Origin of the sequence: Ilumatobacter sp. (assembly GCF_039969435.1) — a bacterium.
In the GTDB taxonomy this organism is placed as follows: Bacteria; Actinomycetota; Acidimicrobiia; order Acidimicrobiales; family Ilumatobacteraceae; genus Ilumatobacter_A.
In genome coordinates, this window is sequence record NZ_JBDVNU010000021.1 from 55,930 (window position 1) to 113,600 (window position 57,671).

Sequence of the window (57,671 nt, forward strand, 5' to 3'; positions counted from 1 at the left end):
CGGCGGCGCGTGGGATCGGCGATCACCCGCAGGACGGCCAGGTCGCTCGACACCGGACCGAACATACTCCTCGACGTATATATGCACAAGCAGATATGTTCCGCAGGTTCTCCGGGGCTCCGCGCACGTACTCCCGTCGGGCACGGTCAAGGTGCTACGTGCCGGCGAGGAGTCGTGCCACGACCCGTTCGAGGCCCGCCGCCCGGCTGGCCTTGACGAGCACGACGTCGCCCTCGCCCAGTTCGCCGAGCGCGGCGACCGGGTCGTCGGTCGGGCGCACGCCGTACAGGTCGGTCCCCGTCGAGATGAGGTCGACGCCGAGGGCTTCGGCGCGCCGGGCCACCTCGTGATGGCCTTCGCCGGGGTCGTCGAGTTCCCCCATCAGACCGAGTACTGCGAAGCGCCGGGTGGCGTGCATCGCCACGACGGCATCGAGCGCAGCCGCCATCGAGGTCGGGTTGGCGTTGTAGGCGTCGTTGATCACGATCGCACCGCTCGGGAGGCGTGTCACCTCCATGCGCATGCCCGACACGTCGGCCTCGCCGAGCGCTTCGACCGCCGCCCCCAGATCGACCCCCAACGACCCGGCCACGGCGACGGCAGCCGCGGCGTTCATCGCCATGTGTGCGCCGCTCACGGCGAGCCGCACCGACGAGCGGCCCCACGGTGTGGAGAGCGTGAAGCGCGGGCGGGCGAGTTCGTCGAGTTCGAGGTCGCCGATTCGGACGTCGCCGGTCGAACCGAAAGTGAGCACCGAGGCGCCGGTGTGGCGCTCCATCGCCGACACCCGGCCGTCGTCGGCATTCAGCACCGCCACGCCCGATCTCGGCAGGGCTTCGACGAGCTCCCGCTTCGCACGCGCCACGCCGTCGATTCCCCCGACCAGTTCGGTGTGGGAGTGGCCGACCGTGGTCACCACCCCGATCTCGGGTCGCGCGACCTCACAGAGTGCGCTGATCTGGCCGAATCCGCGCATCCCCATCTCCAGGACCAGCACCTCGGTGTCGTCCGGCGAATCGAGGATCGTGACCGGCAGACCCTGTTCGTTGTTGAAGCTGCGCTCGTTCGCCCGCGTGCGCAGCCCTGCCTGACACGCCGCCCTGATCAGGTCCTTCGTCGAGGTCTTGCCCACGCTGCCCGTGACCCCGACCACGCGAGCCTCGCTTCGCTGCCGGGCGACGGCGGCCAGGGCCATCAGCGCACGTGCGGTGTCGGCCACCTCGATCGCCGTGTGGTCCCTGCGGAAGTCGTCGGGTTCGCTGCTGAGGTGCAACGCCGCCCCGGCCGCGTAGGCCTGGCCGATGAACTCGTGACCGTTGCGTTCCGCGACGATCGGCACGAACAACTGGCCCGGCTCGATCGTGCGGGTGTCGAACGACGCGCCGTCGAACTCGACGTCGGGGCCGAGCAGGCGGCCACCGATTCCCTCGGCGGCGTCGGATGCCAGCATCTTCATGGGGCGCGACGGTACCGTCGGGAACATGAGCGAGTCCGGGATGCAACCCACCCGATCCGGTTCGGCGACCGAGCGGGATGTCGCGTCCGTAGACCGCGACGATCGGATCCACCTGATCGTGCTATTCGGTGGGGAGTCGGCCGAGCACGACGTCTCGTGTACGACCGCCGCACACGTTCTCGCTGCGGCCGACCCGTCCTCGTACCGGATCACGCCGGTGGGCATCTCGACCGACGGGACGTGGGCGATCGCCGACACCGCCGCCGATGCGCTGGCGTCCGGCCCCGGCAACCTCCCGGGGCGCCTCGACCCAGCCGGGTCCGCCGTGTCGCCCACCGCGCTGCTGTCGGCCGCGTCCGCCGAGCCCTCCACCACGGTCGTGATGCCGCTCCTCCACGGTCCGATGGGCGAGGACGGCACCGTGCAGGGGCTGATCGAACTCGCGAACCTCCCCTACGTCGGCGCCGGCGTGCTGGCCTCCGCCGTGGCGATGGACAAGGCGATGGCCAAGCAGGTGCTCACCGCCGCCCACATCCCCCAGGCCGCCTACCGGGCCTTCGGCGAACACGAGATCACACCCGGTCTCGCCGGCAGGCTCGCCGACGAACTCGGGCTCCCCGTGTTCGTCAAGCCCGCCAACATGGGATCGTCGGTCGGCGTGTCCAAGGCCCGGACCGTCGAGGAACTGGACGACGCGATCGACCTGGCGCTGGCCTACGACGAGATGATCGTCGTCGAGGAGGCGATCGTCGGCAAGGAGATCGAAGTGGCGGTGCTCGGCAACCGCGACCCCCAGGCCGCCACGCCCGGCGAGATCGTGCCCGGCGACGAGTTCTACAGCTACGACGACAAGTACGTGTCGGACCAGTCGTTCGCGGTGATCCCCGCCCCGATCGGCGACGAGGCGCTCGCCGAAGCGCAGCAACTCGCGATCCGCACCTACCGGGCGCTGCGCTGCGAAGGGCTCGCACGGGTCGACTTCTTCTGGGAGGACCCCTCCGACCCCGACGGCCGTGGGCGCGGGTTCCTGTGCAACGAGGTCAACACGATGCCCGGTTTCACACCGATTTCGATGTTCCCCAAGATGTGGATCGCGGACGGAGTGAGCTACCCCGAGATCATCGACCGACTCGTCGAACTCGCTCTCGAACGTCACGGTCGTCGCCGCCGCAACACGAAGCACTGAGGCAACCGGCGAGCAGGCGGGCGTGTTTCGGATCGAGCACGGACTCGTGCACACTGGAGTGGTCATGCCTGCAGAAATCCGAACGACCGCACCCGACGACGAACTCGGGCTCGCCGCCTTCTATGCCGACGGCGACGCCTCCGACGCCGATCTCGACGACGAGACCCACCAGTTGGGCGCCCGGATCGTCGAGGCCCGCACGGCGATGGGGATCGGTTCCGACGAACTCGCTCACCGCCTCGGGGTCACGCCGACCACCATGGCCGACTGGGAATCCGGTCGCCGGCAGCTCCGCTCGGACCGACTGGTGAAGGTCGCCGGGATCCTCGGTGTCAGCCTGTCGTGGCTGATGATGGGCCACGGCGTCGAGCCGTCGGCGCGCGACACCGAACTCGAGAGCATCCGCTCCGACCTGCGCGCCACCCAGGCACGACTCGCCGACGCCCTCGGCGAACTCGCCACGCTCGACGTCCGGCTCTCGGCACTCGGCACCTGACCTCCCGTGCCGGGCTGGTCTCGGATCGCCGACGGGGCCCGACACGATCCCTCGCCCGACTCAGGGCGCGAGGGCCGAGCGCAGGAACGATCGCAACTCGTCGCGGAGCCGACGGAGTCCCGCAGCGTCGGCGCTCCAGCCGACGGCGCGGAGCGCCTCGGGTTCCGTGGCGATCCCCGTCAGCGTCGCGTAGCCGAGTGCGGCCACGAGGCCGGGGTCGCCGACGCGCAGGCGACCCGACGACATCTCGCCGGCGAGGTAGTCCACGGCACGATCGACGAGAGGCTGGATGCGTCGACGGAGTCGGTCGGCCTGACCGACATCGAGTCGACTGACCTCGCGGAACAGGCCGAGCAGTGCCGGCCGCCGTACGGCGGGACGAAAGACCGCACGCACGATCGCGTCGATGCGTTCGAGCGGGTCGTCCGGAGCGGCGCGCACGGCGGCATCGATCACCACGAACAGCTCCGCAGCGACGGCGTCGAGCACCGCGTCGACGAGCACGTCCTTGGAGTCGAACCAGTACAGGACCGTCTGCTTGCGAACCCCGACGTCGCGTGCGATCTCGTCGAGCGACACGGCATCGACACCGCGGGCACCGAACAGATCGACCGACGCGTCGATGATCCGATCCCGGGTCGGCGCGACCGAGCTCACCGATTCTGTCCCTCACGTCGCCGAATCATCTCTCTACCAATTGGTAGAGGATCGTGGTAGACATGTCAACCGTGCCGACCGACGACACAGTGACGACGACCACGGGGTCCGCGTCCCCCGCCGCGACCCCCACGATCCCCGCATCGCTGTCGGGCAAGCGGATCGCGATCACCGGGTCGACGGGGTTCGTCGGGACCGCGCTCGTCGAGCGACTCCTGCGCGGCATCCCCGACTGCGAGCTCGTGCTGCTCGTCCGCGACGGACGTCGCACGCCCGCCGCCAAACGCACTCAGCGAGAGATCCTCAAGAACGATGCGTTCGATCGACTCCGCGACACCCACGGCGACGATTTCGAGTCGAAGGTCGCGGGTCGCATCACCACCGTGGCCGGCGACGTCACCCAGGACGGGCTCGGGCTGAATGCAGCGGATCGCGAACTCTGGGGAACCGCCGACACGATCATCCACTCGGCGGCCGCCGTGTCGTTCGATTCGCCCATGGACTCCGCGGTCGAGATCAACCTGCTCGGCCCGACCCGCATCGCGAACCTCGCCAACGAGATGGGCGTCACCCCGCACCTGGTGGCGGTGTCCACCTGCTACGTGGCGGGAAACCGGCGCGGCAACGCACCCGAGATCCTGGTCAGCGACGGCCCCTTCGACATCGGCATCGACTGGCGAGCCGAGGTCGCCGCCACCAAGCGGCTGCGGAGCGACACCGACGCCCTCAGCCGACTCCCCGAGCAACTGACGAGGTTCCGCAAGGAAGCACGATCCGAGATCGGCGCCGCTGGTGCACCTGCGCTCGCCACCAAGACCGAGGACCTGCGCAACAAGTGGGTCCGCGCCGAACTGGTCAAGGCCGGCCGCATGCGCGCTGCGAGCGTCGGCTGGCCGGACGCCTATGCGTTCACCAAGGCACTCGGTGAGCAGGCCCTGACCGACACGAAGGGCGCTGTGCCCGTCTCGATCGTGCGACCCTCGATCATCGAGTCCGCCCTCGCCGAACCGAAGCCGGGATGGATCCGTGGCTTCCGCATGGCCGAACCGGTGATCATCTCCTTCGCCCGCGGCCTGCTCAAGGAGTTCCCCGGTGTCCCCGAGGGAACGGTCGACGTGATCCCGGTCGACATCGTCGTCGCAGCGATCATCGCCGTGGCCGCCGCCGGACCCGAGCGGGCCCCCGACATCACCCAGGTCGCATCGGGCGGCATCAATCCGCTCAAGTACCGCCGGATGGTCGACAACGTCACCGGCTGGTTCACCCGCAATCCGCTGTACGACCCGAAGGGCCAGCCGATCGTCGTGCCGGAGTGGCGGTTCCCGGGCCGTGGCCGCGTGCAACGCCAGCTCACGCAGGCCAAGACGGTGCTGTCCACCGCCGACAAGGTGCTCCAGGCACTCCCCCTGCGGGGCCGCCAGGCCGAACTGTCCGCTCAACTGGAGGAGAAGCGGCTGGAGGTCGAGACCGCACTCGAGTACGTCGAGCTGTACGGCCTCTACACCGAGTGCGAGGCGATCTACCAGGTCGACAACCTGATGGGTCTGTGGGACGCGATGGGGCCCCAGGACCGCGCCGACTTCAACATCGATCCCCGGTCCGTCGACTGGGACCACTACGTGAACGAGATCCACCTCCCGTCGATCATCCAGCACGCTCGCGTCAAGACCACCCCGGGCGCGTCCAAGTCGGTCGACCGCATGGCCCGGATGCGCAAGCAGGCCCTCGACCCGAAGCGACAGGTCGCAGCATTCGACCTGGAGAACACGCTGATCTCGTCGAACGTCGTCGAGTCGTATTCGTGGCTCGCCACGCGTCGCCTCGACACACCCGAGCGCATCCGGTACGCCGTGCGGACGATCCTCGAAGCCCCGGGCCTCCTGCGCCTCGACCGTCAGGACCGCACCGACTTCCTGCGTCACTTCTACCGGCGGTACGAGAACGCCCCGACGGAGCAGATCGAGACCGACGCCCGCGAGATGCTGACCCAGTTGATCATGACGAAGTCGTTCCCCGAGGGCCTGCGTCGGGTGCGTGCGCACCGCGCGCTCGGGCACCGCACCGTGCTGATCACCGGAGCGCTCGACTTCAACGTGGCGGGCCTCAAGCCGCTGTTCGACGAGATCGTCGCCGCCGAGATGATGGTCCGCCCCGACGGCACGCTGTCGGGCGAGATGCACGCCGTGCCGCCCACCGGGGAGGCGCGAGCCCAGATCCTCGCCGACTACTGCAGCGCCGAGGGGCTCGACATCGGCGAAGCCGTCGCCTACGCCGACTCCTCCTCCGACCTGCCGCTGTTCGAAGCCGTCGGCTTCCCCGTGGCCGTCAACCCCGAGACGCGCCTGGCCACGATCGCCCGCAAGCGCGGGTGGTTGGTCGAGCACTGGGCGAAGGCCCCGGGAGCTCCCCAGCCGTTCCTCCCCATCGGCGAGTTGATGGTGGAGCGCGAGCGCCGCCGCAAGTTCGCCAAGGTGGGATCATGACCTCCACCCCCTCCCCCCCACCGTTTGCGTCACACTTCTGGTCGTCGGGACAACCGGAAGCGTCACGCAAACTCGTTGAAGTGGCTGATCGGGCGATGGAGGTGGCGTCGTGAAGGCGTTGCAGATCCGGCGCAGCGTCGCGAAGTTCGGTGCGGCGCGCATCCTGGGCGCCGTGTCGCCGTCGGGATCGACGAAGGTCGGACCGCTCGAACACCGCACGATCGACGACCCGGAGTGTCCGGGTGATGGCTGGCACCGGGTCCGCACACGGCTGGCCGGAATCTGTGGCTCCGACCTGTCGCTCGTCGGTGGGCACGCGTCGACCTACTTCGACGACTGGGTCAGTTTCCCGTTCGTACCCGGCCACGAGGTCGTCGGCGAGCTCGCCGAGGGCGAGTCGGCCGGGGCGCGTGTCGTCCTCGAACCCGTGCTCGGCCACGCTGCCCGCGGCATCGAGTTGCCGTTCGACGGCGCCTCGCCGGCCGACGGAGACGACTACGCACACCTCGCCGTCACCTCGCCCCAGGGCGTGGAGCCCGCCATCCAGACCGGATTCTGTTGCTCGACCGGCGGCGGATGGGCGCCGTGGTTCTGGGCCCACGAATCGCAACTGCACCGCATCGACGACGACATGTCCGACGAACGAGCGGTGCTCGTCGAACCGTTCGCCGGTGGGATCCACGCCGCGCTCCTCGCCGCTCCCGCACTCGTCGGCGTCGACGAGCCGGTGGTCGCCGTGCTCGGCGCCGGGACGATGGGCCTGGCAGCCGTCGCCGGACTGAAGCGGTACGTCCCCGGCGCACGCATCGTGGTCGGCGCCCGCTATCCCCACCAGCGTGCACTGGCCGAAGCGCTCGGTGCCGATGTCGCCGTCGCCGCATCCGACCTGGACCGGGCGGTGCGGCGTGAAGTGGGTTGCCACATGATCGGCAACGGCGAGTCGGGCGCACTGTCGAGCGGTGCACACGTCACCATCGACGCGGTCGGTTCGTCGGCCTCCATCGCCGACTGTCTCCGCTTCACCCGACCGCGCGGGCGGATCGTCCTGCTCGGCATGCCGAGCCGCGTCGACCTCGACATGACCGGGCTGTGGCACCGCGAGATCGAGTTGAAGGGCGCGTACACCTACGGCACCGAGACGCTGCACGACGGTTCGTCGACCACGACGTTCCAACTGGCGATCGACACCGTGAACGCCGTCGAGGCCGAGCGGTTGCTGTCCGCCACCTACCGACTCGCCGACCACGTCGATGCCATCGGCCACGCAGCCGGTGCCGGTCGCCGCGGCGCCGTGAAGATCGCCTTCGACCTGCGAGACGGCGCATGACCGACACGACGGTCCGGCCGGCCCTCGCACCGGCGACACCACCGTTCGACCTTCGCGTCCGCTCTGTCGGACGCGGGAAAGCGCACACCTTCTGATGCCACGCCCCGGATTCGTCCTCGACGTCGACCGCTCGACGCCACCCACCCTGTTCTGGCGCGGCGAGGGTTTCAGCCTGGAACGCCTGCCCGCCGACCGCAGCCGGATCATCTACCCGCCCGAGCCTCAGAAGGGACTCGACGACCTCGACGCGCACATCCGCGACGCCCTGCTGAACCCGCTCGACATGGAGCCGCTCCCCGAGCTGCTCACGCCCGGGATGAAGCTCACGATCTGCTTCGACGATGCGAGCCTGTCGCTGCCCAAGATGCAGCGCCCCGACAACCGCCAGCGGATCATCGAGGCCGTGCTCGACATGGCCGCCGAGAAGGGCGTCGACGACGTCCACATCATCGCCGCCCTCGGACTGCACCGGCGGATGCACGAGTACGAGTTGCGCCACGTGCTCGGCGACCGCATCGTCGACGCGTTCATGCCGAAGGGCTTCCTCTACCAGCACGACGCCGAGGACCCCGACAACCTGGCGGTGATCGGCCACACCGACGAAGGCGAGATCCTCGAGATCAACAAGCGCGCCGCGGAGTCCGACCTCGTGGTCTACGCCAACGTCAACCAGGTCGCGATGGACGGAGGGTGGAAGTCGCTCACCACCGGCCTCGCGAGCTACAAGTGCCTGAGCGAGCACCACAATCCCGCGAGCCTGCAGAACACCCGCAGCCTGATGGACCGCCACCACTCCGCCCTCCACCAATCCATCTGGCGGATGGGCAAGTTGCTGCGCGACTCCGGCCCGAAGGTGTTCCAGGTCGAGACGACGATCAACACCGAGGCGTTCCCGTCGAACTTCTCGTTCCTCGCGAAGCGCGAGTGGGAGTGGACCGCCAAGGATCGTGCACTGTTCCTCGCCTCGAGCAAGGGACTGAACAAGCTGTCCAACCGCACCCGACGCAAGATCTTCCACAGCATCGAGGCGCCGTACCGCACCACCAGCGTGCAGGCCGGGTTCACCGAGACCGTGCACGAGAGGACGCTCGAGAACGTCTACTCACAGCATCTCGTCGAGGTGGAAGGCCAGACGGACATCTTGACGATGGGCATCCCGTTCATCAGCCCGTACAACCCCGAGTCGATCATGAACCCGATCCTCGTGATGTGCATGGGCCTCGGGTACCTCTTCAACATGTACCGGGGCAAGCCGCTCGTGAAGGAGGGTGGTGTGGTGATCATGACCCATCCCACCTACGAGGAGTTCCATCCGGTCCACCACCCGAGCTACATCGACTTCTTCGACGAAGTACTCGCCGACACCACCGACCCGGCCGTGATGTCGACCAAGTGGGAGAAGAAGTACGCCGAGGACGAGTGGTACCGCCACCTCTACCGCACCAGCTACGCGTACCACGGCGTGCACCCCTTCTACGCCTGGTACTGGGGCGCCCACGGTCAACAGCACGCCGGCAAGGTGATCATCGTCGGCGGCGACGCGGCAACGGTCCGCAAGCTCGGATTCACGCCCGCGTCGACGATGAACGACGCCTTCGAGATCGCGTCCGACACCGTGGGCCGCTCACCCACCATCAGCCACCTCCACGTTCCCGGCGTGCTCGTCGCCGACGTGAAGTGACGGAGGCCCGATGTCGGCACGAACCACACGCCAGTACATCCGTCGAGCGCAACGCCCCGATGGATCGGGCCGGTCGATCCAGGTCGCGCAACGCGCCGCGGGCACGGTCGAGGACGCCCTCCGCGGCGTTGCCAGGCCTCTGGCGAAGTACGGCTTCCCGTACCGCAAGCCCTCGGCGCCCAAGAGCGTGGTCGTCCCGCGCGCTCCGAGCGAACTCGGCGATGCCTACGAGACCGAGTGGGCCCGCAGGCCGGTCGCGCGGGCCGTCCGGGGAGCGATCATCGAGGGACCGATGCGTCTCGCAGTACGTGTCGTCGCGAGCCCGACCGTGTCGGGCCTCGACCGGCTGACCGACCTGTTGCGCACGGACAAGGGCGTCGCCCCCGCTCCGGTGATCTTCGCGCCGAACCACCACAGTCACATCGACACCGGCGTGATGATCCGCTCGATCCCGGCGCCGTGGCGCACCGAGTTGGTCGTGGCCGCGGCCGCCGACTACTTCTTCGACGCCAAGTGGAAGGCGTCGCTCTCGGCGCTCGCACTGAACGCCATCCCGATCGACCGCGACGCCACCAGCCGCGCCACGTTCGACCGCCTTCGTGACGTGATCGCCGACGGCAGCAGCCTGATCATCTACCCCGAGGGCGGACGCTCCCCCGACGGGTGGGGCCAGGACTTCAAGGGTGGCGCCGCGTACCTGTCGATGCGAACGGGTGCGCCGATCGTCCCGGTCCATCTCGACGGAACCGGCGAGATCTTCGGCAAGGGATCGAAGAAGCTGTCGCCCGGTCGCACCACGGTGCTGTTCGGCACGCCGCTCACCGCCGGCGACGGCGAGAACACGCGCCGCTTCAACGAGCGGATCGAAGCCGCGGTCGGCCGACTCGGTGACGAGACCGTCACCGACTGGTGGACCGCCTCGCTCAACGCGGGAGCGGGCCGCAGCCCGAAGCTGTCCGGTCCCGACGCCAACGGTTGGCGTCGACAGTGGTCGCTCGGCGAGAAGCGTCGCCTGAGCACGGCCGGGATCCGACGCCGCCGCGCCCGCCGCTGGCCCGACCTCGGCTGATGTCCGAGTTCGGGTCGGACCCGGACACGGACCAGGCACAATGGAACGGTGATGATGCGTCGAGGTGTGGTCCTGCTCGCTGCGCTGGGGTTGGCGGCGTGCACACAGGAGGAGGCGGTCGTTCCGTCCACCGCTGCCGTCGACGCGTCCTCCCCCACGATCGAGCCGACCCCCGACACCACACCCGAGGTGACCACGACCGTCGCCCCGGACACGACGCCCGCACCCGACACCTCCGTCGCCGACACGACCCCGGCCGTCGACACGTCCGTCGCCGACACGACGACGACCACCGTGGCGATCGGCGACCCGACGACGGTGTCGACCGAGTACTTCCTCGGTGGCGACCCCGACGCCTGGCTCTACCTCGGTCGCTGGACCGGCAACGACTGGGAATCCGATCGCGACGACGAGCAGCAGTTGCGCGTGCCCGAGGCCGCCGACGGTGACACCGTGTTCGTCCACGAACTCGACGTGGCGCCCATCCCGGGCACGCTCGGCGGGTCGGGCGAGGCCTGCGCCCTCGACGGTCGCACCGGTCCCGTGATCTCACCCAACGCTCGTGCCCCGCAGGACCCCGGTTTCGGGTTCCGATCGATCGCCTTCCCGTCCGACTGGGCGACGGTGCCGCGTCCGGTCGCCGTCGTCACGACGTCCGTCGACAGCTACGTGGCGGCCGGCCGGGAGGCGTTCGCCGACACCGAGGTCGACGCGTCGTCGGGAACGATCCAGCAGTTGGTCGTGGCCGACCTCGACGGTGACGGCGACACGGAATCGCTGGTCGCCTTCGGGGGTGACGGCTTCTCCACCCTGCTCCTCATCGACGCGAACACGGGAGCGTCGACCCGCATCGCACGCAGCGTCGCGTCGACGACCACTCCCACCACCGCCGTCGAGGGCGACGACCCGGCCGAGGCCGTCACCACGCCGGCGCAGACCTTCCGCACGCTCGCGGTCGTCGACCTGAACGGCGACGGCCGCTCCGAGATCGTGGCCCACGCATTCGAGGGCGACGACGCCGAGGTGACCGTCAGCACCTACGACGGCACCGAGGTCACCCCCGTGCTCTCCGCCGGCTGCTGATCCCGGATCATCGGTTCGGCATCCCCGCTGCACACGGTGGCGAGTGCGATCGGCGGGACCCGATCAGCGGCTCTACCAGGTGTCGATGTTCCGTCGCGTTCCTCGGGGAGCCTCGGGCGCCGCAGCCAACAGGGTGGTGATCCAGCGGCGGGTGTCGGCAGGGTCGATCACGTCGTCGATCTCGAAGTGGCTCGCGATGCTGACCGCCTTGCCGTGCTCGTACATCCGGTCGACCATCTGCGCGAAGAGCGCCTCGCGTTCGGTGTCGTCCTGCACCGCCGCGAGTTCCTTGCGGTAGCCCAACCGAACGGCGCCTTCGAGGCCCATGCCGCCGAACTCTCCCGTCGGCCACGCCAGACACGCCAGCGGCGCCTTGGTCGAGCCGCCCATCATCGCCTGCGCCCCCAATCCGTAGGCCTTGCGCGTGACGACCGTGATCGTGGGCACCGACAGGTTGGCGCCCGTGACGAACAGACGTGAGCAGTGGCGGACGAGCGCGGTCTCCTCCACGTCGGGGCCGACCATCATCCCCGGCGTGTCGCAGAGGGTGACGATCGGCAGACCGTGTGCATCGCACAACTGCATGAAGCGGGCGGCCTTGTCCGAGCCGTCGCTGTCGATCGCGCCTCCGAGATGCCTCGGGTTGTTGGCCAGGACACCGACCGGACGTCCTTCGACACGGGCGAGCGCCGTCACCATCCCGACACCGAAACCGCTGCGCAACTCCAGCACGGAGTCCTCGTCGAACAGTCCGCTGATCGCGTCACGGATGTCGTAGGCACGCAGACGGTCGAGTGGCACCACGTCGCGCAGCGCCGTCTGGTCGGGGGCGACCCATCCGTCGACCGAGCCCTGGAAGTACGACAGGTACCGTTGGGCCACCGAGACGGCCTCGGCCTCGTCGGCGACCACGATGTCGACCACACCGTTCGAGCCCTGCACGTCGATCGGGCCGATGTCGCGCGGTGCGAACACCCCGAGTCCCCCGCCTTCGATCATCGCCGGGCCACCCATGCCGATGTTGGAGTCCTCGGTGGCGATCACGACGTCACAGCAGCCGAGGATTGCCGCGTTGCCGGCGAAGCAGTAGCCGGACGCGACGCCCACGATGGGGACCGTGCCCGACAGTGCTGCGAACCACCAGAAGGCCAGGCAGTCGAGGCCGCTCACGCCCGGCGCGTCGGTGTCGCCCGGTCGCCCACCGCCACCCTCGGTGAAGAACACGATCGGAGTGCGGAGTTGCTCGGCGACCTCGATCAGGCGGTCCTTCTTGCGGTGGTTCTGGTACCCCTGCGTGCCGGCGAGCACGGTGTAGTCGTAGGACATGACGGTGGTCTTGGCCCGCTCGGGGCCGAACAGCTCGCCGTTGACGTCGCCGATCCCGCCGACCAGACCGTCCCCCGGCGTGTTCGCGATCAGGTCGTCGAGCTCGCGTCGCCGACGCTGAGCGGCCACGACCGTGGGCCCGTATTCGACGAAGGTTCCCGGATCGACCAGGTCGGCGACGTTCTCGCGCGCCGTCCGCTTGCCCGTCGCGTGACGCCGTTCGACGGCCTCACGACGCTGAGCATCGAGCCCGGCCGCATGCCGCACGACCACCTCGGCGAGGTCGGGACGATCCAGTCCGGTGGGTCGAGGTGTCCCTCCCGTCGGGTCGGGTGACCCGCTGGGCGGCGGCAGTGACCCTGCGTCCGTTTCCACGGCTGGACCGAGCGTCACCACCGCGTCACCGATCGCGAGCGTGGACCCGACGGGAGCGTCGATGCCCACCACCACACCCGACACCGCAGCGACCACCTCGTGGTGCATCTTCATCGACTCGACGAGGGCGACGACAGCGCCCGCTGCGACGGACTGACCCGCCACGACCAGCACGTCGACGATCGTCCCCTGGAGCTCCGTGGTCACCGACACCCGATCCGACATGGGAGCAGTCTCGCGCTTGGGCCGCGACGGTTCCTCGTCCGAGACCGGGCGTGGGCGCCCGAGAGGCGTCAGCCCGAGTCGGCGGCGGGCGAACGCTGGAATGTCGTGATGGACACCTCCCCCATCACGAGGTCGGCGGCCACGGCGGCGAACAACGCCGGGACGATGAAGCCGGGCTGTCCGGTGGTCTCGGCGACGAACATCACGGCCGCCAACGGCACGCGGTACCCGGCACCCAGGAACGCCGCGATGCCGAGCAGGACGTACAGCGCCGGATCGACGGTGTTGAACACCTCGCCGACCATGCGGCCGACGAGCGCTCCTCCGACCACGAGCGGGATGAACACACCGCCCACACCGCCACCGGCGAGCGTCGAGGCGGTGGCGAACATGCGCAGGAAGAACACCGCGACGAGCACCCACAGCGCATGTGGATCGAACAACCACGCGAACACCTCGTACCCCGAACCCAGCGTCAGGCTCTCACCGCCGGACGGGTCCCACCCTTCGGACGTGACGATCCGGGTGACGAAGTGGATCGACGACAGTGCCAGGCCGGCCACGACCAGCCGCGACGTGAGCGGACGCAGCGTGAAGGCCTTCGCAGAGCGCATCACACGCGAGAAGATCCGGGCGCCCAGCGCACAGAAGATCCCGATCAGCACCGCACCGAACAAGTCGACGTACTCGAACAGCGACACCGTGCGTTCGGCATCGGGGAACGTGAAGATCGGGGCGGTGCTGCTGAGCGCGGCGAAGGTGAGGTACCCCGAAGCGCTCGCGACGAGCGCCGGGAGCAGCATTCGACGAGCCATCTGGTCGCGGTACGGGACCTCGAGCGCGAAGATCGCGCCGGTCGCAGGCGCCTTGAAGATCGCCGCGACACCCGCCGCAGCCCCGGCCACGAGCAGCGTCCGGTAGTCGGCACCGCGGAACGGGGCGGGCAGACGACGCTGGATCATCGTGCCGAGTGCACTCCCGCCGTACATCGACGGACCTTCCAAGCCCATCGCTCCGCCGCTCCCGAGCGTGGCGAATGCGGCCATGACGCGTCCGACGAGCGCACGCCACCGCAACGGGTACTCGGAGTCGTGGAAGGCGCGGAGGTACTCGTCGGAGGTCGCCGGCGACGCACCCGCCCCGACGGTCCTGAGGATCAACGCCGACACGGCGAGCCCGAGCGTCGGCACGATCAGCCCCCACTTCCAGTCGCCGTCGAGGACTCGATGGAACATCACCTCGGCGACGAAGTACTCGAAGTACCGCACGAGGACACCCGTCAGTGCCCCGGTGATCGCCGCGAGCAACACGACCTCGCGAGAGCGTGAGACGATGTCACGGAGGCCGTCGGTCCGGATCTCGATGGCGCCTGGGCGGAATCCCTTCGTCACGCGATCGGCCCACACGTCGGTCAACTCTACGCAGGGTCCGCCATCTCCGACTTCAGTTCCCGCCGGAACGTACGATGAATCAACATGACCATCGCGCTCGTCACCGGTTCAGCCGGACTCATCGGCTCCCAGGCCGCCGAACACTTCGCCGGACTCGGGCTGCACGTCGTGGGCGTCGACAACGACATGCGCAAGGTGTTCTTCGGCGACGAGTCGTCCACCGCGTGGATGGCCACGGCCCTCGAACAGAAGCTGGGGGACTCGTACACCCACGAATCGCTCGACATCCGCGACCGGCCGGCGGTGGAGCGGCTCTTCGAGCAGTACGGCACCGACATCGGCATCGTGATCCACACCGCTGCACAGCCGAGCCACGACTGGGCGGCACGCGACCCGTTCACCGACTTCGACGTCAATGCCGTCGGCACGCTCAACATGATCGAGAACACGCGACAGCACTGCCCCGACGCCGTGTTCATCTTCACCTCGACCAACAAGGTCTACGGCGACACGCCGAACCGGCTCCCGTTGAACGAACTCGAGACGCGCTGGGAGATCGATCCGAGCCATCCCTACAACGATGGCATCGAGGAGGACATGTCGATCGACATGACCAAGCACAGTCTCTTCGGCGCCTCGAAGGTCGCTGCCGATGTGGTGGTCCAGGAGTACGGCCGGTACTTCGGGATGAAGACCTCGTGTTTCCGCGGCGGCACGCTCACCGGCCCCAACCACTCCGCGGCCGAACTGCACGGATTCCTCGCGTACGTCATGCAGTGCACGATGACGGGCACGCCGTACCGGGTGTTCGGGTACAAGGGCAAGCAGGTCCGTGACGCCATCCACTCCTCCGACCTCATCAACTGCTTCGAGCAGGTGTACCACGCTCCGAGAAGTGCCGAGGTGTACAACATCGGCGGTGGACGCTTCTCGAACTGCTCGGTGCAGGAGGCGATCGCGATGTGCGAGGACATCACCGGCAAGCGGCTCGACCACACCTACGTGGAGGACAACCGCATCGGTGACCACATCTGGTGGATCGGCAGCAACGCCCGCTTCCGGGAGCACTATCCCGAGTGGTCGTTGAAGTACGACGTACGGGCGATCCTCGAGGAGATGTTCGAGGCGAACAAGGAGCGCTGGGCGTGAGCGGCTGCCCCGCGACCGACATCACCTCGGCGTTCGACGACCGACGCCACATGATCGGCGCCCGTCTGACCGAGCGCGCATGATCGACCGCGCATGATCGACAGGGGCAAGGTGTCGGTCCTCGGCGTCGACGTCGACGCCGTCGACTACGAGGCGGCGACGGCACGGATCATCGACGCAGCACGAGAAGGCAGGCCCTACTCGGTGTCGGCACTCGCGGTGCACGGCGTCATGGAAGGCGTCGACGATGCGCAACACATCAGTCGACTCAACGACTTCGACCTGATCACCCCCGACGGCCAACCGGTGCGATGGGCGATGAACTGGCTGCACGGCACTGCGCTCACCGATCGGGTCTACGGTCCGAACCTGACCCTTCACGTCTGTCGGGCTGCGGCCGCGGCGGACCTTCCCGTCTACTTCTACGGTTCGACCCAGGAGGTGCTCGATCATCTCGCAGCGCGCCTCCCGACCCTCACCCCCGGGATCCGCATCGCCGGGATGCAGCCGTCGAGGTTCACCACGTCGACTCCCGACGAACTCGACGCGATCGCACAGGACATCAAGGCGTCGGGAGCGATGATCACCATGGTCGGCCTCGGATGCCCCCGTCAGGAGGTGTTCGCACACGAGAACGCCCACCGACTCTCGATGCCGCTGTTGGCGGTCGGTGCGGCATTCGACTTCCACGCAGGTCTTGCGACCGAACCACCCGAGTGGGTCCAGCGCGCCGGGCTGCAATGGCTGCAACGACTCGTCGCGAACCCCCGACGTCTCTGGCGCCGCTACCTGATCCTCAACCCGAGGTACGTGGTTCGTGTCGTGGGACAGAAGATCGGCCGGTACACGCCCACCACGGGTGTGTCACCCGAGCACATCGGCCACAGCTGAACGGAGACATCCATGGTTCGAGCACGTCGACTCTCGGTGAGTCGCAACAATGTGATCTGGCTCGCCGTGGTCCTCGTGGCCGCCGGCGTGGGCTGGTTCGTCGGTGGCTGGAAGATCGCACTCGTCGCCGCCGCGATCGGCCTCGTGGTCAGCGAGGTGTTCGAGCGGCGGGCACGAGCGGCCCGCAGCGTCGACTGAACGCCGTCAGCTGCCGGCGTTGTCGCCGAACATCGCCCGTGGGGTCCTGGCGATGATCCGCAGGTCGGTCCAGAGCGACACCGTCTCGACGTAGTCGACGTCCCACTGGCCGTTCTCGTGCATCGGTCCGTCACCGCGTGCGGAGATCTGCCAGAGGCCGGTCAGTCCGGGCTTCACGAAGTGCCGTTGCTCGAGTCCGGGGCGATACATCGCCGTCACCGATTCGAGTTCCGGACGGGGACCGACGATGCTCATCTCGCCTCGCAGCACGTTGAAGAGTTGCGGCAGCTCGTCGAGGCTGTGACGGCGCAGGAACCGACCCACCTCGGTGTGGCGCGGGTCCCGAGTCGACTTGTGCGTCCTGCGTCGGTCGTGGATGACGTCGAGACGCTGGCCGCGCCGATCGGGGCGCATCGTGCGGAACTTGAGGACCTCGAACACCCTGCCGTCGAGTCCGACCCGACGTTGACGGAACAGCACCGGGCGGCCCATCGTGGCGAAGATCAGGATGCCGATGGTCGCCATCGGCACCGCGAGCACGACCAAGCCGAGTGCGGCGGCAGTCCGGTCGATCGCCGGCTTGACGAAGGTCGTGTAGATCGTGCGGCGCCGTCGAACGGTGCGCATGGGCGTCATGTCCGCCGACCGCATGTCGACGACGTCACCGGCACCCTGCGACCGTAGGCCATCGGCACCCGCGGTCGCACTTCCTCGACGACCACCTCGACCCGAATCGGCCGAAATCGACGCAGGATCGGATTCCGACGACGAGACGAGTGATCGACTGTTCGTCCGCCTCGCCTCCATGCTCATCTTCGGCTTCACCCTCAAGATGTCGGCTGGAATTCCTCGGACATGAGGATCTTTTCGACCAACGTGTGCACGAGCCGTCCCACCGCCACCGGGCGTGCCCCCGTCACCACTGGGGTTGCGTCGATCTGGGCGCCGACCTCGGTACGTCGTGGGCGGCCACGGACCGTGGTGTCGTCGCGGGTCGGCGTCGTCCGGCGGTCCTCGCTCGGGTCTGCGGCGGCCAGTACCATCGCACCGGTGACGAGTCCGATCAGTTCCGACGGTCTGCGCACCGTCGTGAAACAGGGGGTGCGACTCGGTGCGACCGCCACCTCACGCTGGCGGCGCGGTCCGGACCTCGTCATCGTCGGCGTGAAGCGCGGCGGCACCACGTCGCTGTTCCGAGACATCGAACGCCATCCGGCGATGTGCCCGCTCGTTCCGTCGGCACGACGCCTTCCGTTGCGTGAGAACCAGAAGGGCGTCCACTTCTTCGACACCGGCTTCCACCACGGCGAACGCTGGTACCGCGGCCACTTCCCGACGGAGACGACACGACGGCGTCGTGCCCGACGGGTCGGCAAGGCATTCACGGCCGAGGCGAGCCCGTACTACTTCTTCCAACCGCTCGCTGCTCGGCGGGTCGCCGCTGCGCTTCCCGAGGCGCAGTTCGTCGTTCTGCTCCGCGACCCCGTCGAGCGCACCGTGTCGCACTGGTCCGAGCAGACCCGGAACGGGGTCGAGACCCTGACGCTCGCCGAAGCGGTCGACGCCGAGGAATCGCGAGTCGGCGACGCCGGGGCCCGACTGGCCGACGGGTCGATCTCGACGAGCCACGCGCACGAACAGAAGAGTTACGTGGCGCAGAGCATGTACGCCGCATCGATCCAGCGCTGGTTCGACGCAGTCGGACGTGATCGCCTCGTCGTCGCCTTCTCCGAGGACTACTACCGCGACCCCTCGATCGTGATCGACGAGATCACCGACCGACTGGGTGTCGCCGCCATGACGGACGACGAGATCGGCCGACACCGGAATGCCGCGCCGCGTGCCTCCGCCATCACCCCTGATCTGGAAGCGTCGTTGGTCGAGCGGTTCCGTCCCGACGTCGCCGCGCTCGGCGAACTCCTCGGACGTCGCCCTCCGTGGCCGAGGTTCGACTCGCCCGCATCGACGTGAGGCATCCGTCGTGAAGGTGCTGCAGTTGCACGCCGGATATCGCACCCCCGCCGGCGAGGACACCGTGGTCGAGGCCGAAGCCCGTGCGCTGCGTCGTGGCGGGCACGAGGTCGAGCAGGCGATCGAGCACAATCCGGCGACGACCGTCGCCGCGCTCCGGGCGCTCGCGAGGAGCCGGTACAACAGGGTCACCGCCGCGCACGTCAGCGAACTCTGCGACACGATCCGCCCCGACATCGCTCACGTCCACAACACCTGGTTCGCCCAGTCGTCCTCGGTGATCGACGCCGTCGTCGATGCGGGCCTCCCGACGGTGATGACGATCCACAACTACCGCCTCAGTTGCCTGGGCGTCGACCTCTTCCGCGACAACGCGATCTGCACGAGTTGCGTCGGCCGCTCCCCTGTCGCCGGCATCGTCCACCGCTGCTACCGGGACTCGTTCGCGCTGTCCGCAGTGATGGCCGTGGAGGTCATGTCGACTCGTCGACGCCGCACCCTGGAGCGGATCGACCGCTTCGTGGCTCCGTCGGCGTTCATGGCCGACCGCTTGGTCGACATCGGGGTCCCGGCCGATCGGCTCACCGTGAAACCCCACTTCACGCCCGACCCCGGCCCTCGGGCCTCGTCACCGTCGACGTCGAACGACGTGCTGTTCATCGGTCGACTCGCGTCGGCGAAGGGCATCCGCACGCTGTTGCGAGCCTGGGAGCGGCACGCATCGGGTGCGTCCCGCGAGGCCAGCGCTCGCCGGCTCACGATCGTCGGTGACGGACCGCTCGCGGCGGAGGCCCACGAGTCCGCACCGCGAGGCGTCGAGTTCGCCGGATGGCTGTCGCACGCCGAGGTGCAGCGACGGATGCGCGGCGCCCGGGCCTTCGTCTTCCCGTCGGAGTGGTACGAGCCGTTCGGGATGGTCCTGATCGAGGCGATGGCTGCAGGCACCCCGGTCGTCGCGACCACCGCCTCCGACGCTGCGCAGATCACGGGCACTCCTGCGCGGCTGGTGGCACCCGCAGGCGACGAACGCGCGTTGGCAGCCTGTCTCGACGAGTTGGACGATGCCACCGTGGACGAAGCGGGTCGCATCGCTCGACGTCGGTTCGAGGAGATGTACAGCGAGGACATCGGACTCGAGGCGCTCGTCGATCTCTACGGATCGGTGATCGAGGGGCGGCGTCGACCATGACACGTCGTCCCACCTGGCGCAGCGTTCCGTTGGCTCCGCGCCTCGCGCTCCACCCTCGCGGAGGTCGCTCCGGTTCGAGTGTGCGGGCCCTGGCGGGGTCGTCGGACTGGCGGCGCCGACTCCTCGATCGTTTCGGCTCGTGCATCGTGTCCGTGGCCGGCACGTCGGCGCTCGCGCCGGCACCGTCGCCGGGGTGGCCCGACGCGAGCTGGGAGGAACTCGACGACGAACTGCGCGGCACCCTTCCCGGCCTGCGGCTGATCGGTGCCGTGTCACCTCGCCAACCGGGTCGCGAACGGCTGTCGCTCCTCGGGCACATGACCGGCAACCCCGTCGTCGTCAAACTCGGACGCGACGAGCCGGGGGGCGACTCGGGCCTCGACCGCGAGCTGCGGGCACTGGAACTCCTGGCCGGCGACCCGCTGCCCGGAATCGCGACCCCCGAACCGCTCGACGCCGGCGCGCTCCGACTCGCCGACTCCGCGGTCGACTACCTGGTCACCACGTCGATCGCGCTGCACCGCCAACGGCCCGCCGTCGACGAACCGCTGCGCAGCTTCGAGTCCGATCTCGGGAGCCGCCTGAATGCGCTCTCCCGAACCGGAACGGATGCCGACCACGACAGCGACCTGGTGCCCGTCCACGGCGACCTGACGCCATGGAATCTGCGCCGGACGCCACGGGGTCTCGCCCTGTTCGACTGGGAGGCAGCCGGGTGGGGGGCGCCCGGCTCCGACATCGCCCTGTACCGCACCGCGAGTGACAGCATTCGACGACCGTGGGCGAAGCGTGCGAGGGGGCGAGCGTCGTGACCGCCATGCGCGTCCTCGTGGTCCACAACTTCTACCGGTCGGAGAACGCCTCCGGTGAGAGCCTGTCGGTCCTCGACGAGATCGACGGTCTCCGCGACCTCGGCTGGGACGTCGAGGTGCTCAGTTCCGACAGCGACGTCATCGGACGAGGCGACGTCGCGATCGGTGACCTCGCGCTTCGCCCGATCTACAGCCGCAGCAGCGTCGCACGGGCCCGCGACGCGGCACGCCGGTTCCGTCCACACGTCGCGCTGGTCGAGAACCTGTTCCCACTCCACTCCCCGTGGGTGATCCGAACGCTGCGATCGCGAGGCGTGCCCGTTGCCGCCGGCGTCCGCAGCTACCGGATGTTCTGTGCCGCGTCGAACCTGTTCCGCGACGGATCGTCGTGTCGCGACTGCATCGGATCGGTCGCGAACCTGGCCGCGATCCGCCACGGCTGCTACCAGAACTCGCCGTTGCGCACCGTGCCCATGTCGACGTCGCTCGCGCTGCACCGTTCCACGTTCCGTTCGATCGACACCCTCCTCGCCGTGTCCGGGTTCGTGCGCGACGAGTTGATCGGGGCGGGCTTCGACGCCGACAAGATCGTGGTGCGCCCGAACTTCGTCGACGACCCCGGTGAGGCCGACCACACGCCCGGCGACGGCTTCCTCTTCGCCGGGCGACTCACGCAGGACAAGGGCGTGGGGGCGATGTTGGAGGGCTGGAAACGGTCGGGGGTCTGGCGTGAGCATCGCCTGCGCGTCGCCGGGAGCGGCCCGATGGAGACGGCCCTCGCCGACCTCGACCCCGTCCACCGGGTCGAGCCGCTCGGACTGCTCCCCCACGACGAGATGATGGCGGTCGCACGGTCGGCGGCCGTGACGGTCGTGCCGTCACTGTGGCCCGAACCGTTCGGACGCGGCGTCGTCGAGGCTGCGGCACACGGGCGGGCCTCGATCGTCTGTCGGAGCGGCGGCGTGGCGAGCCTCGTGATCGACGGTGAGACGGGGTGGATCGCGCAACCGGACGCCGACGGCATCGCCGCCGCGTTCCGTCGGGCCGCGGATCGATCGGAACAGGAGCGGTGCGGGTCGGCGGCGCGCCGCCACTACGAGCGGCACTACACACGCGAGTCATCGCTCACCGTGCTCGACGAGCAACTCCGTCGCCTCGCTCACCGCGGCGACATGCGCTGACGAACGGGTACGCCGCACACCCCTCCCCGTGAACCGCCGGGTCGGACGGGTGCATGGCCGATGTGGCGAACGTCCGGGTCCGACCGGAGGTCGATCGACGCACACATCGCACGCGACGTGGTCGAGCCTCACCCTCTGCAGTCACTGAGTGCGCGCATGGTGCGCCGGGTGGCGTGGAGCGCCGCTCCAACGTCAACACTGTCTCAAGTTCCGGACTCAAGCCGGGGCCCCGATCCGCCGAAGAACGAGCACGATGAGCAACTCGACATCGACCTCTCCCGCTGGAGCGTTCCGGCCTGCGCCGCCCGCGGACACCGGGCAGTCTGCCATCGGCCCGGTGGAGGCGTTCTGGCGATTCCGCTCGTGGACCGTTCCGATCACCGTCGTGATCGGCATCCTCGCGGCGCTGGCGGCGCTGGCGACCTCCGGCACGTCGACGGCCACCACCACCCTCTACCTGACCGACCCTCGCGGCGCGCCCGTGTTCCGTGACGGCTCGAGCAACCCGGCCGACCTCGGCCGGTACGCCCGCCAACGCGCCGAGTTCGCCCAGTCGGCGAACGTCCTCAACCAGGTGGTCACCGAACTCGACGCGCTGCGCGCGACCGACCCCTCGATCGAAGCCGCCGACGTCGACGCCCTCGACGACATCGTCGAGGCGGCGGCCACACCCTCGGCGGACGTGCAGATCGACTGCACCGCGACCGACCCCGAGCACGCGCTGCTCGTGTGTCGCAGCGTCGTGCAGACCTACGTGGAACTCGCGAACGACGACATCCAGGAACGCGCGAGCGTGCAGATCGAGGTCCTGCTGAGCGAGCGCACACGACTGATCGCCGACGCCGACTCCCAGCCCAGTTCGATCGCCGACATCGACGGTTCGATCGCCGACATCCGCAAACAGGCCGCTCTCTTCGGGAGCGGCGTCGAGTTCGTCGAACCCGCCCAGGTCCAGGAGGACACGCGCATCGTCCCCGCCGTCCAGTTCGGCGTGGCGGGCCTCCTCTTCGCCGCCTTCGCGATGGCCGCCCTCGCCTGGGTCCGAGCCGGCCGACGCCCCATCGTCAACTCGGGATCCGACGCCACCGCAGCACTGCGCGCGCCGTTGCTCGGCGAGATCGTCGCCAGCCCCCACGAACCCTTCGCCTCCGCCAGCCCGCCCGGTTCGGCGTATCAGTTGCTTGCGACCAGCTTGGGTGCCGTGCACCCCGACGGTGGCATCGTGCTCGCCGGCAGCCCCACGCCGAGCCAGAACGCACCCGAGACGATCGCGCGCATGGCGACCGCGTCGGCGCGCGAAGGGCGACGGGTCCTCGTCGTGGACGGCGACACCGAGGGTCGACGTCTCAGCCGCCTCTTCGGCCAGGAGCAGACCAACGGTGGCCTCACCGAGCTGCTCGCCGGCCTCACCTCCTTCGACGAGGTTCGCCGATCGATCGGCGTCGGCGGTGCGGCGACGCTCGACCTGATCACCGGCGGTCGACCGATCGACGACCCGTCGAGCCTGTTCCGCTCCCAACAGGGTCGCGAGACCTTCACGTCGTTCCGCAGCCGGTACGACCTGGTCCTCGTCGCGATCCCGCCACTGCTCACCGCCGCCGACGGCTCCGCTCTGGCGAGTGGCGCCGACGGTGTGGTGCTCGTCGTCGACCGCGGTTCGGAGTCGCACGACCTCGACACGGTGCGCCAACGCCTCGACGTGTTGCGCACGCCGGTGATCGGCGTCGTGTTCGACCATCGCCTCGGGGCCCACTGACCGATGGCCGGTCGGTCCGGCAAGCCGCTCGCAGCCGTCGCCTCCCAGGGAATCGTCGCCGGCTCGAGTCTGCTGCTCCAGCTGGTCGCCCTGTGGAAGATCGGCGAACGCGGGCTCGGACAGTTCGCACTGCTCTTCGGCATCCTGGTCACGATCAACTCCATCCAGTCCGGATGGTTGGGTGACTCGCTCACCGTCCTCGATCGCTTCGAGCCGGGCATCCGCCGCGCTCTGGTGAGGTCACAACTGGCGGTCGTGATCCTCGTGTTCGGCGCCGCCACCCTGCTGGCGCTGCCCGTCGGCGACGTGGGTCTCACGACGGCCGTGCTGTTCGGTGTCACGTCGACGGCGTGGGCGATCGAGGAGACGTTCCGTCGGCTGCTGATCGCCCGGCGGGAGTTCACGAAACTCGTCGTCAACGACGCCGCGTTCGCCGCCGGTTCGTTCGGCCTCGTCGGGTTCGTCGTCGTCACCGGCGCCACCTTCGAGTTGGAGACGCTCGTCCTCGCGCTGCTGGCCGGCGCCGCGGTGGCGATCGCCGTCGGGGTGATCCAGCTCCCGGCCATCGAGCTCTCCCGCGGCATCCTCGGCCCCTCGCAGATGCGCACGGTCGCATCGTTCGCCGTGTGGCGTGCAGCTCAGGTCGGCTTGCGTCCCGGCAGTCAGACGATCGTGCGGTTCCTGGTCGTGTGGGTGGCCTCCGAGGCGGCACTCGGTCAGCTCGAGGCCGCACGCCTGGTCCTCGCTCCGGTCCTGACCGTGGTCAACGGTGCGGGGGTCTACCTGTTGCCGACCTACTCCGCCCAGGCACGCGATCGGCGCCCGCTGCGCCCGTCGGTGCCGTTCGCGATGCTGGTGGTTGCGGCGCTGGCCGGCGGATACGGCGCACTCGCCGTCGCATTCCGCGGGCCGCTCACCGACCTGCTCACCGACGGCACGACGGCCGTCACGCTGACGGCCCTCGTGGCCTGGACGGCGTACTCGATCGGTTTCGGTGCAGGCGTGCCTGCGGGCAACGCACTCGTCGCGCGTGGCCGGTCTCGTGACGCCTTCACGGTACGGATCGTCGATGCCGTGGTCGGCGTGGCCGCATCGGCGGTCATCGCGGTCGCGATCGGCAGCGATGCCGTCCCGTTCGGCCTCGCGCTGGGCACGTTCGTCGGTGCGATCCTCCTGCTCCGGGGATTGCGCGACGCCGACTCCCCGGGCGCCTCGCTGCCGGCGCCGGACGCGTCGCAGCGCGTCACCGACCTCCCGGCACCGACCTCGGGAGCGACACCGTCCGCCATGCGCCGCGCAGGCGTCGACACCGGACCGGTCGACGAACCCCTCCGGATCGGTCTCGGCGTCGACGTCGATCGGGTCGACCGGCCCGCCGACACCGATCCGGTCGTCTTCGGAGACATCTCCAGCATGCGCGGATCCGATGACGACACACTCCAGTGGACCCCGCCGCTCGCACGCCTCCCGCGACCCCGCGTCGCCCGTGCCACCACCCGTGCCACCATCGGCGACCACTCCCCGTTCGGCTCCGGCGGCGCGGCCCGGCGCGCCCTGAAACCCGTCGAGCGCGACCGGTGGCTCTGGTTGCTCCCGCTCGTCGCCATCGTCGCCACCGAGTACAAGTTCCGGCGACGCCCGATCGACGAGGCGCTCGGTGGTGCGGTCGACCTGATGATCATCGCCGAACTCGGCGTGTACGCCCTGATCGGGCTGTGGGCGGTGTGGCGTCTCGCTCCGACGAGGCCGCGCCTGACCGCTCTCACCGTGGCCATGTGGGGATACATCCTCACCACTGCGGCGAGTTCGCTGTACTCCACGTTCCCGCTCCTCGCGCTCGCCCGTGGCGTGCAGTTGGTCATCATCGGTGCCGTCGTGCACGTGATCGCGACCGACGGGCGGATCCGTCACCTCACCAAGCTGATCCACGGGTGGATCGTCCTGCTGACCGTGTCGATCGCCGTCGGGCTCGCCTACGTGGCACCGACCACGGGCCCCCAGGAGGGACGCTTCACATGGCTCCACGTCCACAGCGTGAGCGCCGGATCGATGCTCGCACTCTCGACACCGATCCTGCTCGGTCTGTGGCTCTCGGCCCGCCAACGGGACAATCCGATCGCCCTGCCCTGGCCTCGGTGGGTCTACGGATCGCTCCTGGTCGCGCACGGCGTCTTCCTGCTCGCGACCCGCACCCGTGGATCGATCGGCGGATGCTTCGTCGCGCTTGCGGTGATGGCGTGGATCTGGTCGGGTCAGAAGGCCAAGCCGCAGTTGGTCCTCGCGAGCCTCGTCGGAGGAGGCGCTTCGCTGCTCGCCTTCGGCGCAACGGTCCTGTCGTTCCTCACCCGGGGCGAGTCCGCCGACCAGATCGGTACGTTCAATCGCCGGACCGAGATCTGGAGCCTGGCGTGGGAGTCGTTCCTCGACCGCCCGCTGCACGGACTCGGCTTCACCTCGGCGAAGGGCGTCTTCTTCGACGAGACCGGTCTCGGCGGAGCCCACAACGCCGTGGTCAACGTGATGATCGACGCCGGGCTCGCCGGGCTCGTGTGGTGGTTTGCTCTGTTGATCGCCGCCGGCGTCGGGATCTTCCGACTGGGCCGCGGGGCGCGTCGGCGGGAACTGGTCCAGGGTGCAACCGGGTCGGCCCGATCCGATCACGTCGTGCTGGTCGGGATGTTCGTGGCGAGCCTGATCAACTCGATCACGACCGAAGGGCTCGGCGCCGGAGTGAACGTCTCGGCGATCTGGCTCTACCTGATGGTCGCCTGGGTCTGCGTGCTCCGTCGTGACGCCCGACCTGCGCAGCCCGAGCCGGTCGTTCGACCGTCGGCCGCCGCCGACGCCGGTCTGCCCAGGGCGTGATGCCCGGACCGTGATCCGCGGGCGATGCCCGGGTCGTGACGTTCAGAGACCGAGTTCGGCGGCGAAGTGGGGAATCGTGCGTTCCAGGCCGGTCCGCAGGTCGATTCCGGGTTCCCAGCCGAGCTTCTCGCGGGCCTGGGTGATGTCGGGGCACCGCTGCTTCGGGTCGTCGGACGGAAGCGGTTCGAACACGATGCCCGCCGTGCTGCCGGTCAGTTCGGTGACCAGGTCGGCAAGTTCCAGCATCGTGAACTCGCCGGGGTTGCCGATGTTGATCGGGCCGATCTCGTTGCTGTCCAGCAATGCGATGAAGCCCCGGACCTCGTCGTCGACGAAACAGAAGCTGCGCGTCTGCGAGCCGTCGCCGTAGATCGTGAGCGGGTCGCCGCGCAAAGCCTGGGTGATGAAGTTCGACACGACGCGGCCGTCGTCCGACTGCATCCGGGGGCCGTAGGTGTTGAAGATGCGCACGACCCGGATCGCCACGCCGTGCGTGCGGTGGTACGCGAACGTCAACGCCTCGGAGAAGCGCTTCGCCTCGTCGTACATGCTGCGCTCGCCGATCGGGTTGACGTTGCCCCAGTAGTCCTCGGTCTGCGGGTGGACGAACGGATCGCCGTAGACCTCGCTCGTGGACGCCATGAAGAACGTCGCGTTCTTCGCCCGGGCGAGTTCGAGCAGGTTGCGTGTCCCGATGCTTCCGACGTCGAGTGTCTCGATCGGGAACGCCGAGTAGTCCTTCGGTGATGCCGGGCTCGCCAGGTTCATCACGGCATCGACGTCGCCATCGACGTGGACGGCGTCACAGATGTCGCCCTCGATCAGTTCGAACGAGTCCTGGTCGAGCAGATGAGCCACGTTCGACCGGCGACCCGTGACGAAGTTGTCGATGCAGACGACCTGATCGCCGCGTGCGACGAGGGCGTCGGACAGGTGCGAGCCGAGGAAGCCGGACCCTCCGGCGATGACGATGCGCACGTGTCAGCGCCGGCCGACGCCGTCGTAGCGGAGGCCTGCATTCTTGACCGCATCGGGGTCGAAGAGGTTGCGGGTGTCGACGATCGTGGTGCCCTTGCCCACGCGGCTGGCCAGCTCGTCCAGATCGACCTTGGCGAACTCGGGCCACTCGGTGAACACACAGATCACGTCGACGCCGTCGGCGATGTCCATCAGGTCTCCGACCAGTTCGACGCCTGCGAGCGTTACCTCCTGGTGCGGCGAGAGATCACCGCACGTGGTCGGGTCGAACGCCTTGACCTCGGCGCCGACCTTGCGGAGTTCTCGGATGATCGCCATGGCAGGCGACTCGCGCAGGTCGTCGGTGCCGGCCTTGAACGTCAGGCCCATCCCACCGACGCGGACCCCGGACAGATCGGACTGGTGTCGGCCGACGGCCTTGGCGATCTTGTCGACCATCCGCCGACGCTGTTCGTCGTTGACGTCGATGACGCCCTTCATCATCGAGAAGTTGTACCCGTGGTCCTCGGCGATCTTCACGAGCGCCCGGCTGTCCTTCGGGAAACACGAACCACCCCATCCCGGCCCGGGGTTGAGGAAGCGTGTGCCGATGCGGGTGTCCGAACCGATCCCCTCGACCACCGCCGACACGTCGGCTCCCACGTGCTCGCACATCGCTGCGACGGCGTTGACGAAGCTGATCTTCATCGCGAGGAACCCGTTGGCCGCATACTTGATCGTCTCGGCAGAGGCCGGGTCGGTGATGATCACCGGTGTGTCGATCCCTGCGTACAACTCGGCGACCTTCTCGGCTGCCGCACGGTTCGCCGCGCCGACCACCACGCGGTCCGGCATCAGGAAGTCGTTCACCGCCGTTCCTTCTCTCAGGAACTCCGGATTCGACACCACCGACACGTCGTCACGCTGGAGCACCTTCTCCACGGCGATCGTGGAGCCGACGGGCACCGTCGACTTGTTGACCACGACCGCACCGGGCTTGAGGATCGGAGCGATCTCGCGCGCCGCCTGCTCGATGTAGGAGAGGTCCGCACTGCCGTCGTCGCCCTGGGGCGTGGGCACGCACAGGAACACGATGTCGGCATCAGCCGCAGCCGCCTGGGAACCGAGCACGAACTCGAGGCGACCCGCACCGCGGGCATCGTTGACGATCTGTTCGAGGCCGTCCTCCACGATCGGGATCTTCCCGCCGTTGAGGAGGTCGACCTTGCGCTGATCGATGTCGCCGCACACGACGTGATGACCGAGATGGGCGAAACACGCACCAGTGGTCAGGCCCACGTACCCCGTGCCCACCACGCCGAGTCGGATGTCGGTAGCTGGCATGGGGGTACTTCCTCGCGTGATCAGGGTGCTCATGGGATCGACTTCCGGGTCTCGATGTGACGAAGGACGGCGATCCGGTACGTCCGGCCGCCGACAGGATATCGGGCGGTTCGGTCGCTGTCTTGAGCAGCATCCGCGATCGGTCGCAGCGATCAGGGCCCGGTCCCGGGCTCGCCAGGTCGAAAGCAGCGGCCGCGGCGTCGACGCGACCCGTCCGTTCGATACGGTCCTCGTCGTGTTGCGACAGCTCAGCGATGACCCCCTCGTCGACGCGTGCGGGTTGGAACCCACGTTCGTGTGCGAGAAGGTCTTCGAGGCCACGAACGGAAACGAGATCGCCGCCAACGTCGCTGGCTGGCTGATCGACCGACCGCTCAGCATTCTGCTGATCCTCGTCGTCGCCTGGGTGATGACGAGGATCGCGCGGCGGGTCCTCGATCGACTCGTGCGACGCCTCGTGGCTCCCGATCGTGACACGGTCCAGCGGCGATTGAAGGCCGTCGGGATCGACCGACCTGGCATCCTGGCCAGTGGCGACCCCGACGACGTCGACGAGCAGGTCCGAGCCGCCGCTCGACGGGCCTCGCGAGCGGAGTCCATCAGCAGTGTGCTGTCGAACACGGCGATCATCGCGATCTGGACGATCGCGTTCATCACGATCCTCGGAGAACTCGGGATCAACCTCGGTCCGATGATCGCCGGTGCAGGGATCGCCGGCGTCGCACTCGGCTTCGGCGCCCAGAGCCTCGTCAAGGACTTCATCAGCGGGGTGTTCATGCTGATGGAGGACCAGTACGGCATCGGTGACGTCGTCGACGTCGGTGAAGCCGTCGGCACCGTCGAGGAGGTCGCGCTCCGCACGACAGTGCTGCGCGGGCTCGACGGCACGGTCTGGCACGTGCCGAACGGCGAGATCCGTCGGGTCGGCAACAAGTCGCAGCACTGGTCCACCGCCGTGGTCGACGTCGACGTCGCCTACGACGCCGACCTCGACGCCGTGCGTTCGCTCGTCGAATCGACGGCGATCGCGGTGTGCACGTCGGAGCAGTGGTCGAGCGACGTGCTCGACGCGCCGAACGTCCTCGGCGTGGAGATGCTCGGCGCCGACGGGATCACGATGCGAATGGTCGTCAAGACCGCACCCGGCGCCCAATGGGCGCTGCAGCGGGCGTTGCGCGAGGCGCTCAAGTCGGCCTTCGACGACGCCGGCATCGAGATTCCCTTCCCTCAGCGCACGCTGTGGCTCCGAAACCAGGAGTCCTGATGCCATGATGACGGTCGTGATCCACCCGCCGAGCCGCGATTCGAATCAGGTCCGATGACCGATTTCCTCGCGGCCACCCCCGGCGGAGCCATGCTCGGCTTCGCCGTCCTGCTCGCCATCGCCGGACACGTCGGCCTCTCGTTCGCGGAACGACGGGCGACACCCTCTCGCATCGCATCAGTCGGTGAATCAGGCGCACTGCGCAAGGAGTCCCCCGCGGTGGTGAACCTCCTCACCAACGACGCGACCGTCACGGCGGCGGGCATGCGCGCCACGGTCGTCGACCTCGCGTCACGCGGCTGGCTGCGCATCCTGCCGCCCGTGACCGACGACGAGACCAGCCGGGTCCGCCCTGCGTCGGAGGCCTACGACGGGGACGCGCTGCTCCCGCACGAACGCCTGGTGCTCCAACACATCCTCGCTCGCTTCACCACCGACCAGGCGATCCCCGCACGTCACCTGGCGGTCGACATCCGAGGTCCGTGGTGGCGACGGTTCCGGAGCCTGGTGCACGCCGAGGCCAAGCGGGCCGGGCTCGTGACGCGACGTTGGAACCCGATCCTGCTCGGTGGTCCCGTCGCCGCCGCCCTGTTGGGGCTCCTCGCCTGGAACGTCTCGCGAGACGACGGCACGCCCGTCGCGGTCGTCGACTCCATCGAGAGGCGGATCATCGCGATCGTCACCCTGGCCGGGCTGATCCTCCTGATCGTGCGCATCGTGCGTCACGTGATCAGCAACGACGTCACGCACACCGAGGCGGGTGTCCACGCGACCGGACGCTGGCTCGCCGTGCGCCAACGGCTCGTCGCGTCCGGGTTCGCTCCGATGGCAGCGAGCGCGCTCGAGGTCGGAGACCGCCGCCTGGCCTACGCGGCGGCGATGTCGCTCGCCGACGGGGCCCGGGTCGAACTCCCCCTCGCACGCGAGGACCACTATCGGGCGTGGAGCGCCGTCGGTGGAGCCGGTCGGCTCGTGCGCGTGCGATACCCGTGGCGGCCGATCTACGGGATCAACCCGGTGTACGCCCTCCTCGGCGGCCTCCTGGCGATGTTCGTCGGGCTGAGAGCACGGAGCTTCTTCGCCGACGTGGCCCGGGCCGAGGCATGGGACTCCCTCTACGAGCGGTTCTCCGAACAGGACTGGTTGATCAGTCACATCGCCACCGGGATCACCTTCGTCACCGTCATTCTCGTGCTCGTGGGCGCCTGGGCGGCCTTCGCCGGCGCCGCCGACATGTTCAACACGATCGAGCGAACCGGCGTGGTCATCCGTGCCCGTCGCCCCGCTGAGGTCACCCCACTTCCCCGCTCGTGGGTGAAGCGTCTCGAAGGCGATCGCTACAGCCTGTACGTGGCGCTCGACGACGGCACGTCGGACACCATCACGGCCTGGCGGGCGAGCGAGCGCACCGCGATGCCCCAGGGCGTCGACGCCGTGGTGCGCGCCACGCCGATCCTCGGCTACGTGCGTCGCGCGTCACCGATCGGTCACGTCTTCCACGACTGAGTCACGGCACCGCGTCACGGGCGTCGACGCGTCTCGCGAGGCCCGGACCGTGAGGTGCCGTCCCGTCCGGGTCAGGTCGCTGCGTCGGCCGTCCGGCGGATCGCACCGACGATGTCGTCCCATCGCGGTTCGGGCAGGTCGTGGCCCATGTCGGGGAACATCACCAGGGTCGAACCGGGCACTGCAGCCGCGGTCGCCATGCCGCCGCTCGGCTTCACGAGTCGGTCGACCAGGCCGTGGACGACGAGCGTCGGAACCGTGATCCGCCGCAGGCCCGGCGTCCGGTCCGGGCTGGCCGCGATCGCATTGGTCTGGCGAGCGGTGCCGACCGGTCGGAAGCTGCGTTCGACGCTCGCCTGGGACCGGACCCGATGGAGGGTGGGGTCGAAGTGGGGGCCGCTCCACAGCGAGAAGCTCTCGACCGAGCGGTCCGCTGCGTTCTCGGGCGTCGGGTCGGGCATCCGGGCCATCTTCGCCATCACCTTGCCGGTGATCCGCCCGGACCTGCCGTCGCCCGGGTTCGACATGATCGACGTGAGGGAACGGACGCGACCGGGGAAGTCGATCGTGAGTTGCTGGGCGATCATCCCACCCATCGACATGCCCACGATGTGCGCCGACTCGATCCCGAGCGCATCGAGGAGTCCGTCGGCATCAGCTGCCATGTCGACGATCGTGTACCCGGCTCTCACCGGCCGTTTGGTCAGGACCTTGGCGACCGCACGCGCAGGTGTCAACGGCACCCAGTCGAACTCGGTGCTCAGCCCGATGTCACGGTTGTCGAAGACCGTGACCCGGAACCCGGCATCGACGAGTTGCCCGACGAACCCGTCGGGCCAGTCGGTGAGTTGGCCGCCGAGCCCCATCACGAGCAGCAGCGGATCGCCGCCCTCGCCGTGCTGCTCGTACTCGATGGTGATGCCGTTCGCCTGAACCTGTGCCATCGCGGAAGCGTACGTGCAAGGTGCTCGCCCGACGCCGACCACGAGACGACCGGCCGAGGTCGCCTCAGGTCGCGTCGGCGGACAGACGAACGCGGAGCGAATCGATGGCGTAGGCGTCCATCGAGAGCACTTCGAACTGCCCGATCTCGGTGTCCACCCGGTCGCCGACCGCAGGGATCTCGTCGAGCGCGGCGATCACGAATCCGGCCACCGTCTGCCAGTCACCCGCCGGGAGTGGAACCCCCGTGTACTCCTCGAACTCGTCACTCCGCAGGGTGCCGTTGAGCCGGTACGACCCGTCACCGAGCCGCTCGCACTCCCGCATCCGCTGGTCCGACTCGTCGTCGAAGTCACCGATCAGTTCCTCGATCACGTCCTCGAGCGTGACCAGACCGACGACCGTGCCGTGCTCGTCGATCACGAGCGCGACGTGCTGTCGCTCGGTCTGCATCTCCAACAGCAGATCCTCCAGGCGGTGGTGCTCCGGAGTGACCATCACCCGCCGGGTGATGGCGCCGACCATCGTCGAGTTCCACGTGCCGTTCGGCAGGCGCAGCAGGTCCTTGGCGTGGACGAAACCCTTCACGTGGTCGAGGTCGCCGTCGAACACGATGATCCGGCTGCGACCCGTCCGGTGCGCCTCGCCGGCCGCCACGTCGGCTGTCGAGTCTGCCGACACCGCGATGATGTCGCGACGCACCGTCATTGCGTCGGAGGCCGTGAGGCCCGACAGTTCGAGTGACCGGGTCAGCAGCTGGTGCTCCGTGGCGGCCAGGCCACCATGCCCCGCCGACTCGTCGAGCAGCAACCGCAGGTCGCCGGGCGAGTGCGCCATGGCCCGCTCGTCCTGCGGCTCGACGCCACACGCCCGCACCACCATGTTGGCGATGCCGTTCATGAACCAGATCACCGGACGGAACACGGTGACGAAGGCCCGGAACGGGCGGGCGAGCGTGAGCGCCGAGTCCTCGGGATGCGAGATCGCCCACGACTTGGGTGCCATCTCGCCCACCACCATGTGGAGGAACACCACGATCGACAGAGCGATGGCGAAGCCGATCACGTGCGACCACTCGGTGCCGAAGATGACGTTGTCGTGCAGGAAGTCGACGTTGCCCAACAGCCCTTCGAAGATCGCAGCCACGGCGGGTTCGGCCACCAGACCGAGGCCGAGCGAGCACATCGTGATCCCGAGTTGGGCTCCGGCGAGCATCAGCGTCAGCTCACGGATCCCGGCGAGCGCCGACTTCGCCTTCTTGTTGCCGTCGGCGGCGAGCTGTTCGATGCGCGACCGCCGCGACGCGAGGAGCGCGAACTCGGCCGCAACGAAGAATCCGTTCAGAACGAGCAGGACCAGGGCGAGGATCAACGCGGGTCCGTCGAACTGCACGCCTTCGCGCATGCCTGCCTCGACGGCCAGGACCGCGTTCACGACTCCTCCCCGTCGCCGGCGTCACGTCGCGTCGCGTCGCGGTCGTCGTCGACCGCGTCGCCGTTGTTCCGGCCGCGACCGCTGCGCTCCCTGCTCTCCGTTGCGGGATCGACGTGGTCGGGATCGACCTGAATCCGGACCTCCTCGATCGCGTATCCGTCGATCTCGGTGACCTCGATCAGGATCCCGTCGACGGTCACCTCGTCACCGACCTCGGCGATGCGCTCCAGCTGGTCGAGCACCAGACCCGCCACCGTGTCGTACTCGCCGTCGGGGAGCAGCAGGCCGGTCGCCCGTTCGATCTCGTCGGGACGCGAGGTCGCCGTGACCGTCCACACGCCGGGCGAGTCCTCGGTCTGCTCGCTGGTCTCGGTCGGGTCGTACTCGTCTTCGATCTCGCCGACGAGTTCCTCGACGATGTCCTCGAGGGTGATGATCCCGGCTGGACCGCCGTACTCGTCGATCACCAGCGCCATCTCCGTCGAATGGGTACGCAACTGACCGAGCACCGCGGTGAGGCTCGCGGCCTCGGGCACTGCGATCACGTCGTGCATCAGGGTCTGGACCAGCGTCGTGTCGTACTTCGTGCGGTCCACGCCGAGCAGATCCTTCGCGTGGACGATTCCGGCCACCTTGCCGTCGGAGTCGACCACCGGGAATCGTGAGCGACGCGATGCCATGGCATCACGCAGGTCCGTCGCCGTGGCGACTCCGTCGATCGAGACGACCTTGTTCCATGCGACCATCGCGTCGGAGGCTTCGAGCTCGCCGAAGTCGAGCGCCCGTTCCAGCAAACCGGCCTGTGACTCGGTGAGGTGGCCCGATTCCGCCGAGGAGTCCACGATCAGGTCGAGTTCCTCTGCCGAGACGCCGGCGTGGAGTTCGTCGACCGGTTCGATGCCGACGAGGCGCAGGAGCCGGTTGGCCGCACCGTCGAACAGGCGGATCAGAGGTCCGGCGACCTTCATGAAGATCAACGTCGAGCCAGCGACGGCTCGCGCCACCGGCTCCGGCTTGGCGATGGCGAGATTCTTCGGGGCGAGTTCGCCGAACACCATCTGAGCGATCGTCGCCAGGACGAAGGCCAGTGTGAGCGACACGCCGAAGCTGGCACCTTCGCCCACGCCGACCGCTTCGAGCAGCGGCTCGATGACGCTGGCGATGGCGGGACGGGCGATGAAGCCCAGCACCAGCGACGTGACCGTGATGCCGAGTTGAGCGCCCGAGAGCATGAAGCTCAACCGCTTGTGAACCGCCACGGCGCGGACCGACTTCTTGTCACCACCATCAGCGGCTTCTGCCAGCTTCGATCTGCGAGCTGCCACGTAGGCGAACTCGGCAGCAACGAAGTAGCCGTTGGCGGCGATGAGGAGGGCGACGGCGATCAGACCCACTGCGGTCGTCATGGCGTCAACAACTCGGAGGATGACGCACCGCGAGCAGGTCGCGGGACGTCGAGGTTCGGTCGTCGGACATTCGGACGCCGATGGTATCCGGTGCCACGCCTCACCCGTGCGTACGTGCAACTGACACGATGGCGAGATGAGCGACGGACCACGCCTCGAACCGCCGTCGGAGCGGCCCCTCAACGCCGTGGTCGTGCTGCTCGACAGCCTCAACCGCCACATGCTCGGCTCCTACGGTGGGCGCGAGTTCGACACCCCGAACCTCGATCGCATCGCCGCTCGATCCCTGCGGTTCACCAATCACCAGACCGGCGCGCTCCCGTGCATGCCGGCGCGCCACGACCTGCTGTGCGGCACGCTCGACTTCCTCTGGCGACCGTGGGGGTCGGTGGAGTTGTGGGACACGCCGATCACCCGTCTCGTCCGCGACGAGGGTGTGACCACGATGCTCGTGTCCGACCACCCGCACCTCTTCGAAACCGGGGGCGAGAACTACCACACCGACTTCGCCGCATGGGACTACACCCGCGGGCACGAAGGCGATCCGTGGAAGACCGCCGTCGACCCCTCGTGGCTCGGCACGCCGGCACTACCGGCCCGTCCGGCGCCGCGGCACCACCCGTACGAGACGAACCGGACGTGGTTCGGATCCGAAGCCGAGTTCCCCGGCCCCCGCACGATGCAGGCAGCAGCGGACTGGCTCGCGACCCAGGCGCCGCAGTCGGAGCGGTTCCTGCTGGTCGTCGACGAGTTCGATCCTCACGAGCCGTTCGACGTGCCCGAGCCGTGGGCGAACCGATACGACCCCGATTGGGACGGGCCGAACATCATCTGGCCGCCCTATGCAATCGACGCGATCGCATCGGGTGCCATCGACGAACGGTCGGCTCGCCACGTGCGAGCGAACTACGGCGCCAAGCTGACGTTCATCGACCACTGGCTGGGGCGGATCCTCGACCGGTTCGACGAGCAGGACCTGTGGAGCGACACGGCCCTGATCCTGTGCACCGACCACGGCCACTACCTCGGCGAGCGGGACATGTTCGGGAAGCCCGGTGCCCCGGTCCACGGCACGCTCGGACACATTCCCCTCCTGGTGGCCTGGCCCGGGGCGCGACCGACGACCGTCGACTCGCTGACCACCACGGTCGACCTGTTCGCGACGCTCTGCGACGTGTTCGGCGTCAATCCACCGAACGGCACCCACGGCCACTCGATCGTCCCGTTGATCGACGGGTCGGCCGACCGCATCCGCGACTGGGCGCTGACCGGCTACTGGGGACGCGAGATCACGATCGTCGACGACACGCACCGATACACACGTGCGCCGCTCGCGACGAACCGGCCGCTGTCGATGTGGTCGAACCGCTGGTCGACGATGCCGATCCACTCGTTGCCGAACCTCCGCCTGCCACATCCCGACCATCGGGCGACGCTCGACACGATGCCCCACAGCGACGTCGCCGTGATCCGTCAGCCGTTCGACGTCGGTGACGCCGTCCCGTTCTGGGCGCTGCGACCCGAGGTGGAGCCCGTCCACGAGCTGTACGACGTGTCCGTCGACCCCGACGAGACCGAGAACCGGTCGGGCACCACCGACGAGACGGCACTGGTCGAGTTGCTCCGCACCGCACTCGACGATCTGCAGGCACCGACCGACCAGCTCGTGCGGCTCGGGCTGCCGTGACGCCTGCGCAGCGCTACCGTCCCATGTCATGAACTTCCACGACATCACGATGACGTCCATCACGGGCGACCAGGTCGACTTCTCCGACTACGAGGGCACGCTCGTCCTCGTCGTCAACGTCGCGAGCGCTTGAGGCCTCACGCCTCAGTACGCAGGTCTGCGTGCGCTCCACAACGACAACGACGACCTGGTCGTGCTCGGCATCCCGTGCAACCAGTTCGCCAACCAGGAGCCCGGCACCGATGCCGAGATCCTCGAGTTCGTCACCGCGGAGTTCGACGTGAACTTCCCGATGTTCTCCAAGGTCGACGTCAACGGCGACGACGAGGTGCCGCTCTACACGTTGCTCAAGGCCAGTCAGCCCGGTGACGGCGAGTCCTCCGACATCGCGTGGAACTTCACGAAGTTCCTCGTGGACGCGTCCGGAGCCGTGGTCAAGCGCTACGAACCCCAGACCACCCCCGAGGAGATCGCACCCGATCTCGACCGCTTCCGCTGACGGAGCCGTGCGTCGGGGGCCGGCCCGAGTTCGAGGTCGGTCGCCCGTCCCCTGGTCGCCCGCTGCCCCCGGACGGCCGCGATGGGTCAGACCTGGTCCGGCCGATCGGTCGGGTCCGTGGGGTCAGTCCTCGTCGACGTCGACGATCGGCACGTCCGGTTCCGGTGTCGTGTCGTGGAACCGGCGGCGCTCCCCCTCGCCCGCCACGGCGAACGCATCGTCGACGAGGTCCCAGTAGGTGCGTCGAATGCCTGCGGTGCCCGCATCTCGGGCCCGCTCGTACCGCTCGACGGCATCGACGGCGGGAACGAACGTGAACACTGCGAGCCCGCCCAGGTCGACCCCTTCCGCGACGGCCACGAGATCGGAGACGTCGACGCGGTCGTAGGAGCGCTCTCGGTGATCGAGGTCGGCCAGCTCGGCCTCGGTGACCGATGCGATCGCCCCGTTGACGGCTTCGTCGTCCGCACGGACGAGACCGAGCGCCACGATGGTGCCGTCGTCGACGCGCGTCCCGTCGTCGCTCGTCCACGAGCCCGAGACGTGGCCGACCCCGTAGTTCCACCGACGTCCGAATCCTCCGAGCACCGCTGCATGGAAGTCGCGACCCGGCCGGGCGAGGCGTCCGATGGTCCGAGCCAGCGACGCCGGGCTCACCAGCGATCCGTACCCGAACACCCATGCCACACGCGTGGTGTCGGCGGGCTCACCGAGATCACTCGACTCGGTGGCCGGCAGCGTACGGATCTGTGCCCAGACGCGTTCCACGCGCGACACGAGTGCGTCGAGATCCCCCGAGTTGTCGATGACGTGGGTGGCAATGGCGCGACGGTCCTCGCGACGCATCTGCGACTCGATCCGCTGGCGCACGTCGGACTCCTCCATGCCCCTCTCGACGGCTCGCTCCACTGCGATCTCCGGCGGGACGTCGACGACGATCGTTGCGGCGAGGCCCTTGCGGGGGTTCTCGCCGAGGAGTGGGAAGTCGAGGACGACGACGCGGTCGGTGTCGCGATGTTCGTCGATCTGGCGCTGGATCTCGGACTGCATCGCCGGATGGACGATTCCGTTGAGGTCCTTCAGTGCGGCCTTGTCGGAGAACACGATCTTGGCGACCTCGGGTCGGATCAGCGCCCCGTCCGCGTCGAGGATCTGGTCGCCGAATCGCTCGGCCATCGCCGCCACCACGGGCGTTCCCGGCGCTTGCAGATCACGAGCGATCTGGTCCGCATCGACGATCGCCGCTCCCCGCTCGGCCAACAGCTTCGACACCGTCGACTTGCCCGCTCCGATTCCACCTGTCAGTCCCACGAGGATCATCACCGCGATACTGCCCGATCGGCGCAGCGGTCGGAAAACGAGCGATGCCCGACTCCGAGGAGTCGGGCATCGCCAGGATTCGATCGGCCTCGACGGCCGAGCACGGTCACTCCGAGACGGGGGTCTCCTCGGACGCCTCGTCGGTGGACGCCTCGGCAGCAGCCGGAGCCTCCTCGGTCGCCGCGTCGTCGCCGGCGGCGTCGTCCGCCTGCTCGGCATCGCTCGACGCCTCGGCCTCGCCCGCAGGCTTCTCGGAACCGTCGCCGTAGTACTCGCTCCACGCCGCTTCGGCTTCGGCCGACGCCTCACCCTGCACGTAGTTGCCGGCGGCGTCGATCTCGAAGTGCTCGCGGTACTCGGCAGCGAGCTCGCCACCCTCGGCGGCCTGCTTGATCGAGAGGCTGATGCGGCGACGAGCGAGGTCGAGGTCGATGATCTTGACCCACAGCTCCTCACCCGGCGTGACGACCTGCTCGGGGCTGTCGACGTGGTGCGCCGACATCTCCGAGATGTGGACGAGGCCTTCGATGCCGTCGCCGACCTGCACGAATGCACCGAACTGCACCAGCTTGGTGACCCGTCCGTAGACGAGCTGACCGACCTGGTGACCTTCGGCGAACTCCTGCCACGGATCCTGCTGCGTGGCCTTCAGCGAGAGGCTGATGCGCTCGCGGCTGAAGTCGACGTCGAGGACCTGCACCTTGACCGGGTCGCCGACGGCGACCACGGAACCGGGGTGGTCGACGTGCTTCCACGACAGTTCGGACACGTGGATGAGTCCGTCCATGCCACCGAGATCGACGAACGCACCGAACGACACGACGCTCGACACGGTTCCCTCGCGGACCTCGCCGACCTTGAGGTTGTTGAGGAACTGGTCGCGGGTCTCCTTCTGGTTCTCCTCCAGGTAGGCGCGACGGGACAGCACCACGTTGTTGCGGTTCTTGTCGAGTTCGATGATCTTGGCGTGGACCTGCGTACCGATGTACGGAGCGAGGTCGCGCACACGACGCAGTTCGACGAGCGATGCGGGCAGGAAGCCGCGCAGACCGATGTCGACGATGAGACCGCCCTTGACCACTTCGATGACCGGACCGGAGACGACTTCGTCGTTCTCCTTCTTCTGCTCGATGTCGCCCCAGGCACGCTCGTACTGCGCACGCTTCTTGGAGAGGACGAGGCGACCTTCCTTGTCCTCCTTGGTGAGGACCAGTGCTTCGATCACTTCGCCGATGCCGACGACCTCGGACGGGTCGACGTCGTTGCGGATGCTCAGCTCACGGGCGGGGATCACGCCTTCGCTCTTGTAGCCGATGTCGACGAGGACCTCGTCCTTGTCGATCTTCACGACGGTGCCGTTGACCATCTGGCCGTCTTCGACCTCGACCATGGTGCCGGCGATGGCGTCTTCGAAGGACATTCCGAGGTCGTCGGAGATGATCTCGCGTGGGGTGTAGTTGCCCTCCGAGTCGAAGGTGCCGAACCCGGTGTCGGCGGCCGCGGCCGGCGTGGCCTCGGGGTTCTCTTCGATGGTGTCGGGGGCGATGGTGGTGTCGGTCAAGGGAATCGGCTTTCGGAAACGGATCGATGAACGCAGGTTCATGGGAACAGGCGCGCGCCTCGGGACGAGAACGCAACCGACGATGGTACCACCCCCGCTTCCGATCCCAGCCCGAACGCCCTCACACCGCAGCGGTGAGCCTCCGTCGCCCCCAACCCGACCCGAACTCACCGCAACGATCCACACCGACCCGAGCGGTGAGTCTCCGTCGCCCCCAACCCGACCCGAACTCACCACGACCACCAGACCGACCCGAGCGGTGAGCCTCCGTCGCCCCCAACCCGACCCGAACTCACCGCAACGATCGGGACTCGGCGCAGGAGTCAGCCGCGGTAGACGCCGGCGACCCGACCACCGCTGCGCCAGTAGACGTTGTGGTCCCGATCGAGGAGGCCCTCGTCGACGAGGTGACGCCGCAACGTCGACCAGTCGGGGTTGAACCCGCCGAGGATCGAGTTGACCTCACGCTCGGCGTAGTGCTTGCCGATGTCGAATTCGAGCGCGAGACGCTCCAACACGATCAACCGCTTCGCACGCGAGGTCGGCACCGACGTCAGCGTGCGACCCTCGAAGTACCGCGACAGCACCTCGCGCTCCTCGTCGGTCATGCCGAAGCCGATGGCGGGATCCATCGGGAGATCCGGATCGACGAGATCGGCGGCGATCGAGCGCAACGTCTCCACGTCGAGGCGGTGCCCACTCTCGGACACCTCGACCAGTCCCGACGCGCCGAGCGCGGCGAGGGCCTCGAGGACCCGGCGTCGCTCGATCCCGGTGGCGTCGACCAACGACTCGGTCGTGGCCACACCTGCGACCAGCGCACCGGCGACAGCGAGCCGGTCCGTGTCGAGCAGCGTCTTCAGTCGTTCGACAGGACTCACCGTCTCCAGTGAACCAGACCGATCCGACGATGGACCCGACAACGGATCGGTATCCGTGCGGGCACTGACGCGTTCCCGCCGATCCCGCGTCCGGTCGTCGCCGAATCACCTCGGCGCCATCGGCCGAGTCCGCGCTCTCGAGCACGTCGCTCGACCGTGCGAAGCTGGCGACCTGGAGTCGAGCGAAGGTGAGGACACGGTCATGACCACGGAGACGAGGAAGCCGGCGATGGCGATCGGGCCCACCGACACACCGTTGCTCGACACGACCATCGGCGAGGCTCTCGGTCGGACCGTGCGCGAACACGGCCACCGCGAGGCGCTGGTGTCGTGTCATCAGGGGATCCGGTGGACCTACGACGAGTTCGCCGATCGCGTCCGCCGACTCGCCACAGGCTTCGTGTCCGCCGGACTGGAGCCGGGTGACCGGGTCGGGTTGTGGAGCCCGAACCACGCCGAGTGGACGCTGGTCCAATTCGCCACCGCCCACGTCGGCATCATCCTGGTCAACATCAATCCTGCGTACCGGACGCACGAGTTGGCGTATGCGCTCCATCAGTCCGAGTGCCGCTGGCTGATCGCTGCGCCGACCTTCAAGTCCTCCGACTATCGGGCCATGACCGAGCAGGTTCGTGCAGACGTGCCCACGCTCGAGCGGGCGGTCTTCTTCTGGGACGACGACTGGGACGAACTGTTCGTCGACGACGCCGGCGCGATGCGACGAGCCGACGATCGATCTCGAGGACTCTCCGCCGACGATGCGATCAACATCCAGTACACGTCGGGCACGACCGGCTTCCCCAAGGGGGCGACGCTCACGCACCGGAACATCCTGAACAACGGCTACTTCGTCGCCTCGCTGCAACAACTGGGGGCCGGCGATCGGCTGTGCATCCCCGTTCCCTTCTACCACTGCTTCGGCATGGTGATGGGCAACCTCGGCTGCGTGTCGACCGGCGCCACGATGGTGATCCCCGGCGACGCGTTCGATCCGTCGGTGGTGCTGCGCGCGGTCCAGGACGAACGCTGCACGTCGCTGTACGGCGTGCCGACGATGTTCATCGCCGAGATGGCGCTCCCCGACTTCGACGGCTACGACCTGTCCTCGCTGCGGACGGGTGTGATGGCGGGGTCGCTGTGCCCGATCGAGGTGATGCGCGGGTGCATCGACAGGATGAACATGGCCGACGTCGGGATCTGTTACGGCATGACCGAGACCTCACCGGTGTCCACCCAGACCCTGCCCGGCGACACGATCGAACACCGCACAGAGTCGGTCGGTGTCGTTCATCCGCACGTCGAGATCCGCGTGTGCGACCCCGCCACCGGCGACACGATCGCCCGTGGTGAGACCGGCGAGTTCTGCACACGCGGATATTCGGTGATGCAGGGGTACTGGAACGACCCGGACAGGACCGCCGCGGCGATCGACGCCGACGGGTGGATGCACACGGGCGACCTCGCGGTGATGGACGACGACGGCTACGTGAACATCGTCGGCCGCATCAAGGACATGGTGATCCGCGGCGGCGAGAACGTCTACCCGCGTGAGGTCGAGGAGTTCCTGTACACGCACCCGGCGGTCGAGGACGTGCAGGTGATCGGCGTGCCCGATGCGAGGTACGGCGAGGAACTGATGGCGTGGATCAAGCCGAAGACCGGCGCCACCATCGACCTGGAGACGATGCGGGCGTTCTGCCAGGGCCGCATCGCGCACTACAAGGTTCCCCGCTACCTGCGGTTGGTCGACGAGTTCCCGATGACCGTCACCGGCAAGATCCGCAAGGTCGAGATGCGGGAGACGTCGATCGCCGAACTCGGCCTCGGCGACATCGCCGACGCCGGGGGCTCGTAGCCGAGCAGCGGGTCGGACCCGATCGTCGGAGCGATCAGCGCCCGCGAGCGGACGTGGTCCTCGTTGCGACGACCAGGAATTCGGCGGTGTCCAGAGTGGGTCGGTCGAACCCGTAGGCGCCGGGCTCGACGCTGCTGATGCTGTCGACGGTCAGCCCGTTCCCGTCGAGGAGCATCCGCAGTTCGCGAGGCGTGTAGCAACCGGTCCACAGGTCGACGGTCTTGGTCTCCCCGGTCTCCGACTTGATCTCGGTCTCCTCGTGGTTGACACCGGTGTCGGCGTCGAAGTCGGCACCCTGCCAGTGCTTCGCGACGAAGTACGCACTGAACGCACTCAACGCCACGCGACCACCCAGGCGCACGGCGCGGGCCATCCCGTCGATCACGTCCGTGTCCTCGCCGCTCGCCGTCATCAGCCCGAATGCGCCCTGACACAGGCAGATCACCGCGTCGAACTCGGCGTCGAAGGTGAGAGAACGTGCATCCGACCGTTCGAACGTCGCACCGTCGGGGGCGCCGGCGGCGGCGATCTCCACGAAGCGTTCGCTGATGTCGATGCCGTGAACGGTGATGCCACGACGCGCCAGTTCGTGTGCATGGCGACCCGGGCCACAACCGACGTCGAGCACCCGGTCGCCCCTCGACAGCCCGAGTGCGTGGACGATGTGGTCGACCTCCTGCACCGTGCCCTTGGTGAACGAGTACCGGAGGTACGCCTCCCCCATGTGGTCGGCCAGGTCCTCGAACCAGTGGTCGCGGCTCTCGCCACCGCCCGTCATCGAACCGGCCTCGACGACCGCGTGAGGTTGTTGCGGCGCCCGGGCGCAACGACCTCACGCGAATGCGGACAGACCGGACCGGTGGGCGACGTCACCGTGTCACCCCTTGGCGGAGGCCCAGGTCGAGCCCCAACTGACGTTGACCTCGAGGGGCACGTCGAGGTCGGCGGCGCCGTGCATCAACTCGATCACGAGGTCACCGATCTCCTGCTTCTCGGCCGGCGGCACCTCGACGAGGACTTCGTCGTGCACCTGCAGGATCAGTTCGCTCTCCACGCCCGGTCGGCTCAACGCTTCGTCGATCCGCACCAGTGCCACCTTGAAGATGTCGGCCGCGAGGCCCTGGATGCCGGCGTTCATCGCCTGACGCTCCCCGGCCTGACGCACCCGGAAGTTCGAGTTCATCAGCTCGGGGATGGGGCGTCGCCGTCCGAACAGCGTCTCGGTGTACCCACGTTCACGCGCCGCAGCGACGGTGTCGTCCATGTACTGCTTGACATTCGGGAACGCGACGAAGTAGGCGTCGAGGATCGGTGCGGCCTCGTCGACCGGGATGTTCAACCGTTGCGCCAGGCCGTAGGCCTCCATGCCGTAGGCGAGTCCGTAGGAGACCATCTTCGCCTTCGACCGTTGATCCACCGTGACCTCGCCGGGCTCGACCGAGAAGACGCGCGAGGCGGTCGCGTTGTGGATGTCCTGGCCGGTGTTGAACGCTTCGAGCAGTCCGGAGTCCTGTGCGAGGTGGGCGATGCAGCGCAGCTCGATCTGGTTGTAGTCGGCGACCAGCAACTCGGTCCCGGGCGACGCCACGAACGCCCGCCGGAACAACCGGCCCTCGTCGGAACGCACGGGGATGTTGTGCAGGTTCGGCTTGTCCGACGACAGACGCCCGGTGCGCGCCACCGTCTGGTTGAAGGTGGCGTGGATGCGCCCGTCGGCGGCGACCTCCTGCAGCAGGCCCTTTCCGTACGTGCCGCGCAGCTTCTCCACCTCGCGATGCCGACGCAGCGGCGCCAGGAACTCGGGCCACTCGTGTTCGAGCTTCTCCAGCGTGGCGGCGTCGGTCGACGGCCCGGTCTTGGTCTTCTTGATCGGCGTCAGCCCTCTGGTGTCGTACAACAACTCACGGAGTTGCTTGGGCGAGTTCAGGTTGAGGTCGGGCATGTCCGCGACCTCGCGGAGTTCGGCCACGAGCGACTCGACCTCGGCGGTGAGCTTGTCGTTCAGCCCCTGCAGTTCGTCGATGTCGACGGCGATGCCGATGTGTTCCATCTTCGCGAGCACCATCACGAGCGGGTTCTCGATCGTCTCGTAGAGCGTGGTCATGCCCTGTGCTTCCAGGCTCGAACGGATCGGGCCGACGAGGTGGTGCACCGCGAGAGCGTCGCGTCCGGCCAGGTCGGCGTCGGTCAGCGACGTGCCGTCGAGGTCGAGCTGGCCGGATCCGGCGGCGTCCGACGGCCGGGCCCACTGCGTGTACTTCTCGATCAGATCGGGCAGGTCGTAACGCGCCTCGGCCGGATCGATCAGGTACGCGGCGATCGCGGTGTCGAGTGCGATTCCGTCGAGCGAGCATCCCACGCCGAGCAGCGAACGCATCAACGGCTTGATGTTGTGGCCACGGACGTCGGAGTGCGCTGCAATCGCATCCTGCACCGCCTTCTCGGCGAGCAGACCCGCCGGGATCCACGCGACGTCGGCCGACTCCGCGTCCGTCACGACGGCGAGTCCGACCAGGTCGGTTCGACCCGGATCGCCCGTCCACGTGGCTGCCACGTCGAGCGCGGCCACGCCCTCGATCGCTGCGACGGCGTCGCCGACGGTCTCGATCACGGTCACTTCGGCGACCAGTTCCTGCTGTTCGTCCTGGGGACCGAGGTCGACGGCAGCGCCCATGCCGTTGATCGCCGCGGTGATCCGACCCGACAGTGCACGGAACTCGAGGAAGTCGAACAGGCGCTTCATCTCCGCGCCGTTCGGCTTCGGGACGAGGTCGTCGAAGTCGACGGAACCGACGGGCGCATCGTGACGCAGGACCATCAGGTCGAGGTTCTTGCGAGCGCGTGCCTCGTTCTCGACGAGGTTCTGCCTCAACTTCGGGGTCTGCTCGTCGACGTTGGCGAAGATGCCGTCGAGGCCGCCGTACTTGTTGATCAGCTTCGCCGCCGTCTTCTCCCCCACTCCCGGCACGCCGGGAAGGTTGTCGGAATTGTCGCCGCGCAGGGCGGCGTACTGCACGTACATCTCGGGGCGCACCCCGGTCTTGCCTTCGATGCCGTCCTCGTCGTACAGCGCGTAGTCGCTCACGCCGCGCTTGTTGTACATCACCTTGACGTTCGTCTCGTCGTCGACCAGCTGGTAGCTGTCACGGTCGCCGGTGACGATGATGACGTCCTTGCCGCGTGCGGTCAGCTCGTCGACCGCCGTGGCGATGAGGTCGTCGGCTTCCCATCCCGCCACGTCGATCGTCTGGATGCCCAACGCGACGAGCACCTCGCGCACGAGGCCCATCTGCTGGCGCAGGATGTCGGGAGCCGCATCGCGCTGCGCCTTGTAGGTCGGTTCGGCGTCGTGGCGGAACGTCGGCTCGGGCCGATCGAAGGCCACGAGGATGCCCTCGGGCTTCTGCTCGTCGAGCACGTAGGCGAGCATCGACGTGAAGCCGAACACGGCGTTGGTGACCTGGCCGCTGGCGGTGGCCATGTCGGTCGGGAGGGCGAAGAACGCTCGGTACGTGAGCGAGTTCCCGTCGACGAGAAGGTGGGTCCCCACGGTCAACTCCGTTCGTGTTGGTCGATGACGATGCGTGGGTCCGGCCCACACTCGACATCAGTCGGTTGCTGGGCGCAGTGAGCCGTCGAGGATGCGGTCGGCGACGTCACGCATGCGGGTGCGCTCGGCCATCGCCGTCTTCTGGATGAAGGCGAAGGCGTCCGCTTCGGACAGCGACAGTTCGTCCATCAGCAGGCCCTTCGCTCGATCGGTGACCTTGCGCGATTCGAGTTGCTCGCCGAGCGTGTCGACCTCACCGGTCAGTGCCTGCAACTCGCGGAAGCGGCCCATGGCGACCTCGATCGCAGGGATCAGGTCGCTCTTCTGGAACGGCTTGACGAGGAAAGCGAGTGCCCCCGCATCACGGGCCTCCTCGACCACTTCGCGCTGGCTGAACGCGGTCAGCATCAGGACGCCGCACAGACGCTCGGCGTTGATCGTGCGTGCCGCTTCCAACCCGTCGGCGCCCGGCATCTTGATGTCGAGAATGGCCAGGTCAGGCATGGTGTCGCGGATGAGGTCGACGACGGTGTCGCCACGGCCGGTCTCACCGACCACCACGTAGCCCTCCTCCTCGAGCGTCTCGCGCAGGTCCATGCGGATGATGGCTTCGTCTTCGGCGATCACGACGCGCAAGGGCATGGGAGTGTTATAGCGCCATTCGCGCGAACGACCCCGGACGCGGCGTCACCGCGCCGAGCCCAGACCGTCGAGCAGCTCGTCCTGACGACGTTCCAGTTCGGCGATCTCGGCGACGACCCGGTCCCGGTTCCTGCGGTGCGCCTCGGCATGTTCCCGAGCTCGGCGGGCGTCTCGCGAGACGCCCGTGTCGTCGGCGACGATCGCCCGCACGGCCATGTCGTCGGCCTCGTCGCGCAGCATGCGGGCCTGTTCGTCGATCGTTCCCAGTTCTGCACGCAGCGAGGCCAGGCGCTTGGAGTCCTTGGCCAGCTTGCGGGTGATCGATCGCTTCGACACGCCGGACATCGTAGAGCCCGGCGACCGGTCGGGCCCGAACCCCGTCGTTCCAGCTCTGAACCGGGACGACGAGCTTGCGGGACGGTGGCGGGGCGGTATCGTTCGCCCCGCACGCCCCGGTAGCCCAATTGGCAGAGGCAACGGTCTCAAACACCGTCCAGTGTCGGTTCAAGTCCGACCCGGGGTACGACAGAGCACGGCGACGCGACCCTCGCGTCACCCTCGGCGCCATCTGGAGGGTTACCGCGCGGTAAGGGTTCGACGCCCCGATCGCTCGTCTAGATTCGGCGAACATGCTCGCTTTCACCTTTCCCGGTCAGGGATCGCAACGCCCGGGAATGGGCCGCCCCTGGCAGGACCACGAGAGCTGGGAACTCGTCGACGAGGCGTCCGAGGTCGCGGGCCGGGACATCGCCTCGCTGCTGTGTGATGCCGATGCCGAGGAGTTGAAGGACACCCGCAACGCGCAGCTGACCACGTTCGTGTCGAGCCTGATGGTGCTCGACGCCGTGCAACGCATCGGGATCGATGCGAGCTTCTGCGCCGGCCACAGCCTCGGCGAGTACACGGCGCTCACCGCCACCGGCGCGCTCGGCTTCGACGAGGGCATCCAGCTGGTGTCCGAACGTGCCGCTGCGATGCACGACGCCGGGCTCGCCCGTCCGGGAACCATGGCCGCGGTGCTGGGTCTCGACGACGACCAGGTGGTCGTGGCGTGCAACCTCGCCGACTCCGACGTGTGGGTCGCCAACTACAACGCACCCGGCCAGGTCGTCATCGCCGGATCACCCGCAGGCGTCGACAAGGCATCGGCCCAGGCGAAGGAACTCGGCGCCAAGCGGGTCATGTCCCTCCCGGTGTCGGGAGCGTTCCACACGCCGTTCATGGCCGCCGCCCGTGATCGGCTGCGCGAAGCCATCGCCGCCGCCGACCCCCGTGACACCGACGTCCCGGTCGTGTCCAACGTCGACGCGAAGGCTCACGACGTCGGCGCCGAGTGGGCCAACCTGCTGTCGGCGCAGCTCTCCAGTCCGGTGCGATGGCGCCAGAGTCTGCTCACGCTGCAGAGCGCTGGTGTGACCGACTTCGCCGAGCTCGGGCCCGGCGGCGTGCTGAGCGGGATGGCCAAACGCACGACCGACGGACGCACGATCTCGATCGCCACACCCGACGACCTGGACAAGTTGCTGGAGTGGGTCGACGCGGGAACCACCACCCTGGCGTCCCAGCTCGAGGGTGAGCACCTGTTCGCCGTCGAACGGCTCGTCGTCAGCCCCGGCACCGGCATCTTCACACCGCTCGACGACATCGCCGAAGGCACCGCGATCGACGTCGGAACGGTGATCGGCCACGTCGGTGACGCCGAGGTGCGTTCATCGTTCTCCGGGCAGTTCCAGAGTTTCATCGCGGTCGACACCGAACGCGTCACACTGCGCCAACCCATCGCCTGGCTGCGGTCGAGCTGAACAGGAACGCGCACCATGCCAGCAGTACCGAACGGAGTCCGCGGAGCGGTGATCACCGGCTGGGGGACCGCTCTCCCCGAGCGGATCCTCACCAACGTCGACCTCGAGTCGATGATGGACACGAGTGACGAATGGATCCGTGACCGAACCGGCATCGTCCAACGCCACGTCGGCGGCACGACCGCCGGGCTGTCCACCGAGGCGGGCCGCAAGGCGATCGAGATGTCGGGTTGCGACCCGGCCGACATCGACGCCCTGATCCTCGCCACCACCACACCCGACCGCTGCGTTCCCGCCACCGCATCCACCGTGCAGGAACTCCTCGGGCTGTCGTGCGGTGCGAACGACCTGAACGCGGCGTGCTCCGGTTGGGTCTACGCACTCGTCAACGCCCACGGGCTGATCGCCATGGGTGCCGACAAGGTGCTCGTCATCGGAACCGACACGCTCGACCGGATCACCGACTACACGGACCGCAACACCGGGATCCTGTTCGGCAACGGGTCGGGAGCGGCGTTGATCGAGGCGGTCGAAGGCCCCGGCCAACTGCTGAGCTGGGACCTCGACTCGGTCGGAGCGGCCGAGAGCGCACTGTTCGCCGAGATCGGCGGGGTGCTCGAGATGGAAGGCAAGGAGGTCTTCCGGCGCGCTGTGCGATTGATGGCCGACTCGGCCACCAAGGCGCTGAGCGCGGCAGGCGTGAGCGCCGACGACATCACGCTCGTGGTGCCCCACCAGGCCAACATCCGGATCATCTCGGCCTCGCTCGACCGACTCGGAATCCCGATCGAGAAGGCATCGGTCGTCCTTGACCGCACCGGGAACACCTCCGCGGCGTCCGTCCCGCTCGCACTCGCCGAAGCACTCGACCACGCACGGGTCTCCGACGGCGACCTGATCCTGTTCGTCGGCTTCGGGGCCGGCATGTCCGCCGCGAGCGCCGTCGTGCGATGGAGCCCCGATGCCGTCGAGTCGAACTCCTGACCTCGGCACGCCCGCCCACCACGAAAGCACCCACCGATGACCGATCCCGACACCAGCACACCACCCGGCCGCGTGATCCTGATCACCGGCGGATCCCGCGGCATCGGCCTGGCGTGCGCGCGCCGCTTCGCTCACGACGGCGAGCGGGTCGCCGTCACCTACCACTCGTCGCCACCGCCCGACGGTCTGTTCGGCGTGCCATGCGACGTCACCGACTCCGCCCAGGTCGACGCAGCGTTCTCCGCGGTGGAAGACCACTTCGGAGCGCCCGTCGAGGTGCTGGTGTCCAACGCCGGCGTCACCAAGGACGGGCTCCTGCTGCGCATGAGCGAGGACGACTTCGCGTCGGTGATCGATGCCAACCTGACCGCGTCGTACCGGGTCGCGAAGCGAGCCGCGAAGGCGATGCTCAAGGCCCGGTCCGGACGCATCATCCTGATGTCGTCGGTGGTCGGGATGCTCGGCCAGGCGGGCCAGTCGAACTACGCCGCGTCGAAGGCCGGTCTGGTCGGTTTCGCCCGATCGCTCGCACGTGAACTCGGTTCGCGCAGCATCACCGTCAACGTGGTGTCGCCCGGCCCGGTGGTCACCGACATGACCGCGGCGCTGTCGGAGGACCAACTCGCCGCGATCACGAACGCCGTGCCGTTGGGCCGGATGGCCGACGCCGACGAGATCGCGGGCGTGGTGTCGTTCCTCGCCGGACCCGACGCGGCCTACATCACCGGAGCCGTCGTCCCGGTCGACGGTGGCCTCGGAATGGGCCACTGAGCCCCGGCGCTCACCTACAATCCATCGCCTACACCCAACACCTGGAGAATTCAATGAACGAAGAACTGTTCGCCCGTTTCCGCAAGTGCGCCGTCGAAGTGCTCTCCGTCGAGGAGAGCGCCGTCACGCCCGACGCCAAGTTCGGTGACGACCTCGATGCCGACAGCCTCGACCTCGTCGAACTCGTCATGGCACTCGAAGAGGAGTTCGACATCGAAGTTCCCGAAGAGGAACTCGAAGGCGTCGAGACCGTGCAGAACGCGTACGACCTCGTCGCCAACAAGGTCGGATGACGGCGGACATCGCTCCGATGCCCTTGGGTCCCGCAGGCCTTCGTCGCGTCGCGATCACCGGCTTGGGAGTGGTCGCGCCCGCCGGCATCGGGAAGCAGGGATTCTGGGCCGGACTGCTCGGCCCCGGCGCGTCCGGTGGCCGATCGATCGAGATCGACGACTGGGACCCGTCCCCGTACTTCGAGAATGCCAAGGCGTCGCGTCGTTCCGACCGGGTCGAGCAGTTCTCGCTGGCAGCAGCGAGCGAGGCGTTCGAGCAGGCGGGCGGCGTGGACGCCATCGGCGTCGATGCGAGCCGGTTCGGCACCATCTTCGCCACTGGTGTCGGCGGACTGCACACGCTCGAGGAACAGATCCAGATCCGCATCGAGAAGGGTGAGCGGCGCGTCTCGCCGTTCCTCGTTCCGATGATGATGACCAACGCTGCGGGCGCGGCGATCTCGATGCGCTACGGGCTGCAGGGTCCGAACGAGACCATCACCACCGCCTGCGCCGCCGGAAGCCACGCGATCAACTACGCCGCCCGGCTCATCAAGTGGGGCATCGTCGACGCCGTCGCCACGGGAGGCTCGGAATCCGCCGCCACCCTCACCGCCCTGGCCGGCTTCGGGAACATGACGGCACTGTCCACGTCCGGCGTCAGCCAACCGTTCGCTTCGGGACGTGACGGCTTCGTCATGGGTGAGGGGTCCGCCGTGCTGATCCTCGAGGAGTGGTCCCGCGCCGAGGCGCGAGGCGCACACATCCTCGGCGAGCTCCTCGGCGGCGCCAGCAACGCCGACGCACATCACATCACCGCACCGTCACCGGGTGGCGTCGGTGCGATCGCCTGCATGCGAGCCGCACTGGCCGAGTCGGGCCTCGAGGCCTCCGACATCAAGCAGGTCAACGCGCACGGAACCTCGACTCCGCTGAACGACGCCGCCGAGGCCGATGCGATCGCAGCGGTGTTCGGACCGTCCGCAGTGCCGGTCGTCTCGACCAAGGGTGTCACCGGGCACGCACTCGGTGCCGCGGGAGCGCTCGAGGCGGCCGCGCTCGTGCTGTCGATCGAGCACGAACTGATCCCGCCCACGGCGAACACGGTCGAGGCCGACGAGGGGATGGACATCGACCTCGTCGTGGGAGAGGCCCGGGCCTGGTCGCCGGGGCCGGCGATCAGCAACAACTTCGGTTTCGGCGGCCACAACGGCTCGGTCGTCATCGCTCCGGCGTCGTAGCCCGGCGCCCCGCCGGGCGATCAGGCGTCGGCGAAGACGAACATCAGGTCGCAACTCGTGGCGACCTCTCCGCCGACGAGGACGCGGCCCGATCCCTTGCCGGCGCGCGCAGACATCCGGCCGAGCTCGACCTCGATCGTCAGTTCGTCGCCGGGTACCACCTGACGGCGGAATCGTGCGCCGTCGAGGCCGCCGAACAACGGCAGCTTGCCGGCGAACCTCGGGTCGGCGAGCACCGCGCACGCACCGACCTGGGCGATCGATTCGCACATCAGCACCCCGGGCAGCGTGGGCCGCCCCGGGAAGTGACCGGCGAAGAAGTACTCCTCGCCCGTCAGGCGCCAGATGCCGGTCGCCGACGTGCCGGGCTCGATCGCCACGAGTTCGTCGACCAACAGGAACGGATCGCGATGTGGCAACAGATCGATGGGTGTCGGAAGCGAACTCATGCCTGCATCATGGCGCACCGCCGGGTCGAGGTTCCGAATCTCGACCGGTCCCGCCCGTCAGCTGACGACGAGGCAGACCTCGCTGTCGCCGACCCGTCCGACGTGGGACGCTCCGCGGCGCGCGGGCACCATCCCCGTGCAGGTCCCGGTGATCACGAGGGCGCCCGATGTCAGCGGTGCGCCTCGCTCCGCTGCGTGCCCCGCGAGCCACGAGAGGACCTCCAGCGGATGACCGAGCGCATCGGCGCCCGTTCCCGCTGCTGTCCGCTCGCCGTCGATCCACAGCTCGACCGGCAGAGTGTCGAGAGCACGGATGGCGTCGGCATCGAGGTCGAGGGTCGGGCCCACCACCATCCGCGCTGCGAAGACATTGTCCGCGACGAGCTCCGGTCCCCCGACCAGCGGGAAGGAGGCGAGCCGTCCGGCAACCACTTCGATCGCGGCGAACACCTCGACGGCATCGGCCAACTGCATGGCATCGAGCGGAACGCCATCGATGTCGGCGAGGAGCCGGAACCCGACTTCGACCTCGATGTGCGGTGGAGTCGCGAACTCGGTCGCCGTGACCTCGGCGGGCGCGGCGATGACGTGTCGACTGCCGTACCGCCCGGCGACGGGCGCCTCCAGACCGAGGAAGCGCTGAGCCGCGACGTTCGTACACCCCGTCTTCCACCCGATCAGTCGGTCGTCGAGCAGGTCGTGGCCGGCCTCCTGGATCCGATAGCCCGTGGCGAGGTCGGTCGCTTCGGCTCCCATCGCACCGACCGCGACGCCGCTCTCCGCGGCCTCGGCGAGCTGCCGGGCGATCGCGACGATCTGCGCGTCGGTGGGTTCGGTGTTCATCGTCGTTGCTCCTCGCGGGCGGCCATCGCTCGACATCCTCGCGTGTCACCGCAACGTCGAAGTCATCGCACCCGCATCGTCACCGCACCCAAACATCCTCTGCGACCGTCGGGCGTCGCCGACCGGAAAATGGGAAAGGCCCGGATCGGGGGATCCGGGCCTCTCAACCGGAAGAAGTCCGCCGATTGGGGGATCGGACTGTGGACTCTTCAACGAGTGCAACATGGGGGGTGTTGTCACTTCGACTTGCCAACTCGTGATTTCGATCACAAGCTGTGATGAGAGTATGCACACCGTGCGAGCGATCTGACAAGGAGATATCGGAGATACTCGCTATCGTTTTTGGAGATGGATGTCCGCCAGCTCGCCGCGATCGTCGCAATCGCCGACCACGGCACCTTCTCCGCCGCCGCGCGATCGCTGTACACCGTCCAGTCGAACGTGTCCGGCCACGTCTCCCGACTCGAGAAGGAACTGGGGGTCACCCTGGTCGACCGGGCTCAGGGCGAGCTGACCGAGGAGGGCGCTCGGGTCGTGGAACGAGCCCGTCGCGTCCTCAACGAGATGGAGGACATCACGTCCGACGTGAGCAGCCGACACGACAACGTGTCCGGCCAGACCCGCATCGGGGTGATCGGCACCACGGCGCGATGGCTCACGCCGTCACTGCTCCGCCAACTCGCGACCGATCACCCCAACGTTCGTGCGATCGTCCGTGAGGGCGCCTCGTCGTCGTTGGTCCCCAACGTGATGTCCGGTGAACTGAACGCGGCGATCATCCACCTCCCGATCGACGAGCCCGAGTTGGTCGTGGAGCCGTTGTTCGCCGAGGACCTGTTCCTCCTCGTCAGCGAAGGTCACCGGCTCGCCGGGGCCGACACCGTGCCGATCGCCGAACTCGACGACGAGCCGTTGCTCCTCCCACCCACCGGCTCGGCTCTGCGCAAACTGCTCGAGCGGGCGGCGTCGACGAACGACGTGTCGTTGCGCCCCCAGGCCGAGATCGACGGCGTCCGACTGCTGGCATCGCTCGCGTTCGACGGCTTCGGGCCGGCGATCGTCCCTGCGACCGCGATCCCCACCTGGCTCACGGGGTCCTTCCGGAGGATCACGGTCCCCGAACTCCCCCGCCGCGTGGTCGCCACGATCCGGCGGAGACGTCCCAGCGCCAACGCTCCCACGCACGTCACGCTCGAGACTCTGCGAACGGTGATCGAGGAACAGGGCGAGCAGCAACCCGGCGTGCACCCGGGTGCCTCACCGCTCGCGCCGCAGCGTCCGGCCTGAGCCTCGACACGGCTCGCATCCGTACCGAGTCGGGTACGGTGACGAGCGCATGACCGATCTCGATGATGCCGTCGACGTGCTGGGTGTGGCCCGATTCGTCGCCGGGTTCGCACAGGCCACGATCCGAACGCTCGACGACTCGCTCAGCGGTGTCGGCGGGCGAACGGTGATGTGGATCGAGTGCGATCACGACGACGAACCCGCACGACTCGACGCGGCGACCTCACAGCAGCTCGAAGCCGGAATCAAGGTGGCCCTGGACCAGCGGTTGCCCGTCGTGATCTCGATCTCGACGAGCGGTACCGACATCGAGGAGGGCATGATCGCGCTCGACGGTTGGGGACGCGTCGCGCGTCGACTCACGGCCTGTTCGGGCATCGTGCCGACACTGATGATCGTCGACGGCCCGGCCGTGTCCGGCCCCGCTCTGCTGCTCGGGATCGTCGACTTCGCGATCCTGACGGAGCGGTCGTCCGCCTTCGTGAACGGACCCGTCATGGTGGAGCAGTTCACGGGGATCGGCATCGACGTCGAAGAACTCGGCGGTGCGGCCGCCCACGCTCGCTACACCGGTGTCGCCACCATGGTCGTCGCCGATCGAGCGGCTGCCGAAGCCGCGGCACACGACCTCCTCGCGTATCTCCCGGACAACGTCGACCAGGAACCGCCCCGCTGGCCGTCGACGGACCCGGCCGACCGCTCCTGCCCCGGGGCCGGCGCCCAGATCCCCGAGTCGTCCACCGGCAGTTACGACGTGCGCAAGGTGGCAGCCGAGATCGTCGACGAGGACTCGATTCTCGAGTTGCGCGACCGCTGGGCGGCCAACGTGGTCACGGCGTTCGCCACCGTCGACGGACGACCCGTCGGCATCGTGGCCAACCAGCCGATGGTGCTGGCCGGCACGCTCGACATCCCGGCATCGCAGAAGGCGGCACGATTCGTGGCCTTCTGCGACGCATTCAACCTGTCGATCATCACCCTGGTCGACACCCCCGGCTTCTACCCGGGCAAGGACCTCGAGTGGCGCGGCATGATCCGCCACGGGGCACAACTCGTGTTCGCCTATGCCCGGGCGAGCGTGCCTCGGATCTGCGTCATCCTGCGCAAGAGCTACGGCGGTGCGTACATCGTCATGGACTCCAAGACCATGGGCAACGACCTGTGCCTGGCCTGGCCGTTCTCGGAGATCGCCGTCATGGGCGCCGGCCAGGCGGCGGCGATCCTGGCCCGTCGATCCTCACCGGAGGAGAAGGCGGTGTTCGAAGCCGACTACGCCGAGCGCCTCCTCAACCCGTACGTGGCGGCCGAGCGTGGTTTCATCGACGCGGTCATCGACCCGGCCGACACACGCGCCCACATCGCACATGCGCTCGACGTGCTCGCCGACAAGCGTGAGGACCTCGTCCAACGCAAGCACGGCAACTCGCCGTTCTGATCGACGCGGCTCCGGACGTTCGTCTCGGCCGCGCATCGACGCCTCGCGGATCGACGAACGACCGTGGGCGACGATTCAGATCGAGCAGCCGCCCGACGCGACGCCGGTGAGGCGCCCGGCGTCGAGTGCGAAGATCTGTACTCCACCCGACTCCCAGAAGCGACCACGGACCATCACCTCCATCACGGAGTCCCCGTTCAGATCTGCGACCGCAGCGATCGTGTAACGGCCCGGCGTCGGGAAGTCGACCGGTTCGGTGGACACGTGTGCCACCAGCAGTTCGTCGATCACGGTTGCGTCGGACGACGGGTAGCGGACGTAGATGCTCGTGAAGTCGCCGTCGCCACCGAAGTCGCCGGCCTGTTGGCGTTCGTAGGTCACGAGCACCTCGTCGACGCCGTTGCCGTCGAGGTCGACGCGCACCGCCTGGACGACCGATCCGTCGTTCGCCGTCCCGACCTGATCCGCCAGGAGACGGGCTCCGATCGCGGCGTACTCCGGTACCTGCAGTCCGACCTGGCGGACGGGGCGTGGCTGCAACGGCCAGTCGGCCGTGACCGCCACGGCGTCGTACCCGAGCGAGACCGCCGTGTCGGGAAGCTGCGTCGGTAGATCGATCAACGGCCCCGCCTCCTCGCCGGAGCAGTACGGCTGCCCATCGCCGAGCGTGAGCCCGGTGACGACCGCGTCGGCGCCGTCGGGAAGGTCGAGACTCGTCGCCGCGACCGACGCGATCGGTGAGGTGGGCAGCGGGTCGAGGATGCCGACATCGGCGTACTGGAGCCCCTGCCAGTCCGTGCCGTCCCAGTGACCGAGCGGCACCCAGGGAACGCCCGGCGCGCCACCACCGGCGAAGAAGCGGACGACCCGATCGGTCGGCACACCAGTCGGCATCGGCGTCTCGGTCGCCGATGGTTCGGTCGGTGGATCGCTCGGCTGCGGGTCGGTCGGCTGAGGGTCGGTCGGCTCGAC

Annotated in this window: 48 protein-coding genes, 1 tRNA gene and 1 pseudogene (2 of these 50 only partly in view); 29 read left to right on the plus strand and 21 right to left on the minus strand. The window is 68.3% G+C overall.

Annotated elements, in window-relative coordinates:
- Both ABJK40_RS12055 and murF read right to left on the minus strand, forming a co-directional pair.
- Positions 1–53, minus strand: partial view of a metalloregulator ArsR/SmtB family transcription factor gene (locus tag ABJK40_RS12055; RefSeq protein ID WP_348480734.1) — the 5' end (the start) only. Its footprint begins 322 nt before the window's first position; the window shows 53 of its 375 coding nt (coding positions 1–53); it begins with the start codon at positions 51–53; its stop codon lies beyond the left edge, outside the window.
- Between the two features lie 101 nt (positions 54–154).
- A complete protein-coding gene (gene murF / locus ABJK40_RS12060) occupies positions 155–1,456 on the minus strand; it encodes a UDP-N-acetylmuramoyl-tripeptide--D-alanyl-D-alanine ligase (protein WP_348480735.1) in 1,302 nt (433 codons plus the stop codon).
- Positions 1,457–1,481: 25 nt separating this feature from the next.
- Between murF and ABJK40_RS12065 the strand changes: the two genes are divergently transcribed.
- A complete protein-coding gene (locus ABJK40_RS12065) occupies positions 1,482–2,642 on the plus strand; it encodes a D-alanine--D-alanine ligase family protein (protein ID WP_348480736.1) in 1,161 nt (386 codons plus the stop codon).
- Between the two features lie 64 nt (positions 2,643–2,706).
- On the plus strand, positions 2,707–3,138 hold the full coding sequence (locus ABJK40_RS12070) for a helix-turn-helix transcriptional regulator (protein WP_348480737.1): 432 nt from the start codon (positions 2,707–2,709) through the stop codon (positions 3,136–3,138).
- Between the two features lie 60 nt (positions 3,139–3,198).
- Here the strand turns inward: ABJK40_RS12070 and ABJK40_RS12075 are convergent, their stop codons facing one another.
- On the minus strand, positions 3,199–3,795 hold the full coding sequence (locus tag ABJK40_RS12075; RefSeq protein WP_348510275.1) for a TetR/AcrR family transcriptional regulator: 597 nt from the start codon (positions 3,793–3,795) through the stop codon (positions 3,199–3,201).
- 62 nt (positions 3,796–3,857) lie between these two features.
- On the opposite strand from ABJK40_RS12075, the gene ABJK40_RS12080 reads away from it, so the two are divergent.
- The 5 genes from ABJK40_RS12080 to ABJK40_RS12100 all read left to right on the plus strand — a co-directional run bounded on the left by ABJK40_RS12080 (position 3,858) and on the right by ABJK40_RS12100 (position 11,438).
- Positions 3,858–6,278, plus strand: coding sequence for an HAD-IB family phosphatase (locus ABJK40_RS12080; RefSeq protein ID WP_348480739.1), 2,421 nt, complete (start codon positions 3,858–3,860; stop codon positions 6,276–6,278).
- A 109-nt stretch (positions 6,279–6,387) separates the two neighbouring features.
- A complete protein-coding gene (locus ABJK40_RS12085) occupies positions 6,388–7,605 on the plus strand; it encodes a zinc-binding dehydrogenase (RefSeq protein ID WP_348480740.1) in 1,218 nt (405 codons plus the stop codon).
- A 94-nt stretch (positions 7,606–7,699) separates the two neighbouring features.
- Positions 7,700–9,286: a lactate racemase domain-containing protein gene (locus ABJK40_RS12090; RefSeq protein WP_348480741.1), complete on the plus strand. Its 1,587-nt coding sequence runs from the start codon at positions 7,700–7,702 to the stop codon at positions 9,284–9,286.
- Positions 9,287–9,296: 10 nt separating this feature from the next.
- Positions 9,297–10,355, plus strand: coding sequence for a lysophospholipid acyltransferase family protein (locus tag ABJK40_RS12095; RefSeq protein ID WP_348480742.1), 1,059 nt, complete (start codon positions 9,297–9,299; stop codon positions 10,353–10,355).
- A gap of 48 nt (positions 10,356–10,403) precedes the next feature.
- Positions 10,404–11,438 carry a hypothetical protein gene (locus ABJK40_RS12100; protein WP_348480743.1) on the plus strand — a complete coding sequence of 345 codons (1,035 nt, stop codon included), beginning with the start codon at positions 10,404–10,406 and terminating at the stop codon, positions 11,436–11,438.
- A 72-nt stretch (positions 11,439–11,510) separates the two neighbouring features.
- On the opposite strand, the gene ABJK40_RS12105 is transcribed toward ABJK40_RS12100, so the two are convergent.
- Together ABJK40_RS12105 and ABJK40_RS12110 are read right to left on the minus strand one after the other, a co-directional pair.
- Positions 11,511–13,364, minus strand: coding sequence for a carboxyl transferase domain-containing protein (locus tag ABJK40_RS12105; RefSeq protein WP_348480744.1), 1,854 nt, complete (start codon positions 13,362–13,364; stop codon positions 11,511–11,513).
- Between the two features lie 68 nt (positions 13,365–13,432).
- Positions 13,433–14,770 (minus strand): chloride channel protein, encoded by a 1,338-nt coding sequence (locus tag ABJK40_RS12110; RefSeq protein ID WP_348480752.1) that lies wholly within the window; start codon positions 14,768–14,770, stop codon positions 13,433–13,435.
- Positions 14,771–14,839: 69 nt separating this feature from the next.
- Between ABJK40_RS12110 and ABJK40_RS12115 the strand changes: the two genes are divergently transcribed.
- The 3 genes from ABJK40_RS12115 to ABJK40_RS12125 all read left to right on the plus strand — a co-directional run bounded on the left by ABJK40_RS12115 (position 14,840) and on the right by ABJK40_RS12125 (position 16,993).
- The gene (locus ABJK40_RS12115; protein WP_348480745.1) at positions 14,840–15,904 is read left to right on the plus strand and encodes an NAD-dependent epimerase/dehydratase family protein; all 1,065 of its coding nucleotides are present in this window, start codon (positions 14,840–14,842) and stop codon (positions 15,902–15,904) included.
- Between the two features lie 93 nt (positions 15,905–15,997).
- A complete protein-coding gene (locus tag ABJK40_RS12120) occupies positions 15,998–16,795 on the plus strand; it encodes a WecB/TagA/CpsF family glycosyltransferase (RefSeq protein WP_348480746.1) in 798 nt (265 codons plus the stop codon).
- 12 nt (positions 16,796–16,807) lie between these two features.
- Positions 16,808–16,993 carry a hypothetical protein gene (locus ABJK40_RS12125; protein ID WP_348480747.1) on the plus strand — a complete coding sequence of 62 codons (186 nt, stop codon included), beginning with the start codon at positions 16,808–16,810 and terminating at the stop codon, positions 16,991–16,993.
- Between the two features lie 6 nt (positions 16,994–16,999).
- Here ABJK40_RS12125 and ABJK40_RS12130 read toward each other — a convergent pair whose 3' ends face one another.
- The gene (locus tag ABJK40_RS12130; RefSeq protein ID WP_348510276.1) at positions 17,000–17,620 is read right to left on the minus strand and encodes a sugar transferase; all 621 of its coding nucleotides are present in this window, start codon (positions 17,618–17,620) and stop codon (positions 17,000–17,002) included.
- A 423-nt stretch (positions 17,621–18,043) separates the two neighbouring features.
- Between ABJK40_RS12130 and ABJK40_RS12135 the strand changes: the two genes are divergently transcribed.
- The 6 genes from ABJK40_RS12135 (at position 18,044) to ABJK40_RS12160 (ending at position 26,767) form a co-directional block, all read left to right on the plus strand.
- Positions 18,044–18,964, plus strand: coding sequence for a sulfotransferase (locus ABJK40_RS12135; RefSeq protein WP_348480749.1), 921 nt, complete (start codon positions 18,044–18,046; stop codon positions 18,962–18,964).
- A 10-nt stretch (positions 18,965–18,974) separates the two neighbouring features.
- Complete coding sequence (locus ABJK40_RS12140) at positions 18,975–20,153, plus strand: glycosyltransferase family 4 protein (RefSeq protein ID WP_348510277.1); 1,179 nt, start codon at positions 18,975–18,977, stop codon at positions 20,151–20,153.
- Between the two features lie 80 nt (positions 20,154–20,233).
- A complete protein-coding gene (locus ABJK40_RS12145; protein ID WP_348510278.1) occupies positions 20,234–20,965 on the plus strand; it encodes a phosphotransferase in 732 nt (243 codons plus the stop codon).
- Complete coding sequence (locus tag ABJK40_RS12150) at positions 20,932–22,146, plus strand: glycosyltransferase family 4 protein (RefSeq protein ID WP_348510279.1); 1,215 nt, start codon at positions 20,932–20,934, stop codon at positions 22,144–22,146. Before ABJK40_RS12145 ends, ABJK40_RS12150 begins: the two co-directional genes overlap by 34 nt.
- A gap of 253 nt (positions 22,147–22,399) precedes the next feature.
- Positions 22,400–23,902 (plus strand): CpsD/CapB family tyrosine-protein kinase, encoded by a 1,503-nt coding sequence (locus tag ABJK40_RS12155; protein ID WP_348478217.1) that lies wholly within the window; start codon positions 22,400–22,402, stop codon positions 23,900–23,902.
- A gap of 3 nt (positions 23,903–23,905) precedes the next feature.
- A complete protein-coding gene (locus ABJK40_RS12160; RefSeq protein ID WP_348478218.1) occupies positions 23,906–26,767 on the plus strand; it encodes an O-antigen ligase family protein in 2,862 nt (953 codons plus the stop codon).
- A 42-nt stretch (positions 26,768–26,809) separates the two neighbouring features.
- Here ABJK40_RS12160 and ABJK40_RS12165 read toward each other — a convergent pair whose 3' ends face one another.
- Together ABJK40_RS12165 and ABJK40_RS12170 are read right to left on the minus strand one after the other, a co-directional pair.
- Positions 26,810–27,745, minus strand: a complete 936-nt coding sequence (locus tag ABJK40_RS12165) for a UDP-glucuronic acid decarboxylase family protein (RefSeq protein ID WP_348478219.1) — start codon at positions 27,743–27,745, stop codon at positions 26,810–26,812.
- A 3-nt stretch (positions 27,746–27,748) separates the two neighbouring features.
- Complete coding sequence (locus ABJK40_RS12170; RefSeq protein ID WP_348478220.1) at positions 27,749–29,068, minus strand: UDP-glucose/GDP-mannose dehydrogenase family protein; 1,320 nt, start codon at positions 29,066–29,068, stop codon at positions 27,749–27,751.
- Positions 29,069–29,303: 235 nt separating this feature from the next.
- On the opposite strand from ABJK40_RS12170, the gene ABJK40_RS12175 reads away from it, so the two are divergent.
- Positions 29,304–30,332 (plus strand): mechanosensitive ion channel family protein, encoded by a 1,029-nt coding sequence (locus tag ABJK40_RS12175; protein ID WP_348478221.1) that lies wholly within the window; start codon positions 29,304–29,306, stop codon positions 30,330–30,332.
- Positions 30,333–30,386: 54 nt separating this feature from the next.
- The gene (locus ABJK40_RS12180) at positions 30,387–31,838 is read left to right on the plus strand and encodes a hypothetical protein (protein WP_348478222.1); all 1,452 of its coding nucleotides are present in this window, start codon (positions 30,387–30,389) and stop codon (positions 31,836–31,838) included.
- Positions 31,839–31,909: 71 nt separating this feature from the next.
- On the opposite strand, the gene ABJK40_RS12185 is transcribed toward ABJK40_RS12180, so the two are convergent.
- From ABJK40_RS12185 to ABJK40_RS12195, 3 genes are all read right to left on the minus strand, one after another.
- Positions 31,910–32,782, minus strand: a complete 873-nt coding sequence (locus ABJK40_RS12185; protein WP_348478223.1) for an alpha/beta hydrolase — start codon at positions 32,780–32,782, stop codon at positions 31,910–31,912.
- A 64-nt stretch (positions 32,783–32,846) separates the two neighbouring features.
- Entirely contained in the window at positions 32,847–34,214 is a 1,368-nt protein-coding gene (locus ABJK40_RS12190) for a hemolysin family protein (protein ID WP_348478224.1), read from the minus strand.
- Positions 34,211–35,620: a hemolysin family protein gene (locus tag ABJK40_RS12195; RefSeq protein WP_348478226.1), complete on the minus strand. Its 1,410-nt coding sequence runs from the start codon at positions 35,618–35,620 to the stop codon at positions 34,211–34,213. Before ABJK40_RS12195 ends, ABJK40_RS12190 begins: the two co-directional genes overlap by 4 nt.
- A 136-nt stretch (positions 35,621–35,756) precedes the next feature.
- On the opposite strand from ABJK40_RS12195, the gene ABJK40_RS12200 reads away from it, so the two are divergent.
- On the plus strand, positions 35,757–37,307 hold the full coding sequence (locus ABJK40_RS12200; protein WP_348478228.1) for a sulfatase: 1,551 nt from the start codon (positions 35,757–35,759) through the stop codon (positions 37,305–37,307).
- A gap of 145 nt (positions 37,308–37,452) precedes the next feature.
- Positions 37,453–37,806: pseudogene (locus ABJK40_RS12205) on the plus strand (glutathione peroxidase); the annotation flags it as partial.
- Positions 37,807–37,929: 123 nt separating this feature from the next.
- Here ABJK40_RS12205 and coaE read toward each other — a convergent pair.
- From coaE to ABJK40_RS12220, 3 genes are all read right to left on the minus strand, one after another.
- Positions 37,930–39,126: a dephospho-CoA kinase gene (coaE, locus tag ABJK40_RS12210; RefSeq protein ID WP_348478229.1), complete on the minus strand. Its 1,197-nt coding sequence runs from the start codon at positions 39,124–39,126 to the stop codon at positions 37,930–37,932.
- 106 nt (positions 39,127–39,232) lie between these two features.
- Positions 39,233–40,546 (minus strand): 30S ribosomal protein S1, encoded by a 1,314-nt coding sequence (gene rpsA, locus ABJK40_RS12215; RefSeq protein WP_348478233.1) that lies wholly within the window; start codon positions 40,544–40,546, stop codon positions 39,233–39,235.
- Between the two features lie 464 nt (positions 40,547–41,010).
- Positions 41,011–41,568, minus strand: a complete 558-nt coding sequence (locus tag ABJK40_RS12220) for a DUF2087 domain-containing protein (RefSeq protein ID WP_348478230.1) — start codon at positions 41,566–41,568, stop codon at positions 41,011–41,013.
- A gap of 202 nt (positions 41,569–41,770) precedes the next feature.
- Here ABJK40_RS12220 and ABJK40_RS12225 point away from each other — a divergent pair, with 202 nt between their 5' ends.
- Positions 41,771–43,423 carry an AMP-binding protein gene (locus ABJK40_RS12225; protein WP_348510280.1) on the plus strand — a complete coding sequence of 551 codons (1,653 nt, stop codon included), beginning with the start codon at positions 41,771–41,773 and terminating at the stop codon, positions 43,421–43,423.
- 34 nt (positions 43,424–43,457) lie between these two features.
- On the opposite strand, the gene ABJK40_RS12230 is transcribed toward ABJK40_RS12225, so the two are convergent.
- The 4 genes from ABJK40_RS12230 to ABJK40_RS12245 all read right to left on the minus strand — a co-directional run bounded on the left by ABJK40_RS12230 (position 43,458) and on the right by ABJK40_RS12245 (position 47,951).
- Positions 43,458–44,201 carry a methyltransferase domain-containing protein gene (locus tag ABJK40_RS12230; protein ID WP_348479551.1) on the minus strand — a complete coding sequence of 248 codons (744 nt, stop codon included), beginning with the start codon at positions 44,199–44,201 and terminating at the stop codon, positions 43,458–43,460.
- A 99-nt stretch (positions 44,202–44,300) separates the two neighbouring features.
- On the minus strand, positions 44,301–46,973 hold the full coding sequence (polA, locus tag ABJK40_RS12235) for a DNA polymerase I (RefSeq protein ID WP_348479552.1): 2,673 nt from the start codon (positions 46,971–46,973) through the stop codon (positions 44,301–44,303).
- 57 nt (positions 46,974–47,030) lie between these two features.
- Positions 47,031–47,615 carry a response regulator gene (locus tag ABJK40_RS12240; protein ID WP_348479553.1) on the minus strand — a complete coding sequence of 195 codons (585 nt, stop codon included), beginning with the start codon at positions 47,613–47,615 and terminating at the stop codon, positions 47,031–47,033.
- 45 nt (positions 47,616–47,660) lie between these two features.
- Positions 47,661–47,951 carry a hypothetical protein gene (locus ABJK40_RS12245; protein WP_348479554.1) on the minus strand — a complete coding sequence of 97 codons (291 nt, stop codon included), beginning with the start codon at positions 47,949–47,951 and terminating at the stop codon, positions 47,661–47,663.
- 113 nt (positions 47,952–48,064) lie between these two features.
- On the opposite strand from ABJK40_RS12245, the gene ABJK40_RS12250 reads away from it, so the two are divergent.
- The 6 genes from ABJK40_RS12250 (at position 48,065) to ABJK40_RS12275 (ending at position 52,685) form a co-directional block, all read left to right on the plus strand.
- Positions 48,065–48,138: transfer RNA gene (locus ABJK40_RS12250), tRNA-Leu, on the plus strand.
- 106 nt (positions 48,139–48,244) lie between these two features.
- Positions 48,245–49,417, plus strand: a complete 1,173-nt coding sequence (gene fabD / locus ABJK40_RS12255) for an ACP S-malonyltransferase (protein WP_348479555.1) — start codon at positions 48,245–48,247, stop codon at positions 49,415–49,417.
- A gap of 15 nt (positions 49,418–49,432) precedes the next feature.
- A complete protein-coding gene (locus ABJK40_RS12260) occupies positions 49,433–50,401 on the plus strand; it encodes a beta-ketoacyl-ACP synthase III (RefSeq protein WP_348479556.1) in 969 nt (322 codons plus the stop codon).
- A gap of 36 nt (positions 50,402–50,437) precedes the next feature.
- Positions 50,438–51,172: a 3-oxoacyl-ACP reductase FabG gene (fabG, locus tag ABJK40_RS12265; protein WP_348479557.1), complete on the plus strand. Its 735-nt coding sequence runs from the start codon at positions 50,438–50,440 to the stop codon at positions 51,170–51,172.
- A 53-nt stretch (positions 51,173–51,225) separates the two neighbouring features.
- On the plus strand, positions 51,226–51,465 hold the full coding sequence (gene acpP, locus ABJK40_RS12270; protein WP_348479558.1) for an acyl carrier protein: 240 nt from the start codon (positions 51,226–51,228) through the stop codon (positions 51,463–51,465).
- On the plus strand, positions 51,462–52,685 hold the full coding sequence (locus tag ABJK40_RS12275) for a beta-ketoacyl-ACP synthase II (protein WP_348479559.1): 1,224 nt from the start codon (positions 51,462–51,464) through the stop codon (positions 52,683–52,685). The genes acpP and ABJK40_RS12275 overlap by 4 nt, the downstream gene beginning before the upstream one ends.
- A 20-nt stretch (positions 52,686–52,705) precedes the next feature.
- Here the strand turns inward: ABJK40_RS12275 and fabZ are convergent, their stop codons facing one another.
- Positions 52,706–53,134 (minus strand): 3-hydroxyacyl-ACP dehydratase FabZ, encoded by a 429-nt coding sequence (gene fabZ / locus ABJK40_RS12280; RefSeq protein ID WP_348479560.1) that lies wholly within the window; start codon positions 53,132–53,134, stop codon positions 52,706–52,708.
- Positions 53,135–53,191: 57 nt separating this feature from the next.
- Complete coding sequence (locus tag ABJK40_RS12285) at positions 53,192–53,977, minus strand: fumarylacetoacetate hydrolase family protein (protein ID WP_348479561.1); 786 nt, start codon at positions 53,975–53,977, stop codon at positions 53,192–53,194.
- Positions 53,978–54,325: 348 nt separating this feature from the next.
- On the opposite strand from ABJK40_RS12285, the gene ABJK40_RS12290 reads away from it, so the two are divergent.
- Together ABJK40_RS12290 and ABJK40_RS12295 are read left to right on the plus strand one after the other, a co-directional pair.
- The gene (locus tag ABJK40_RS12290) at positions 54,326–55,264 is read left to right on the plus strand and encodes a LysR family transcriptional regulator (protein ID WP_348479562.1); all 939 of its coding nucleotides are present in this window, start codon (positions 54,326–54,328) and stop codon (positions 55,262–55,264) included.
- A 49-nt stretch (positions 55,265–55,313) separates the two neighbouring features.
- Entirely contained in the window at positions 55,314–56,699 is a 1,386-nt protein-coding gene (locus ABJK40_RS12295; protein ID WP_348479563.1) for a carboxyl transferase domain-containing protein, read from the plus strand.
- A gap of 75 nt (positions 56,700–56,774) precedes the next feature.
- On the opposite strand, the gene ABJK40_RS12300 is transcribed toward ABJK40_RS12295, so the two are convergent.
- On the minus strand, positions 56,775–57,671 hold the 3' portion of the coding sequence (locus tag ABJK40_RS12300) for a hypothetical protein (protein WP_348479564.1). The gene runs 246 nt beyond the window's last position; the window shows 897 of its 1,143 coding nt (coding positions 247–1,143); its start codon lies beyond the right edge, outside the window — the gene reads right to left on this strand; its stop codon occupies positions 56,775–56,777.

What these genes read in the sequence shown, in the direction of transcription:
- ABJK40_RS12230 (WP_348479551.1), bottom strand. Translation starts at nt 44,201, where the DNA reads ATGACGGGCGGTGGCGAGAGCCGCGACCACTGGTTCGAGGACCTGGCC.
- coaE (WP_348478229.1), bottom strand. Translation starts at nt 39,126, where the DNA reads ATGATCCTCGTGGGACTGACAGGTGGAATCGGAGCGGGCAAGTCGACG.
- rpsA (WP_348478233.1), bottom strand. Translation starts at nt 40,546, where the DNA reads ATGTCCTTCGAAGACGCCATCGCCGGCACCATGGTCGAGGTCGAAGAC.
- ABJK40_RS12170 (WP_348478220.1), bottom strand. Translation starts at nt 29,068, where the DNA reads ATGCCAGCTACCGACATCCGACTCGGCGTGGTGGGCACGGGGTACGTG.
- ABJK40_RS12180 (WP_348478222.1), top strand. Translation starts at nt 30,387, where the DNA reads ATGACCGATTTCCTCGCGGCCACCCCCGGCGGAGCCATGCTCGGCTTC.
- ABJK40_RS12200 (WP_348478228.1), top strand. Translation starts at nt 35,757, where the DNA reads ATGAGCGACGGACCACGCCTCGAACCGCCGTCGGAGCGGCCCCTCAAC.
- ABJK40_RS12125 (WP_348480747.1), top strand. Translation starts at nt 16,808, where the DNA reads ATGGTTCGAGCACGTCGACTCTCGGTGAGTCGCAACAATGTGATCTGG.
- ABJK40_RS12095 (WP_348480742.1), top strand. Translation starts at nt 9,297, where the DNA reads ATGTCGGCACGAACCACACGCCAGTACATCCGTCGAGCGCAACGCCCC.
- ABJK40_RS12155 (WP_348478217.1), top strand. Translation starts at nt 22,400, where the DNA reads ATGAGCAACTCGACATCGACCTCTCCCGCTGGAGCGTTCCGGCCTGCG.
- murF (WP_348480735.1), bottom strand. Translation starts at nt 1,456, where the DNA reads ATGAAGATGCTGGCATCCGACGCCGCCGAGGGAATCGGTGGCCGCCTG.
- ABJK40_RS12240 (WP_348479553.1), bottom strand. Translation starts at nt 47,615, where the DNA reads ATGCCCTTGCGCGTCGTGATCGCCGAAGACGAAGCCATCATCCGCATG.
- acpP (WP_348479558.1), top strand. Translation starts at nt 51,226, where the DNA reads ATGAACGAAGAACTGTTCGCCCGTTTCCGCAAGTGCGCCGTCGAAGTG.
- ABJK40_RS12290 (WP_348479562.1), top strand. Translation starts at nt 54,326, where the DNA reads ATGGATGTCCGCCAGCTCGCCGCGATCGTCGCAATCGCCGACCACGGC.
- ABJK40_RS12070 (WP_348480737.1), top strand. Translation starts at nt 2,707, where the DNA reads ATGCCTGCAGAAATCCGAACGACCGCACCCGACGACGAACTCGGGCTC.
- ABJK40_RS12115 (WP_348480745.1), top strand. Translation starts at nt 14,840, where the DNA reads ATGACCATCGCGCTCGTCACCGGTTCAGCCGGACTCATCGGCTCCCAG.
- ABJK40_RS12120 (WP_348480746.1), top strand. Translation starts at nt 15,998, where the DNA reads ATGATCGACAGGGGCAAGGTGTCGGTCCTCGGCGTCGACGTCGACGCC.
- ABJK40_RS12160 (WP_348478218.1), top strand. Translation starts at nt 23,906, where the DNA reads ATGGCCGGTCGGTCCGGCAAGCCGCTCGCAGCCGTCGCCTCCCAGGGA.
- fabG (WP_348479557.1), top strand. Translation starts at nt 50,438, where the DNA reads ATGACCGATCCCGACACCAGCACACCACCCGGCCGCGTGATCCTGATC.
- ABJK40_RS12275 (WP_348479559.1), top strand. Translation starts at nt 51,462, where the DNA reads ATGACGGCGGACATCGCTCCGATGCCCTTGGGTCCCGCAGGCCTTCGT.
- ABJK40_RS12225 (WP_348510280.1), top strand. Translation starts at nt 41,771, where the DNA reads ATGACCACGGAGACGAGGAAGCCGGCGATGGCGATCGGGCCCACCGAC.
- ABJK40_RS12185 (WP_348478223.1), bottom strand. Translation starts at nt 32,782, where the DNA reads ATGGCACAGGTTCAGGCGAACGGCATCACCATCGAGTACGAGCAGCAC.
- ABJK40_RS12090 (WP_348480741.1), top strand. Translation starts at nt 7,700, where the DNA reads ATGCCACGCCCCGGATTCGTCCTCGACGTCGACCGCTCGACGCCACCC.
- ABJK40_RS12285 (WP_348479561.1), bottom strand. Translation starts at nt 53,977, where the DNA reads ATGAACACCGAACCCACCGACGCGCAGATCGTCGCGATCGCCCGGCAG.
- ABJK40_RS12130 (WP_348510276.1), bottom strand. Translation starts at nt 17,620, where the DNA reads ATGCGCACCGTTCGACGGCGCCGCACGATCTACACGACCTTCGTCAAG.
- ABJK40_RS12065 (WP_348480736.1), top strand. Translation starts at nt 1,482, where the DNA reads ATGAGCGAGTCCGGGATGCAACCCACCCGATCCGGTTCGGCGACCGAG.
- ABJK40_RS12260 (WP_348479556.1), top strand. Translation starts at nt 49,433, where the DNA reads ATGCCAGCAGTACCGAACGGAGTCCGCGGAGCGGTGATCACCGGCTGG.
- ABJK40_RS12295 (WP_348479563.1), top strand. Translation starts at nt 55,314, where the DNA reads ATGACCGATCTCGATGATGCCGTCGACGTGCTGGGTGTGGCCCGATTC.
- fabD (WP_348479555.1), top strand. Translation starts at nt 48,245, where the DNA reads ATGCTCGCTTTCACCTTTCCCGGTCAGGGATCGCAACGCCCGGGAATG.
- ABJK40_RS12080 (WP_348480739.1), top strand. Translation starts at nt 3,858, where the DNA reads ATGTCAACCGTGCCGACCGACGACACAGTGACGACGACCACGGGGTCC.
- ABJK40_RS12195 (WP_348478226.1), bottom strand. Translation starts at nt 35,620, where the DNA reads ATGACGACCGCAGTGGGTCTGATCGCCGTCGCCCTCCTCATCGCCGCC.
- ABJK40_RS12105 (WP_348480744.1), bottom strand. Translation starts at nt 13,364, where the DNA reads ATGTCGGATCGGGTGTCGGTGACCACGGAGCTCCAGGGGACGATCGTC.
- fabZ (WP_348479560.1), bottom strand. Translation starts at nt 53,134, where the DNA reads ATGAGTTCGCTTCCGACACCCATCGATCTGTTGCCACATCGCGATCCG.